Origin of the sequence: Acrocarpospora catenulata (assembly GCF_018476525.1) — a bacterium.
GTDB lineage: Bacteria > Actinomycetota > Actinomycetes > Streptosporangiales > Streptosporangiaceae > Acrocarpospora > Acrocarpospora catenulata.
This window is the reverse complement of record NZ_JAHCST010000021.1, coordinates 1-57098: the sequence shown is the minus strand read 5'-3', so window position 1 is coordinate 57098 and position 57098 is coordinate 1. Positions and strand designations below refer to the sequence as shown.

The window sequence follows — 57098 nt, the reverse complement described above, 5'->3', positions numbered from 1 at the left end:
GTGGAGTGCTCGGCTTCCCCGCTGCCCAGCAACGCGCGTACGGCATCGAAGGAGACGTAGGCGGCCAGGCCGAAGAAGGACAGCGCGATCACGCGCAGCGCGGCCTTCTCCCGCCGCTCGTGATCGGCGACCGAGAACTGCCAGGCGACAGCGGCGGCCGAGGCCACCTCGATCACCGAGTCCAGGCCGAACCCGATGAGTGCGGCGGAGGAGGCGACGGTCCCGGCGGTGAGCGCGACGGCCGCCTCGATCACGTTGTAGGTGATGGTGGCCGCCACCAGTAGCCGGATCCGGCTCTGCAACCGCATGCGGCGTGCCAGCGCGGGGTCAAGGTCCAGGGCGGTCATGACGCGGCCTCCGGCTCAGGCGCGGCCTCCACCAAGCCGGCAGCAGGTTCGGAAGAGAGCGGACGCAGCGTGATGGCGTGACCGGTGGCGCCGAGCAGGTGCTCGGCCGCGGCGAGCAGGTCCATCAGCTCGGGCCGGGTCAGGGCGTAGAACGACTGGCGGCCCTCAGCGCGGTAGTCGATCAGGCCGCAGTCTCGAAGGCATGCCAGGTGTTTGGACACCGTGGACTGGGCCAGCCCGAGTTCCCCGGTCAAGTCGACGACGCGCGCCTCGCCGCGGGCCAGCCGCGCCACGATCCGCAATCGGGTCTCGTCCGCCAGCGAATGAAACAGCGCCGCCGCAGGGGAGATCCCAGCCGCGATGTCGGCGGTGACGCACCACCCACCCTCATTAATCGCCATAGTGCGATGATAGCCACGTCTGGCGATCGATGGTCAACCCTTCTTTGAGAGGGCTTACGTCGCCCATATTCGACATGCCGTAGAAGTTCTACGCGACGTAGAACCACCGGGTGAGCACACCGAGCGAGGAGCCATGAGCGACAAGTCCCCACTGACGAGAAAGGAGCGGCTTGCCCAGCTCCAGATCCGGCAGCGCCGACGCGAGAACGTCCGCAGAACGATCGTGGTCGGTGCCGCCTCCGTGACGCTGGTCGCGGTGGTGACGACGGTGGCTGTGCTGATCATCCGTGAGCGTGCGAAGTCCTCCCTGGATGCGGTGCAGGTCGCCACCTTCGAAAATCGCAACCACACCACCGATCCGGTGACCTACCAGCACAGCCCGCCCATCGGCGGAGATCACGACCCCCAGTGGCAGAACTGCGGCGTCTACGCCCAGCCCCTGCGCAAGGAGAACGTCGTACACGCCCAGGAGCACGGCGCCGTGTGGATCACCGTCCGCCCCGACCTCCCGGTTGCCGAGGTGGAGAAGGTGGTCAGCCGAAGGTGACCATGGACGCCGTGATGGTTCTTCTGGCGGGCGTGGCCCTGTCGGCCTTCTGGCTGCTGGCGCCCTCCGCCCCCGGCGACGGCTCCCCAGAAGCGGGATTCGCCCGGGACATGCAGGCCCACCATGCCCAGGCCGTGCGCATGGCCATGATCATCCGCGACTGAACCACCGATCCGGAGATCCGCACCCTCGCCTACGACATCGCCACCACCCAGCAGCACCAGATCGGGCAGATGTACGCCTGGCTCAACCTGTGGGGCCTGCCGCAAGCAGCGTCGGGCCCGCCAATGAGCTGGATGCGCGACCACCACGCCAAGACGACACAGACCCCGGCCTCGATGCCGGGGATGGCGAGCGCGGATCAACTCCAAGCATTGGAGAAGGCCAGCGGCCGCGAGGCCGAAATGCTCTTCCTCCGCACCGCACATGGAGCGCATCCGCGCCGAGTACGCCGGGCGGATCAATCTGGTGGTCCGCTACTTCCCGCTGCCCGGCCACCGCAACGGCGAACTGGCCGCCCGGGCAGCCGAGGCGGCCGCCCGGCAGGGCAAGTTCGAAGCCATGTACGCGGAGCGGCGCGGTGCGCTTCGGCTGCGGCCTCGTCCGCGTACACCTCGAAGAAGATGAAGTGGTGGTCGTCGGCCAGGTCCTGGGACACGTCGAAGTAGAGGCAGCCGGGCTCGTCGGTGAAGGATCGCCGTGCATTCTCCTCGATGGCCGCGAGGAACGGTGTCACATGTCCGGGACGCACCCGCAGACCGACCGTCAGAGTGATCATTCAGGGCTCCCCTCTCGTTGTGTACGGTCGAGCAGGCCGCGATCCAAGCGTCCTGCGAAATCCGGCGGCTCGTCGGGCAGCAGGCCGTCGCGTTCACCGTCGCGGCGCTACCGCTGTGCCGCTCGGTCTGACCGATATCTATGGCGACTCGGCGGTTGTACCGTGGCCCGGGCTGTCGTGTCGTGCGGCGATCCGGCCGGCGAGCGTGGCGATGAGTGCTCGTGCCTCCGAGGGGTGGGTGATCTCGATGTGGTCGCTGAACTGCAGGAGCTGACGCACGCCGTCGAGCTGCTCGTATCCGACGGTGAGGCGGATGCGGGTCGGGTCGTCGGTCGCGTCAACGGTCCGCAGCCTGCTGCCGAGGATGCGGCGGGCGATATCCTCCCGGTCCGCGTCGAGGAGCGCGGTCACGATCACCTCGTGGCGGTCTTCGAGCGCGGCGACGAGCTCGCGGACGACGTCGGCGAGGGCGACGTCGGGGCGGATGCGACGCTCACTGTCCAGCACCGACCACGACCTCAGCCGGGCGAGTGCGAACATGCGCGGCCGCCCGTCGACGTCGGCGATCAGGTACCAGCGCCCACCGCGCGAGGACACCCCGTACGGATCGACCGTGCGTTCCCGTGCGACGCGCCGGCCACTGGATTGATAGAGGATGCGCAGCCGGTTCCCGCTGCGGATGTCGCGGACAAGCTGTGCCAGCTCGGCGGGTTCCCGCGGGGCGAACCAGGCTGTGTCGTCGATCGTGACGACATCGGCCAACGGTAGACGCGCCTCGTCCCGGCCGGGCGCAGGGCGCCGCTTCCTGGCGGCGAGCTTCTGCGCAGCGCTGCGGGCCGCCACCTCGATTCCCAGCTGCCGGGCCCGGCGCACGTCGATGCCGAACACCTCCAGCACCTCGGCCTCGGTGTCGGTCAGCCGGCCCACGTCGATGCCGGCACCGGGCAGCAGCGTGATCCCGCCGTAGCGGCCGCGCTCGGCCACGACCGGGACATCCGCGGCCGTCAGCGCGCCGACGTCGCGCAGGATCGTCCGCTTCGAGACGCCGAACTGCGCGGCCAGATCGTCGGCGGTCATCTGCCTGCCCGCCTGCAATGCGACGAGCAGCGCCAGCAGCCGCTGCGGACGTTCCATGCTCCACCTTCACCTCAATAGATGACATGGACTGTCATCTATTGATGCGAGTGTAGCCGTACGACATCCACCGATTCGAAAGAAAGCCCTCGCATGAGCGCACCGAACCTGTTCCTGATCTACGTCACCGACATCGAGCGGGCGACCCGGTTCTACTCCGACCTGTTCGAGATCGAGCCGATCACCACCACCCCCCGCTACGTCCCCTTCCAGGTCGCGCCGAGCGTCCTGTTCGCCCTGTGGAGCGGACGCGGCGACACCGTCACGCCAGACACGCCCCGCTCCTCCGAGGTCGGCCTGATGGTCCCCCGCGCCACCGCCGCCATCGACGACGTCTACGCGAAGTGGGCGGAGAAGGGCGTCACCGTGATCGAGGAGCCGCACGACGACGTCTTCGGCCGCACCTTCGTCATCGCCGACCCCGACGGAAACCTCATCCGCGTCTCACCGTTCGACTGAATCCCCGCAGCGGGCATCCCGACGCGCCTCCCTGGCAAACCACGCCAGGGAGGCGCCCATGCCCACATTCGACGATCCGACCAAAGACTCCGCCGAAGCCTCGGAAGCCCTGCGCGGGCTCGCGCACGCGACCCGCACCTTCGATGACCCGGCCGACGCCTACCCGGTGATCGGCGATCTGCTCGCCGGATCCGATCACTGATCCGGAGCGAATCGCGAGCTTGACCATCCGCCGTCGAGACCGGCTCGGCGGAGTCCTCCACGAGTACTCACATGCCGCTTGAACTGCACGGATGGAATTTTCGGCAGGCACAGAGTCCGTGACGCCGGTTGCGGTGGCGGGGACGCCCGGACCTACGGGTACGGCTTGGCCTCCCCCTCTGCTGGGCGCACGAAAAAGGGACGCTCACTGTCGGTCGGCGGCTGTGGTCGGCATGGGTGTGTCGGGGTTCTCGTGCCATGACTCGTACCAGAACGGCCCGATTGCACCCAGGATGTCATCGAGCGGGTGGGTGGCTACGAACGGCCGCGCATTGTCACGGACGGTGGCGTTGAGCCGACGGAGGCGTTCGCGCACGAGATCGAGGCTCGCTTCGCGATCCGCCGGCGTGGACGCCGTGACCGCCTCACGCCACAGGCTGCGCCCTGCCAGGTAGCCTGACGCGCCCGCGGTCGCGGAGATCTCGACTTGGGTGACGAAGTCGTCGTAACCGACACCCGCCGAGAGGATCAGCCATGGTGCGTCGGTGCGCGCATCGAGTTCCTCGCAGGCTCGCAGCGCCTCCTTCTCGGACGCCTCGTCCCCGACGTAACCGGGGAACTCGACCTTCAGCACATCGGTACCCATGCGGTCGATCTCGATGGCCGACTCGATGATGCCCCTGACGCGGCCCGCCTTCCAGGCCGGATCCAGGACGTTCTCCCCGGGGAGAGGTGACCAGATCGGCTCCACGATGGAGACGAGGCCATTGTCGTCGCAGGCTTGAAGGAAGTGCTCCAGTAGTCGAAGCTGGCTCGCTCGTACGTCCGGATTCCCGTCCGGTCGGTAGTACCAGAGAAGCTTGGCTGCGTCCGCGCCGGCAAGCCTGGCCTTGGCGGGTGACCAACCGGGGCGCAGGCAGGTGTGGCGTTCGGCGTGACGGACCTCGTAGTCGTCGCCTTCGATGCTGGCCACCAGGCCGATCCCCGCCGGTACCGCGCCGCTCGCGGTGAGATGACCGAGGCCGTACTCGGGATCGAGCAGGATCGCGGACGACTCCTCGGCGAGCACCCTCGCGATGCGTGCTTTCGCACACACGATCTGTGCGAAATCGGCTGGGCCGCCCGCGTTGGGCAGCAGCCGGCTGAAGTCTCCCAGGTGATCAATGGCGGACATGAGGAAATACCCATCCACACTGATGAGGCTGCTCAGACCGCGAATCTTGCCCGGATCGACGTCGTGTCTGGCCATCGGTTGCGACTCCCTCGGTTCGGGCTCAGCGATCGTTCGCACAGATCTGCTCGTGCACTTGACGGTTCCATTTGCCGTACATCACAGTAAGCGATGTTAAAACCGTGTTGCAATACACATTAAACGCACAAGGAGGCTGCTGTGCAGCTTCACTCGACCCAGGAGTACCCGGATCGATCACCTGACGCCCCGGTCGTCGAATGTCGCGACGTGCACAAGGCCTTCGGCCACGTCTCCGTCCTCAAGGGGGTGGACCTGGCACTGCGGTCCGGCACCGTCACGGCTCTCGTCGGCGAGAACGGAGCGGGAAAGTCGACGCTTATGAAGATCATCGCTGGCCAGGAGGCGCCCAGCGCCGGCGAGATCCGCGTAGGTGAGAAGACGCTCCGGGCGGCCAGCGTCCGAGAGGCACGCGAGGCGGGCATCGCCATCGTGCCCCAGGAACTCGCGCCGATCCCCGATATGACGATCTACGAGAACCTGTTCCTGGGCCGGGAGCTCAAAGGCGCGCTTGGCCTGCTCGACCGATCAGCCATGATCGCGGAGGCCGGGCGGCTGCTTCGCGAGTTCGAACTGGTCGTGGATCCGCGGCGCCCGATGCGGGAACTCAGCCTGGCCGTACAGCAGATCGTGGAGATCATCAAGAGCACCTCCACCGGATGTGACGTCCTGCTACTTGACGAGCCCACATCGGCCATCTCCGAGGTGGAGGTGGCACGGCTCTACCGGATCATCGACCGGTTGCGCGAGCGCGGGGTCGCGATGATCTACACCACGCACAAGATGGAGGAGATCCGTGCGGTGGCCGACCGGGTGGTCGTGCTGCGCGACGGAAACCTCATCGAGGACCGGCCGGCCGGTGAGATCACCGATGATCAGATCGTCACCGCGATGATCGGCCGCGATCTGGACGAGATCTTCCCGGAGATCCCGCCACCCCGTGACGAGGCGCCCCGGCTGCTGGTCGCCGACATCGAGGTGGAGGGGTTCGGCACACCGGTCAGCTTCTCGGTCCGCCCAGGAGAGATCGTGGCGCTCGCCGGGCTGGTAGGCGCGGGGCGTACCGAGCTGATCGAGACCATCATGGGGATCCGACGTCGCAGGCGCGGGTCGGTCACCGTGTCCGGGCGCGCCGTGCGCCGCAACGACCCCGCCGCCGCGATCGGCGCCCACATGGCGATTGTCCCCGAGGACCGGCAGGTCGCGGGCCTGGTGCCAAGGCTGAGCATCCTGGAGAACGGCATCCTGCCCCGGCTTTCGCGGTTCTCCGTCGGCGGTTGGAAGCGCACCGCCCTGGCCAGGTCGCGGGTGACGGACGTGATGAACGACATGCGTCTGCGGTCGGCCTCCCTGGACCAGCCCGTGGCCGCCCTGTCCGGTGGCAACCAGCAGAAGGTCGTCCTCGGACGATGGCTCACCGACCGGGTCGACGTCCTGCTGCTCGACGAACCGACGCGCGGCGTCGACGTGGGAGCGCGTAGTCAGATCTACCGCATCATCGCGGATCTCGCCTCGTCCGGAATGGCGATCGTCATGGCCTCGTCAGACCTGCCCGAGGTGCTCGGCCTCGCGCACCGGGTGCTCGTCATGCGCCGGGGACGCATCGAGCGCGACATTTCGCTCGCGACCACCACGGCCACAGCAGCCCAGGAAGAGATTTTCTCCCACGCCGCCGGATTCCACGCCTCTCCCAGATAGGCCCCCTTCATGACGCAACTCATTGCCGCGGGAACGGACGTGACGGTCTCCAAGCGGCTGGCGATCGCGGCCAAGGTCAAGAACGGCATGATCGCCAACAGCATGTCACTCGCCGTCCTCTGCGTGCTGGTCTACTTCTCCTTCGCGAGCCCCCACTTCGCCACCGCGGGAAACCTCGCAACGATCCTGGTGGCAGCCGCGCCCTTCGCGCTGATCGCGTGCGGGCAGACCCTGGTGATCCTCACCGGTGGCATCGACCTGTCGGTGGGCAGCGTGATCGCGCTCGCGGCCATGTCCGGCGCGATCGTGGCCAAGGCCAATCCCGAGGCACTGTGGCTGGGCATCGCGGTCGCAGTCGCGGCCGGCCTGGTCTGCGGCGCGATCAACGGCATCCTGGTCGCCGGCCTGAACCTGCCCGCCTTCGTGGCGACGCTCGCCATGCTCACCACCGCCTCCGGGCTGGCCTACGTAGTGGGCGGCGGCGCACCGATCAACGGGATCCCCGCGGGGTTCGGCGCCTTCGCCAACACCACGCTGTTCGGGCTCGAACTGCCCGTCTGGCTCATGTTCCTCGTCCTGGTCGTCTTCGCCCTTCTCATGCGCCGAACCACCTACGGAACACGGGTGTACGCGGTCGGCGGCAACATCACGGCGGCGCGCATCGCGGGCATCAAGGTTCGCGGGGTGCTGTACAGCGTCTACGCCGTGTCCGGCGCACTCGCCGGGCTCGCGGGCGGGCTGCTGTCCTCCCGGGTGGTCACCGCGGCCCCCACCCTGGGCGCCGGCTACGAGCTGGACGCGATCGCCGCCGTCGTCATCGGCGGGGCCAGCCTGATGGGGGGCCGCGGCACGATCTGGGGCACGCTGATCGGCCTGCTGCTCATCCAGACCCTGAACAACGGGCTGGACCTGCTCCTCGTCCCCTCGTACTGGCAAAGCGTCATCAAGGGCGCGCTCATCGCAGCCGCGGTGGCCGTGGACGTCTTCGTCGCCCGCCGCAAGAGCTAGTCCTCGCCTTCTTATCCCCCCAACCCCCCTCTCACCGGTTAAGGACGCCAGATGAGTACCTTCAGGAAACTGACCGCACTAGTCGCCACCAGCCTGGTCATGACGCTGGGCGCCTGCGGACCCGACGCCGCCGAAGGCGGCGAGCACCGGCTTCGGATCGGTGTCACGGTCTACTTCATGTCCCCCTTCATCACCCAGGGCAAGGAAGGGATGGAGGCGTACGCGAAGGCGCGTGACATCGACCTGCTGTGGAACTCCGCGGAACAGGACGTGAGCACCCAGGCCAGCCAGATCGACCAGATGATCAACCAGCATGTCGACGCGATCATCGTGGCGCCGGTCCAGGCCGACTCCCTCGGCCCTCAGCTCGCCCGCGCCAAGAAGGAGGGCATCCCGGTCATCGCGGTGAACGCGACACTGAAGGACACCTCCAACATCACCACCTCGGTGCTGCCCGACGACGTCAAGGCGGGTGAGCAGGCGATGCAGATCATGGTCGACAAGCTCAACGGCAAGGGCCGCATCGCGATCCTCCAGGGCGCGCTCGGCTCGTCCTTCGAGATCGACCGGACCAAGGGCATGCACAACATCCTGGCGAAGAACCCCGACATCGAGGTCGTCGCCGAGGGCGCCGCGGACTGGAAGCCCGAGGTGGCCGGCAACAAGGTGAAGACGTGGCTGCAGTCGGCCGGCGGGAAGATCGACGGCATCGTGGCCCAGAACGATGACATGGCGCTCGGCGCCACCAAGGGTCTGGCCGAGGCCGGGCGTAAGGACATCTTGGTCGTGGGGATCGACGGCATCGAGGACGGCCTGAAGGCGGTCCAGAACGGCTCGATGCTCGGCACCAACCTGCAGCACGGCGTGGTGGAGATGGCGGCGGGGCTCGCCGTGGCGCGACTGGTCGCGACCGGCAAGCCGTACCAGAAGGCCTACACCTACAACATGCCGATCATCACCGAAGGCAACGTGGACGCGGCCTACCAGAACGTGGTCACCGGCAAGGACGCGTTCCTCGCCAAACTTCCCGGTCTTGTCGACGCCAACGTGACGAGCGGCGACATCTCGGCAGGAAGCCTCAACGACCAGGCCGGGTGATCTGCCGGCCCGGTTCCCCTTTGGCCCGACCCCAAGTCCAAGGATTCGCGCGTGAACTGCAGAGAACTGTCACTTCGATCCCAGTACGATCTCGTCGTGGTGGGGGGTGGTTGCAACGGGCTGGCGATCGCCTGGGACGCCGCGCTTCGCGGAATACCGGTACTGCTCCTCGAGAAGCATGACTTCGGGTGGGCGACGTCGGCGTGGAACAGCCGCCTCATCCACGGAGGACTCAAGTACCTGGAGCGAGGGGACGTGGCCCTGGTCCGCGACTCGCTCAGGGAGCGCGAGTGGCTCCTCAGCGCCGCTCCGCATCTGGTCGAGCCGCTGCGGTTCTGCCTCCCGCTCTACCGCGGCGCCACCCATCGGCCGTGGCTGCTGCGGGCGGCGATGCTCGCCTACGACGTGCTGTCCTTCGACAAGTCGACCGCCTGGCACCGGCAGTACTCCACGGGATCCTTCGTCAGGCTGCTGCCGTCGTTGAACCGGACCGGCCTGCGCGGCGGGGTGGCGTACTTCGAGGCTCAGGTGGCCGAACCGGAGCGGTTGATGACCGAACTCGCCGCGGCGGCCCGCGCGGCCGGAGCGCATATCGTCAACCACGCCGAGGTCGACGGGGCCACCTGGTCGGGCGAGGGGATCACCGGCCTTCGTTTCACCGACACCACCAGTGGCCGGCGGTACGACGTGACGACCAGGCTGGTCGTGAACGCCGCCGGCCCGTGGGTCGACGATGTGCTGACAGCGATGCACAGCGCGGAACCCACCCCCCTCATGGGCGGGACGAAGGGCACCCACCTGGTCGTCGGCCGATTCCCCGGAGCGCCCTCGGACGCCGTCTACTACGAGGCCAGATCGGACTCCAGGGCCCTGTTCGTGATCCCGTGGCGGGGGCGCTACCTGCTGGGGAGCACCGACGACCGCTTCTCCGGTGAGCCGGGCGCCGTGTCTCCGACGGCCGGCGAGATCGACTACATCCTGGCCGAAACCAACACACTCATCCCCGAGGCCCGGCTGGGCCGCGACGACGTGCTGTGGGGCTACGCGGGCGTCCGCCCGTTGCCCTACTCCGCGGACGGGCCGACCGGCGACATCACCCGGCGGCACATCGTCAAGACGCATGACGGGCCGCTGCGGGGAGTCCTGTCGGTGATCGGCGGCAAGCTGACCACCTTCCGATCGGTCGGCGAGGACGTGGTCGACCGGGTGCTCAAGCTCCTCGGCCGGAAGGTCACGCGCACGCCGACCCGCACGGCCCGGCTGCCCGGCGCCGAGCATCCGGACCGGAACGCCTGGATCGCCGGATACCTTGAAAGGTCCGCGCTGCCTCCCGAGGTGGCCGCAAGGCTCGTGGCCTCGTACGGGATCCGGGCGCAGGCCGTCGAGGACATCGCCGCACGGGACTCCCGGCTCGCCGAGGTGCTCCGGGGGACGAGGGCGACGATCGCGGCGGAGGTGGTGTTCGCCGTCGAAGAGTCACAGGCCGTCACGCTGGAGGACATCATCGCTCGGCGGATCATGACTGGACTCGACGACGACCTCGGCCTGGCCTCGCTGGCTGACGTGGCCGAGGTCGTGACACGGTTCTGCGGCTGGGCTGCGGACCGGGTCGAAACAGACATGGCCCACTACCGTCACTACATCAAGAAGCTGCAGCCACGCTACTCGGGAACACCATGACCTATCTGCTGGGTATCGACGCCGGCTCCACGATCATCAAGGCCGTCCTCTTCGACGTGGCGGGCCACGAGGTCACCTCAGCCTCGTGCCGCGTCCGCATCGCGACGCCGCGGCCGGCCTGGGTGGAGCGCGACACACTTGAGGTCGTCGAGGCCGGCCTGAAGGCCGTGCGTACGGTGGTCGACAACCTCCCCGGTACCGACGCCGGCGGTTCGATCAGTGCCCTCGCCATCACCGGCCACGGAGACGGTGTCTACCTGACCGACGCGGCGGGGAAGCCCACCCGGCCTGGCATCCTCTCCCTCGACACCCGCGCTGCGGAGCTTGTCGAGGAGTGGGAACGCGCTGGGGTTCACGACGCCGCGCTGGAACTCACCGGCCAGCCGCCGTTCCCTGCGGCCGCCTCAGCGCTGCTCGCCTGGTTGCGGGAGCACGAGCCGGAGGTGCTCGCGCGCAGCAGCTTCGCCCTGTCCTGCAAGGACCTGCTCAAGCTCGCGTTCACCGGGGAGGCGACGACCGACCTCACCGACGCGAGCTGCTCGTTCGTGAACGTGGCGACCCAGCGGTACGACGAACGGGCGTTCGAGCTCTACGGACTGGGATCGCTTCGGTCCCTGCTGCCCCCGATCGTCGGTTCGACGCGGGTCGCCGGGCGGGTCACCGCCGAGGTGGCCGAATACACCGGGTTGCGGCGGGGGACCCCGGTGGTTTCAGGACTGCACGACGTGGACGCGTGCGCCATCGGCTCGGGTAGCGCGAAGCCGGGCGCGATGACGCTGATCGCCGGAACCTACAACATCAACGAAGTGGTGGCCGACCAGCCGCACACCAGCCCGATGTGGTTGTGCCGCAGTTTCGTCGAGCCCGGACAGTGGATGAGCATGGCCGTGTCACCCACCTCCGCCAGCAACCTCGAATGGTTCGCCGACAACCTGAGCTCAGTGAGACTGGAAGACAACACCGACCCCTTCGCCGCTCTCAACGTCGAGGTCGCCAAGGATCTGCACAAGCCCGACGACCTGCTGTACCTGCCCTTCCTGTACGGCTCGCCGTTCGGCAAGGAGTCCTCGGGAGGCTTCCTCGGGCTGCGTGCGTGGCACTCCAGAGGACAGTTGGTTCGCGCGGTCATGGAGGGTGTCGTGCATACCCACCGATGGCATGTGGAGCAGCTCCGACGGACGTACCAGCCGGAGTTGGTCACCCTCACCGGAGGAGGCGGCCGCAGCGGCATCTGGTCGCAGATGTTCGCCGACGCGCTGGGCCAGCCGGTTTCGGTGCCGGAGAGTAACGAGACCGGTGCGCTCGGCGCGGCGCTGTGCGCGGGCGTGGGTGTCGGGATGTTCGCCGATCTGGCTGAGGGCGTAGACCGCTGTGTGCGCTACCAACGCAGGCACGAGCCGTCGGAGGCGGGCGCCGCCGTCATGCAACGCGGGTATCAGGCGTATCTCACGGCCGTGGACGCGCTTGGCCCGGTATGGCGGGGCCTGGCAGCGATAGGGTCGAAGACGTGACGATCGTCAGTACGGGGTCTGCCCAGGGGACGGAGGAAATGGACGGACAGTCCGCCGAACCGGAAGGCGGTAACAAGCAGCGTCAGAGGTCGATAGCCCAGTACGTGATCGCGCACGGCAGTGTCGCGGTGGCCACTCTGGCCAAACGGTTCGGTGTGAGCGCCATGACCATCCGGCGCGACCTCGTCGAGTTGGAGACCGTTGGTGTCCTCCGCCGCAGCCACGGCAAGGCCACCGCGGTCTCGACAAGACTGTTCGAGTCGAGCACCGAGTACCGCCTCGACGAGAACCGCATGGCCAAGCTCGCCCTCGGCCGGGCCGCGGCGGCGTTCATCCAGCCGGGCCAAGCCGTCTTCCTCGACGACTCGACCACAGGGATCTTCTTCGCGAATGAGATCAAGGGCATATCACCGCTCACCGTCATCACGAACTTCGACGCGGTCGCGCAGGTCCTGAAGCACGAGCCGGGGATCGCCCTGAACCTCGTCGGCGGGAAGTACCAGGAGTGGTGCGATGCCTATCAGGACGGTCAGACCATCGAGACCATCCGGCGGATGCGCGCCGACGTGTTCCTCATGTCGACCGCGGCCGTGATCGACAACGCCTGCTTCCACCAGGCGGTGGAGACCGGGCTCATCAAGCAGGCGATGTTCGAGTCGTCTCGACAGCGCATCCTTTATGTCGATCACACCAAGTTCGAACGTCGTGCCCTGCACATGATGATGCCGCTGAGCGCCTTCGACGTTGTCATCGTCGACTCCGCCACTCCGGCCGAGACGGTCGAGGGCATCCGCCACCTTGGCGTCGAGGTCGTGGTCGCCGCGGACGTGACTACGTGATCTACATAACACACTGTTCGACTGGCATCACGGATTGTAGGGCCGGTGGGGCACGGCATGTAGGGCGTCACCCAGGGCCCGGCCACCGGCCGGATCCTCGCCTACCTGATCACCACCGGCAGCAGCGACGCCGCGTTTCGACGCGTTCTCGCCGCTGCGTTGACCCCGCGGCAGACGAGAGGCCTCCCATGATCGACCCCTGGTTCGAGATCGAGCGGATCGACGACGACACCTTCGTCATCGCCGAGCCCTCGCACGTACGCAGCCATCTGATCATCGGCGATGAGCGGGCGGTGCTCTTCGATACGGGACTGGGCGTGCGGCCGATCCGTCCGGTCGTGGCGGAGCTCACCGACAGACCCGTGCTCACCGTGGCCTCTCATCACCACTTCGATCACGTCGGCGGCAACCACGAGTTCGACGAGGTCGCCATCCACCATGCGGGCGCCGAACTGCTCGCCCAGGGACCGCCGCCCGGATGGCTGACGGCGTACTGGGAGGGATTCCTCGACTACGTCGAGCGCTTCTCTCCGGATGCGTCGACCGCCCGGCCGCTCCCTGCGGACTTCGCGCCGCAACATCCCGACTTCCGCCCGAGTGCGGCCACGCGGCTGCTCGACGATGGCGAGGTGCTGCCCCTCGGCGGGCGTGATCTGCGCGTCGTGCATGTCCCCGGTCACACCCAGGACTCGATCTGCCTCGTGGACGAGTCCCACGGGTTCCTCTTCGGCGGCGACGCGATCGACACCGGCGGCATCTACGCCCACCTCCCTACCGCCGACCCCGCGCAGTTCGTCGCGTCGCTGCGACGGCTCGACGCGCTTCTGCCGTCCACGGTCGTGGCCGTGCTCAGCCCCCACAGCCGCGCCGGTCGGCACGGTCGCGACGTCATCGGCCGGGAGGCGGACGCGATCGCCACCGCACTCACGGGAGGAGTCGTGTTCGAAAGCGGGAAGGACTGCTTCCGGCAAGCGGCGTGCGTCGCGAGCATCGGCGACTTCGCGATCTACCTCGCGCCCGTCTCCCCCTAGGACGAGTAAGTCCGAAGTTCCGGCACGCAGACGCAAGCAATCCGGCTACAACAAGCGGCGTGGTCTGTACCCCGGTCGGGATGCCGATCATGTGGGCCCTGGCTCATCGCCCGGTCGGCGTCCCGGTCACCGTGACTCCCAGCGTGCGCCCGACCTCCGCCAGCGACTTGTCCTGCTGCCGCCGGTAGAGGGCGACCGGCTCGTCGATCGGAAGGCCGATCGACTCGGACAGCCGTTCCATGTCGTAGTTCTTCGCCTGCGCGGCGTGGTCCCGGGATCCCTGGTCGGCGAGATTCGATTGGAAGATGCCGGCCGCGGACCGCGGGAGGAAGTCCTCGTACACGATCGGTTCGGCGACGACCGCGCCCGAGGTGAGAAGCGCCCGCAGATCGCCGGTGCCGGTGTACGGGGCGCTCGATGCGGCGCGGTAGGTGAAGAAACCGAGTCCGGAGAGGGCGAGGTCGACCTCGTGAATCGGGAAGAAGTCCGCCCATACCTCGGCGGCGACCGCCCCACGCGCCTCGCGTCCGGTCACCGCGTACAGTTGCCGCACGACCTCGGCCGTCGCGCGCTCGTACACATCTCGTCCCCGCTCGGTCAGGGCGATGCCCCGCTGCTCGACCTCACCGAACCGCACCCGCAGCAGGCCCTCCGTGACTGTGCCGTCGGGCTGCCGGAACAGCCGGCTCTCGTCGAGGGCGCGAAAGGACGTCTGCCGCAGGAGCACGTCGGGTCCGGCCCAGGCCGGTGGACCCTGGACCTCGTCGATCATCGTGATGCCGCGTGCCGACATCCGCGCGTAGAGGTCGTCGATGTCGAGGACGCGGGGCGTGAGGTGGTTGATGTGCGTCGACGGCGAACCGCCGATGTCGGCGGCCACGGCCGAGATCCGCTTGAGATGCCGGTACCAGGCCTCGTCGATGGGGTCGGGGGACAGCTCGAACGCGGCGGTGGCCAGCGCGAGGAACCGGTCGGCATCGTCCGGGGACAGCCCGCCGTCGGCGGCCGAGCGATCGGCGAGTCCGAGCAGTTCCTCGCCGAAGAGCCGCCGTGCGGCGATGAAGGTCTCAAGCTGCCGCTGGGTCGCCTCGTCGAAGAAACGTCGATCGTCGGACACGAGCATCGAGGTGAACACGCGGAATGGGTTGCGGGCGAGTTCGTCGGGGGCTGTGGGGCGGAACGCCGTGGATACGACCGGCACGGAGCTCGACGAAGCGTCCCGGAGATCGTAGAAGCCGACGGGCTTCATGCCGAAGCCTGCGAAGAGCCGAGCCGCCTGGGCGAGTTCTGCGGGTGAGCCCACGCGGATCGCGCCGTGCCGCTCGGCCGTCACGCGATCGATGCTCCCGAGGCGTTCGACCTGACGTCCGTGACGGCGGATGTGGTCCTCGTTCACCTGGCGGGACACGTCGACCAGGGTCGTGTAGGCGGGCACCTCTCGGCCGTAGAGCTCGGCGAGACCGACGGCGAAGCGGGCACGCAGCTCGGAGAGCGTGACGATCGCGGTCATGACGGGGTCCTAATCAGTTCTGGGAGTAAGCCATCCGGCAGACTCCTGGTGGTAGCCGCTGACAGGTGAGCACTCGTTGTGATGAAAGATCATGCCCCTGCCGGCCGGTCGGGAGAGTTGATCGCTGATGGGATGTCGTGCCCGCCCCCGCGCGGCCGGTGCAGCAGTCGGGCGGCGGCGTAGTCGGCGGCGGCGATGCCCACCGATTTGAACACCGTGACGCCTCGCCGCGTCGGCGGATCGATCAGCACCTCGCCGAGCGAGCGCAGGCGAGAGGCGTCGACGGCGCCGCTGACGACCGCGTCGATGATCTCTCCCGACTCGACCAGGCATGCCGCGACGTCGTCGGCGACCACCAGATCCGCGACGGCCATCGCCTCCTGCGGGATCTCGTGCATGTCGGGACGATACGCGCCGATGGCGTTCACATGCGCCTGCGGAGAGAGCGCCGAGGCATCGAAGAGCGCGTCCGTCGATGCGGTCGCGCAGCACACCACGTCGGCGCCGCCCACGGCCTGGTCGGCGGTGTCGGCGACCTCGACGCGCACCTCGGGCATCGTCGCCGCCAGCTCCTCGGCGAACGCCGCGGCGCGCTCGCGCGTGCGGTTCCAGATCCGTACGGTCGACGGGCGGCGCACCAGCGCGACGGCGGCGACCTGCCCCCGCGCCTGACGCCCCGCCCCCAGCACGGCCAGGGTGTGCACGCGCGGCGGGGCGAGCACCTCGGTCGCCAGCGCCACCAGCGCCGCCGTGCGCAGCACCGTCAGTGTCGACGCTTCAGCCGTCGTGACCCGTCCCGTCTCGCCGTCGAGCGACAGCACGATGCCGTGCACGCCTTCGGCGACCTCCCCGGCGTGTGCGGAGACGTTCACGGTCTTCACCACGGCATCGCCCACGGCTCCGCTCGCCCGCGCCGCCATCACCAGCAGCCGCCCGTCGCCGAGCGCCAGTCGCTGCGGCTGCTCGATCCTGCCCCGGTGCGCATCGACCAGAGCCTGACGCACGGCCTCCACCGTCTCGGCGAGCGTGAGGTGCTCGGCCACTTCGGCATCGGTCCAGTGCCGCGGCGCTTCGACGGTCGCCTGTGCGCTCGCCGTCTTCATGACTCCGTCCCGTCGTCCTCGGCGCGCCCCGCCCAGAGTCCTCGGGTATGCAGCAGGTGCCGGTGCATGAGCGCGGCGGCGCCCTCGGCGTCGCCCGCCTCGATGAGATCCAGCAGCTCGGGGTGCTCGGCGGCGGAGTGGTGGAACTCCTCGGTCCCGACGACCTTCTCAAGCCCGTAGAGGTGGGTCTGATCGCGCAGCAGCCCCACCGCCCGTACGAGGCGTCCGTTACCGGCGCGCTCCAGGATCCGCAGGTGGAGCTCACGGTCGAGGGTCAGGAAAGTGACCATGTCGCCGGATGCCGCGCACTTGACGATCTCGTTGGCCAGGTCGCGCAGGTCCGACAGGTCGGGGGGCGGCACGAGCGAGGCGACGCGGGCCACCGTCGGCACCTCCAGCAGGATCCGCATCTCGACGAGTTCGTCGAGATCGTCGTCGGTGAGCCGGACGACTCGGAACCCGCGGTTGCGCTCCATCACGATCAGACCGTCGCCGGCGAGGTCGAGAAGGGCCTCCCGTACGGGGGTGATCGAGACGCCGAGCTGGTCGGCGACCGATCCGATCGAGTGCAGCTCGCCGGCCTTGAGCGCATTGGAGTTGATGAGGCCGCGCAGGGCCTGCCGGCACTGATCTCGCAGCGGCACGCGGTCGATGACGGTGATGCCGGGGATGGTGGTGCTCATAGGTGGCCCCTCTCGGGAGAGCTGTCCGCGTCGCCGCTGCCGTTCGGTGTCCGGATGAGGATTCGGGGAGTCAATTGCTCGCGTCTCCGTAGTTGAAGGTTGTCACGCATCCGCCGTCGACGGTGAGGACGGCGCCCGTCATGAACGACGACGCATCAGAGGCGAGGAAGAGCGCGACCTCCCCGACCTCGTCGGGCAGTCCCTGGCGGCCCAACGGCTGTCGTGCCGCCGCGGCGTCGCGGATGAGCTGCCGCCCCGCACGCGCCGCAACCTCCTCCGGAGAGAGGCTCTTGCCGTCACGGGTGTCGATGTAGCCCGGGCAGATCGCGTTCACGCGGATGCCGTCGGGGCCGTAGTCGACGGCGAGCTGCCTGGTGAGATGCACGACGCCCGCCTTGGTGGCGCAGTACGCCGCGGTCTTCGGTGCCGCGACGAGTCCGTAGGTCGAGGCGATGTTGACGATGCGGCCATCGCCCTGCCGCAGGAAGTGCGGCAGGGCGTACTTCGTGCACAGGTAGGTTCCGCGCAGGTTGACGTCGAGCACGCGCTCGAAGTCCGTGGTCTCGGTCTCGTGCAGCCGGACCATCGGACCCCCGATCCCGGCGTTGTTGACGAGGATGTCGAGCCCGCCGAAGGCGGTGACGGCCGTGTCGACCAGGGAGATCACGGCCTGTTCTTCGGCTATGTCGACGGCGGCGTGGGTCGCGCGCCCACCCCTCCCCGCGATCTCCTCGGCGGTGCGCCGTGCGTCCTTCTCCGACACGTCCGACGCCATCACCGCGGCTCCGGCCTCCGCCAGCGCATGGGCTATCGCCCGCCCGATGCCGTTTCCCGCGCCGGTCACGATCGCCGTCTTCCCGTGCACTTCTCTCATGGCTTGGTCGCCTTTCACGATGCCAATCCTCGCGTCAGGTAGACGACGGTGAGGAACGTCCGATAGAGCTCAAGGGGGTCCGCGCTCGATATGCGCGCGTGCAGGGCGTCGACGCGCTCGACGCCGACGATCCGGTCGGCGAGGTCGGCGTAGTCGGCGGTCGTGAAGCGCACCGTGATCGTCGTGTGCGGCGAGAAATCGCGCTGCCGGGCGGAGGCGGCTCCCTCCACGGCGAAGCGGGCCTCCCTTCGGATGAGGGCGCAGGCTTCGGACGGGTGCAGCGAGTTGGCCGCGAAGCGGCTGATCGAGTCCTTGACCACCGCGAAACGCGCGTCCGGGCAGAAGGGCCGGGTCTCGATCTCCGTCGTCCGGTCTCCGGTGACCAGCACGATCGGCACCCCGTAGGCCGAGGCGACCAGTGCGTTGATCGCGGCTTCGCCGGCGATCCTGTCGTCGATCCACACCTCGGCGATGGCCCGCGAGGAGTATGTGTGCGAGAGGACCGCCCGCTCCGCGCCCATCGATCCGTGGTACGACACGAGGAAGACGGCGTCGAAGCTGCCGTCCAGTCCCTCCATCATGTACATCGGCTTGTACCGGCCCGAGATCAGGCGTGCGCCGCCGGACAGCGCGCGCGGATCGAGGTTGTGCATCGCCGAGTGGGAGTCGTTGACCACGAACTCTGTCGCGCCGCCCTCGACCGCGCCCTCGATGGCCGCGTTGATCTCATCGGTGAGCAGCGACACGAAGCGGGCATAGTCACGTCCCTCGGCGGTGCACTGGTCCCAGTCGACGACGCCGGCGGTGCCCTCCATATCGGAGGAGAGATAGACCTTCACAGCACACTCCGCGGGTGCGCCTCGGGCTGCGTCGACGACATGGTCATCACGTTGTAGGTCGACCCCGCCTGGCCGGCCGCCGCGCCGTGGCGGCCGTCGGGGGTGAGGGCGAGGCAGCGCAGCTCGGAGCGGAACTCGTCGGGCAGATGCGCCGCGTCGCGCAGCATCGCCAGGCATGCCGCGGTGGGGTCGTCACCGGCGGCCAGGCGGTCCACGATGCGGTGTGCGCCGACGGCCCGCATCGATAACTCCCCGCGGCCGGTGCAGGCGGCGCCGCCGTAGCGGAGGTCGGCGTAGTTGCCGGCGCCGGGGATGGCCGAGTCGCCGATGCGCCCCGGGTACTTCCACGGGTATCCGCTGGTGGACACACCCACGACGAGCTCGCCGTCGGCGTCGACCGCGAGCACGTTGATCGTGCCCCACGGCCCGTCGTGCGGACCGAGGCGGCGCACGAGTTCGAGGGCGGCCTCCCGGTACTTCTGATCGCCCGTGGTCGCCCGGGTGTTCTCGCCCTCCACCGACGACGTCGACTCGCGCAGCGCGTCACGGTAGAGCGCGCGGGACTCGTCCGTGAGCAGCTCGGCCTTCTCGAACCCGAGCTCGTGCGCGAACAGTTCGGCGCCGCTGCCGACGAGGACCGCGTGCTGCGGGAGCTTCTCCAGTACCGCGCGGGCGATGGAGATGGGGTGGGGGTAACCGCGGACCGCACCCACGCCACCGAACGCGCGCGTGGATCCGACCATGATCGAGGCGTCCAGCTCGACCACACCCTGTGCGTTCGGAAGCCCGCCCGTACCGACGTAGTGATCGGCGAGGTTGTCCTCGCACAGGCGTAGCGCCGTCTCGACGGCGTCGGCCGCGCTTCCGTCACGGCTCAGGATCTCCATCGCCGCCGGCAGCCCCGCCTCACTGCGTTCGCTGCCGATCACGATTGGCTGGCCCATGTGTCCTCCGCTGCTCACGCCGACTTGCTTGACAAGGTAAGGCGTAAGGTATTACACCTTACCTCCCGTAAGGTACTCCGAGGAGGATGACGGTTCATGGTCGATCCCCGCTCGACGCTCACCATCGACGCGACGTGCCCGCCCGACGTCTGGCGCTCGCGGTATCCGGAATGGATCGAGGGCGGGTTCTCCGCATGCGTCGTCACCGCCGGCGGCGGCTCGACACTGAGCGCTCTGACCGGAGTCGCTGAGACCCTCCGGATCATCGAATCCGATGACCGTCTGCTGCTCGCCGAGACGGCGGACGACCTGCGCACCGCGCACGAGAGCGGACGCCTCGGCGTCGTGCTGCAGTTCCAGAGCCCGGTGCCGTTCGGGTACGAAATCAGCAACGTGACCGTGTTCCACAAGCTCGGCCTGCGGATGGTCGGCCTCGCCTACAATCGCCGCAACCCGATCGGCGACGGCTGCGAAGAGCCCTCCGATGCCGGTCTGAGCACCTTAGGCCGGCAGGTCGTCGCCGAGATGACCCGCCTCGGCATGCTCGTCGACTTCGCGCACACCGGATGGCGCACCTGCGCCGACGCCCTCGCGCACGCCGGTGGCCCGTGCATCGCGTCGCACTCCAACGCCCATGCCGTGCATGCGCATCCGCGCAATCTTCCCGACGAGATCCTCCGCGGCATCGCCGCCTCCGGAGGCGTGATCGGCATGAACGGGTTCCCGGCCTTCGTCTCGGCGGCGAGGCAGTCCACGCTCGACCAGTTCATCGATCACATCGTGCACATCGACTCGCTGGTCGGCGGCGGGCATGTCGGCCTCGGCCTCGACTACTCGACGATCACGCAGGGCGAATACGACGAGATGATCGCCGGCGGTGACTGGTCGGCCGACAACTACCCGCCGCCGCCGTGGCTGTACCCGCAGGAGATCGAATCGCCCCGTACGATCTCCGCGCTCGCCGATCGTCTCTCCGAACGCGGCTACGCCGACGACGAGATTCGCGGCGTGCTCGGCGAGAACTGGATGCGGCTGTTCGAGCGCGTGTGGGCGGCATGACCGGCGCGATCACGGCGGAGGGCGCCATCGACCCGGCGCTCATCGACCACCTGCGCGCGGAGATGGACATCGATCGTGTGCCGGGTCTCTCGGTCGGAGTCCTCCACGAGGGACGCTGGGCGACAGCCGGCCTGGGTGTCACCAACGTGCACCACCCTCTCGCCGTCGACGGTGACACGCTGTTCCAGATCGGCTCGGTGACGAAGACCTTCACGGCCACGGCGCTGCTACAACTGGCCGACGAGGGCGCGGTCGAACTGCACGTGCCCATCCGCCGGTACCTGCCGGAGTTCCGGGTCGCCGACGAGACCACCTCCGCCGAGGTCACGATCGCGCAGTGCCTTACCCATAGTTGTGGGTTCGACGGAGAGTTCTTCGAGAACACCGGGATGGGCGACGACGCTCTCGCGCGCGTCGTCGCCCGCATGGAGATCCTTGAGGACGCGACTCCGCTGGGTCGCCTGTGGGGCTACAACAACGCCGCGTTCTACCCGCTGGGACGCATCCTTGAGGTCGTCGACGACGACACCTTCGAGAACGCCATCACCCGGAGGATCCTTCGGCCGCTGGGCATGAGCGGGGCCGGCTTCTTCGCGCAGGACGTCGTCTACGGGCGGGTCGCCGTCGGCCACACCGTCGTTGACGACAGCATCGTCATCGCGCGGCCGTGGGCGATGCCCCGCAGCTCCAACCCCGTCGGCGGCCTCATCGCGAGCGCCCGGCACCTCATGACGTACGCGCGGTTCCAGATCGAAGGGCGGGAGCCGACGATCCTCTCCGATGCCCTCCGGACGGCTTCGCACCGGCCTGCCGGCCCCGTCGGCGATGAGCCCGCCATCGGCCTGGGCTGGTGGCTGGAGGAGCGCGGCGGCGTACGGATCGTCTCCCACGGGGGCGGCGCCAACGGACAACCCTGCCACTTCGCGATGGTGCCGGAGCGCGGGTTCGCCATGGCGGTGCTCACGAACGGCTCCGCCGGCGGGACCACCGCGCGCCGTGCCATCGACAGGGCTCTCACGTCGTATCTGGACCTGCCCGTTCCGCCCGCACCGGATGCCTCCATCGATTCCGCCCTCCTGGCCGACGGCGCCGGGGTCTACCAGACCCATCTCGACCGCTGGCGCATCCGGATCGACGACGACGCGCCCTGCATGGAGCACACCGTGCTCGGCGAATGGCTCGACGACCCGTATCCGGCGACGTCCTTCGAGCCGTTCCGGGTCCCGGTCGCGCCCGTGTCGCCTGATCGTTTCCTTGTCGCGCCGGGGACACGCAACGAATCCCTCGCACGATTCCTCCGAGACGAGCACGGGGACGTCGCCTGGCTTCGACACCACCTGCGTACGGCGCCTCGCCGCCCGCTGCCTGACCCGAACACCGCAGTTCCCGACCCCAGGATTGGACCCGTGAAATGAGGAAGCGCACATCACTCGTGGCGGGTGCCCTCGTCGTGCTGTCCCTCGTGATCTCCGGCTGCACCGGCGGATCGACGGACGGATCCGGCGATGACGCGATCGACGCCGTGAAGATCGGCTCGTCCGCCGTGACCACGCTCGACTACACGAAGAGCAACGTCGGCTACGGGTCCGGACTCGGCAGCCTGATGCTCGAGCCTCTGCTGATCATCGACGCCGACGGCGAACTCCAGCCGTGGCTCGCCGAATCGTGGAAGCAGCCGAAGCCGACCGTGTACGAGTACCACCTCCGAGACGGCGTCACCTTCTCGGACGGCACCAAACTCACCGCGCAGGACGTCGTCTTCAGCTACGACTACTACCGCGGCGACGGCTCGGCGAACTCCTACAATTTCCCGTCGAGTCTGCGGAGCATCGAGGCCGTCGACGACCGTACGGTGCGGGTGACCCTGAACGAGCCGAACGCGGCGTGGGCGGTCGTCCCCGCGCGCAGCCAGCTCGGCATCTTCTCGAAGGCGTTCTACGACGCGAACCGCTCCTCCTTCGGGCAGCCGGGAACGGGCGTGATCGGCACCGGACCGTGGGCGCTGGCCGAGTTCGATCCGACGAGCCAGGCGACGTTGACCGCGAACAGCGCGTACTGGGGAGGCGCCCCCGACATTCAGAAGGTCGATTGGACGTTCTTCTCCACCGACACGAGCGCGGCGATCGCCTTCCGTTCCGGCGAACTGGACGTCTACTTCCCCGATGAGAACCGCGCGTTCTCCTCGACCGCGGGCACCGAGCTGATCGCCGTTCCTGGCGCCGGCGACACCGGGAACTTCGTGATGAACGTGCTGGTCAAGCCGTGGAACGACGTCCACGTACGACGCGCGGTCGCGATGGCGCTCGACAGGGCCGCCCTCGTCGAAGCCTGGGGCGGGTTCGCCGAGCCGGCCGACTACTTCATCCCGCCCACGCTGCTGCAGCAGCTTGGCACGGCCGACGAGGTCAAGACCGCACTGGCCGACGTGCCGACGAATGCCTTCGACCTGAACGCCGCAAAGGCGGAGATGGCCGCATCCGCCTATCCCGAAGGCGTCAAGGTCACGATCGCGGTCGCCGACTTCGGCGACTCCTACAGCAACGTGTCGCAGGCGATCGTCGCCCAGCTCGCCGCGATCGGCATCACCGCCGAGTTGAAGGCCGAGTCCTCGGAGGAGAACACCGCCCTCGCGCTCGGCGCCGACCGCACCGCCATCCTCGCCCAGTACGCGACCTACGGGGCCGTATCGGCCGACCCGGGCGACGCGTTCAACTACGCGATCGGAAGCGCGAACGCCACGAAAGGCAACTGGAACGGCACGAACTGGAGCAACGACAAGGTCGATCGCCTCATCGGCGAGGGCTTCGCGACGAACGACCCCGCCAAGCGCCTGTCGATCTATGCACAGATGAACAACGAGTTCGCAGTGAACGTGCCCTCCGTCCCGTTGTTCCAGTTCAAGGAGACCCTCGCCCTGTCCGACTCCCTGCAGTGGACCGGCTTCGACGCGCTGTGGACCTCGCGCGGTCCGTGGCTGCTCGGCATCACACCCAAGAGCTGACCCGCATGTCCGCTGTTACGGTCACGGAACCGGTCGGGGAGCGCAGGCAGCTCTCCGACCGGTGGCCGATTCTCCTGTTCATCGTCCGCCGGCTGGCGGCGATGGTCGTGATGCTCGCCCTCGTCTCGTTCCTGGTCTTCTCGCTCGTGCACCTGGCGCCGGGGAACCCCGTCGACGCCCTGCTCGGCCAGAAGCCGCGCACCCCTGAGACCGTCGCCGCTCTGACAGCGCAGTTCCACCTCGATCGCCCGTTCCTTGAGCAGTACGCGATCTGGGCGAGCGGCGCCCTGCGCTTCGACTTCGGCACAGCGATCCAGTCCGGTCTGCCGGTCATGACGCAGATCGCCTCCCGCCTTCCCGTGTCGATCGCGCTCGGGATCTTCGCGTTCCTGCTCACCATGATCGTCGGCGTGGGTCTGGGCATCCTCGCCGCGATGCGCCGCGGCCGTACCGCGGACCGCGTCACCACGGCATCGGTCGTCGTGGGGCTGTCGACGCCGACCTTCGTCGCGGCCATCCTGCTGCTGTACGTGTTCGCCGTGCTCCTGTCCTGGTTCCCCGCGTACGGCAAGGGATCCGGCGGACTCGACACCCTGTGGCACCTGACCCTCCCGGCGATCGCCCTCGCGCTCGGTAGCTGCGCCTATGTCGTCAAGCACACCCGGGCGGCGATGATCGACGTACTGGACCAGGACTACATCACCTTCGCGCGGGCGCGCGGCTTGTCACGCACCCGCATCCTCCTCACCTATTCGCTGCGCAACGCGCTCATCCCCGTGATCACCATCGGCGGCGTCGTCCTGGGCGGGCTGATCGTGGGGGCGGTGCTGGTCGAGGTGACGTTCTCGATCCAGGGGATCGGCCAACTGCTGGTGCAGTCGGCCGGCGCGAAGGATCTGCCGGTCATCCAGGGCGTCACCATGCTCATCGGCGTCCTGATCATCTCCATCAACCTCTGCGCCGACGTGATCTACATGCTCGTCGACCCGCGCCTCAGACTCGGAAGACGATGACATGTCCGGTGTCTCAGCCAGCACGACCATGAGCGAGGCCGTCTCCACCAGGGGCACCGGCCGTCGCCGTCGTCGCCGCGCGGCGCCGCAGTTCATCATCGTCTGCTGCTTCGTGTTCATAGCGGTCGTCGTTCTGTTCGCGGTGACGGGATCGCTGCTCGCCCCGCAGGACCCCAGCGTGCAGAACCTCTCGAACATCACCGCGGCGCCGTCGGCGGAGCATCTGCTGGGCACCGACGCGCTTGGCCGGGACACGCTCTCCCGGCTGATCGCCGGCACCGGCTCGGCCTTCGTAGGCCCGCTCGTAATCGCCCTGGGATCGTTCCTCATCGGAAACCTGCTCGGGCTCCTGGCCGGCTATCGAGGCGGCCGGGTCGACAGCCTCATCATGCGATGGATCGACCTCATGTGGGCGATCCCCTCGCTGCTGATCCTCGTCGTCGTCGCCGGCGTCGTCGGGGCGAGCTACTGGCCGACCGTGCTGATCCTCGTCGTACTCACCGTGCCTCTCGACGCCCGGGTCGTGCGCGGGGCCACACTGGAGCAGATGCCGCGCCCATATGTCGAGGCCGCGAAGACCGTCGGGGTCTCGGACCGGCGGATCATGTGGCTGCACATCTGGCCCAACGTCGCGCCGATCTCGGTCGCGAACACCTTCCTCGTGTTCGCCGGCTCCGTCGGCATCCTCGCGTCTCTCAGCTTCCTCGGTCTCGGCGTCCCCCCGGGGAAGCCCGACTGGGGGCTCATGCTGGCCGAGAACCAGCCGCTGCTCTTCGTCCAGCCCCTCGCCTGCCTCGCCCCCGCGGTGCTCATCATCCTGACCGCGACATCGATGACGGTGATCGGGGACTGGGCGTATGAACGACTCTCCGAGGAGGGACCACGATGAACGCAGCCGCAGCGACCGTCCCGTCCGCGTCGATCCTGTCTGTCACGGATCTGCGCGTCACCCGGCTCGACGGCGACGATCTCGCCACCGTCGTCTCCGACATCGCACTGGAGGTCGCCCGAGGAGAGTCCGTCGCATTCGTCGGCGAGTCCGGCAGCGGCAAATCCGTCACCGCGAAGTCGATCATGGGGCTCCTGCCCCGCGCCTTGACCGCCGAGGGGCGGGTGCGGCTCAACGGCCGCGACGTCATGGGACTGAGCGAGCGGGAGTGGGGCGGCGTGCGTGGCCGCGAGGTCGGCATGATCATGCAGGATCCGTTCACGTCCCTGAACCCGATCCAGAGGTGCGCCCGCATCATCGGCGAGTCGCTCCCACGCGACGCCACCCTCGACAGGGCGGCGCGACGGGAAGAAGTCGTGCGGCGGCTGGCGGAGGTCGGCATAACCGACCCCTCGGTAGCCGACCGCTACCCGTTCCAGCTCTCCGGAGGCATGCGGCAGCGGGTCGGCATCGCCGCCGCGCTCGCCCGCGACCCGGACCTTCTGATCGCCGACGAGCCGACGACCGCCCTCGACGTCACGACGCAGCGCGGCATCCTCTCTCTCATCAAGCGCATCCAGCAGGCGCGGAACATGAGCCTCATCCTCATCACGCACGACCTGCGCGTCGCCTTCGCGACCTGCGATCGGGTGTATGTGATGTACGCCGGGTCGGTGGTCGAGGTGGCCCGCAGCGACGAGCTCGACCGGGAGCCGCTGCACCCCTACTCGTCCGCGCTGCTGCTCTCGGAACCACCGCTCGACCAGCGCCTGCGCGAACTGGTCGCCATCCCCGGTTCGGTCCCCGCCCCCGACGACGTCGCGGGCGGATGTGTCTTCGCACCGCGCTGCGACTGGGCTCGAGAGGAGTGCACGGCGGGCACCCCCGCATTGCGCGAGATCGAACCCGGCCGGTGGTCCGCATGCGTGCGCATAGCAGAGGTGCGCGCCGACATGGCGCGGGCACGGGATGCCGCCGCACAGGTGCCCGACCAGATCGAGGGGCCTGCCGCGCCGCCGGATGCCGTCATCCGCGTCGAGGTTGTCTCGAAGACGTTCGCGGGGGCACGGATCCCGGCGCTCAACGGAGTGTCGGTCGACGTCGCCGAGGGCGAGTGTGTCGGGATCGTCGGAGAATCGGGTTCGGGCAAGACGACCCTTGCCCGCGCGATCATCGGACTCGAACACATCTCATCGGGCTCGATCCACGTGGCCGGGGTCGACGTGTCGGCCTGGGCGAAACTCCCCGCAGGCGCTGCCCGCCAGGTGCGCAGCGCAGTGCAGATGGTGTTCCAGGACCCGTACTCGAGCCTCAACCCCAAGCGGAGCATCGGGTGGACGCTCGCCGAGGCGGTGCGTACGCACGCGCCGAGGACGACGGATGTCAAGGGAGAGGTCGCACGCCTGCTGGAGTCTGTCGGTCTCCCGGCGGCGACCGCACGCAAACGTCCGTCCTCGCTGTCTGGAGGCATGCGCCAGCGGGTTGCGATCGCCCGCGCACTGGTCGCACGACCCCGCGTGCTCATCTGCGACGAGTCCGTGTCGGCCCTCGATGTGTCGGTGCAGGCGCAGATCCTGAACCTGCTGCATCGGCTCAAGCGCGAGCAGCACCTCGGGGTGCTGTTCATCACGCATGACCTGGCTGTCGTGCGTCAGATCGCTGATCGCGTGTACGTCATGAATCGCGGCCGAGTGGTCGAATCGGGTCCGACCGATCAGATCATTGAGACACCGGCGGATCCGTACACGGTCCAGTTGCTCAAGGCGGCGCCGCGCGCGACGAACGAATGGCTCAGCGACTGAACCAGCGGGCTGGGTCATCGTTGCCGCCGCTCAGGGTGGTGATGGCATCGTCAGGTTCGCCGAGCCGGACCGCAAGTCGCGCCTGATACGCCCGGAATCGGCTCCGTCGATGACCAGCGCGCCTTTCATACCTGTGCGGCGGTGAGAGACAACGAGGCGGGGCTGTCGGGCAGGGCCCTGGCGATGAGCTCGGCGAGGTGGATGCCGGTTCGGTCGGTCGCCTGGTCGATCTGGGTGCGGCAGCTGAAGCCGTCGGCGAGGATGACGGTGTCCGGTGGCGCTTCGCGGACGGCGGGGAGCAGCACCTGCTCGCCGCCCTCCCGCGACACCTGGTAGTGGCCCTTCTCGAAGCCGAAGTTTCCGGCCAGTCCGCAACATCCGGAGTCGAGGACCTGGTTGTCCACCCCGAGCGCGGAGAGCAGTGCGGCGTCCGCGTCGAATCCGGAGGCGGCGTGCTGATGGCAGTGGGTCTGGGAGATGGAGGAGACCTCGACCCGCGGGGGTCCCAGCCCGGCGTCCTGTCCGCGAGCAACTCCACCCACAACGTCACCCGGCCGCGTTCACCGGTCCCGGAGGGGGCGCGGGCGCGAAACCAGGAGAGGAACGTCCGGTCGGCGAACCGCGGGAGCTCCCGCTCCGCCGCGATGCCACCGGCTCGTTTGATCAGCGGGGCCAGCCGGGACGAGGTGACGGCGTTGACCGCCTTCGGCATCCGGGCGGCGATCCGGGAGAGCAGCGGCAGCCAGCCCATCGAGTAGTGCGACGCCGGCCGGAACCTGCGCCGGTAGTGGTGGTACAGGAATTCGGACTTGTAGCTCGCGACATCGACACCGACCGGGCAGTCGACGCTGCACCCCTTGCAGGAGAGGCAGAGATCGAGGGCGTCGCGCACGTCGGTGGAGCGCCACCCGTCGGTGATGACGTCGCCCTGGGTCATCTCGTAGAGCAGCCGGGCCCGGCCTCGGGTGGAGTCCTTCTCGTCCCGGGTGACCCGGTAGCTGGGGCACATGACCCCGCCTTGAGGGGTGGCGGATCGGCATTTGCCGACCCCGACGCAGCGACGGGTCGCCTTCGCGAAGTCCCCGCCGTCGGCGTGGAAGGGGAGCCTGGTGACCAGGGGGAGCGCCGGGCGGTGCGGGGTGACGCGCAGATTTCCGTCGAGCGGCAGCGGGTGCACGATCATGCCTGGGTTGAGTCCGTTGTCCGGGTCCCACACGTGCTTGAAGTGCTCGAACATCCGCATGACCTGGGGCCCGTACATCATGGGCAGAAGTTCCGACCGTGCCTGGCCGTCGCCGTGCTCGCCCGAGAGTGAGCCGCCGTGGGCTGTGACGAGCGTGGCGGCGTCGGTGAGGAATGCGCGGAAGACGCCGACTCCGTGCTCGGTGGTGAAGTCGAAGTTGATCCGCGTGTGCAGGCAGCCCTCGCCGAAGTGCCCGTAGACGGCGCCGGAGAGCCCGTGCCGCTCGAACAGGGACCGCAGCTCGCGCAGATAGGCGCCGAGCCGGGCGGGTGGGACGGCCGCGTCTTCCCACCCCGGCCACGCCTGCGATCCGTCGGGCAGCCGGGTGGCGAGCCCGACGCCGTCTTCCCGGATCCGCCACAGACTCTTCGCCCGCCGGGGGTCGGCGACGATCTCGGCATCGGTGAAGCCCTTGGCGGAACGGGCGGTGGCGACCAGCTCTGCTCCGGCGGCGGGCAGCTCACCGGTTGGGCCGGCGAGCTCGGCGAAGAGCCAGGCCCGCCCGGTCGGCAGGGTCTCGATCGTCGCTCGGGTCTGCGGCCGCGTCACGATGTCCGTGAGTGCCTGGTCCACGCACTCCAGCGCCACCAGACGCGGCTGCCGGAGCAGGTCCGGGACCGCGTCGGCCGCTTCGCAGGCGTCGGTGAAACCGAAAACCACCAGCGAGCGGTCCTGCGGCGCGAGGACCAGCCGGAGTTTCGCGGACAGCACGACGGCGCAGGTGCCCTCGGCGCCGACCAGGGCTCGGGCGAGGTTGAAGCGGTTCTCCGGGAGCAGTTGCTCGAGTGCGTAGCCCGAGACCTGCCGCGGGAAGCGGCCGAGCCGCGTGCGCAGCAGCTCCAGATCGGCCTGGGCGAGCTCGTGCAGCCGTCCGATGAGTGCGCCGCGCTCGCCTCCTTCGGCGATGGCCTGGTCGATCTCCTCACGGGTCATCTCGCCGACGGTCATCACGGTGCCGCGGTAGGTGACGACCTCGAGCTCCACGACGTTCTCCGCGGTACGGCCCCAGGCGAACGAGTGGGAGCCGCAGGCGTTGTTGCCGATCATCCCGCCGATGGTGCAACGGCTGTGCGTCGAAGGGTCGGGACCGAATAGGAGCCCATGCGGGGCGGCGGCGGCCTGGAGGTCGTCCAGGACGATGCCCGGTTCCACGGTGGCCTGGCGAGCCGACGGATCGAGGTCCAGAAGCCGGTTGTAGAAGCGGGAGAAGTCCAGCACTACGCCGGAGCCCACAGCCTGCCCGGAGGTGCTGGTGCCCGCGCCACGGCAGGTGACGGGCAGCCCGAGTTCGCGGCAGGCGGCCACAGAGTTGATCACCTGTTGCCGGGTGCGGGGGAAGAGGACGGCGCGCGGCACCTGCCGGTAGTTGGACGCGTCCGCCGAATACTGCGCCAGCCGACCGGGGTCGGTCGCGACCTCGCCGCAGTCCGCTCGGCGCAGCGAGCGGGCGAGCTCGGCCGGTTCCGGGGCGGAGCCGGTGCGCTCGGTCGAGATGGTCACGTCCCGTCTCCTTCGCTTCCGCCTGATCGGGGAGTGCAAGAGCCAACCATGAGGGGTTCGGCGCCGTCACGCCAAGAGTAAGCAGAATGCTAATTTTTTAAGCTGAGGGCCAGTGTTCCTTATGCTGCTGCCGGGAGAGGGACATGTTCAAGCTGCATCATCTGCTGACCTTCCAGGTGGTCCACCGGACGGGCTCGTTCGCGACCGCCGCGCGCGAGCTCGGGTACACCGCGTCGGCGGTGTCGCAGCAGATCGCCGCACTGGAGAAAGAGACTGGTCTGACGCTTTTCGAGCGTGAGGCACACGGTATCCGGGCGACGACGGTCGCGGACCGCCTCGCCGAACTGAGCCGGGGGATGCTCGCCGACGTCGACGAGTTCGACTACCAGGTGCGACGGCTCGCGAAGGGGTCGAGCGGGCGGCTGCGGGTGGGCAGCTTCACGACGGCGAGCGTCCGTCTGGTGCCCGCTGCGCTGTCCGACTTCCGGCGGCGTCGACCCGGCGTCGAGATCACCCTGGACGACGGCGAGCCGGAAAAGCTGCTCGATTCGCTCACCGACGGGGGCTCGACGTCGCGCTGGTCTACGAGTACGGACTGAGTCCCCGGCAGTGGCCCACGGGGGTCAGGACGCTCGCCCTGGTCAGGGAGGATCTGCTGCTACTGCGCCCGTCCGGCGAGACGGGACCGCCGGACCTGTCGCGGCTGGCCGACCGCCAGTGGATCACCAGCCGGGAGGGCACGGCCGGGGACCTCTCGCTGGCCCGGCTGTGCGCGTTCGCCGGGTTCACCCCCACGATCGCGTTCCGCAGCAACGACTACGACGTCGTACGCGAGTTGGTCGCCCACATGGGAGGTGTCGCGGTCGTGCCCGCACTCGGTCACGTGCCCGACGAACGCATATCCGCCGTGTCGTTGCTGTCGCAAGCGTCTGCCCATCGCACCGTGCTGGCGATCCATCGGGAGGGCAACGCGAACCCGGTGCTTGGCGACTTCCTGGCGGCCCTAAGCCAGGCGGTTCCCCAGGACGCCGACCACCTGCTCGCGCTGTGATCCGGCCGAGGGCCCGCCGGGTCGAGCGGCGGTCGGCCAGGCCGCTTCATCACAGGACACCTCGACCAAGGGCCGGTGAACCGCCCCAGCTATTTGGACCGCCTGGGCGGTGGCGACAGCAGCCGGCAGGCTAACCCGGCGTTCTAGGCCTCGGCCGTCCGGACGTATAGACGGAACGGACGTCATTCAGAAGTTGCTGTAGTGGCCCGCGTACGTCGCTGCCCTGGAACATGCGGCGTACGCCCTTCATGAGACGGGCAATCGGATCGATTTCTTGCTGCCCGAGCGGAAGAATTGACAACGGTGTTGAGGGCCCAAAAAGGGAGGAACCGGCAGGAAAAATCGAGACAAAGGCGGTGGTGCGCCAGGGATTCGAACCCCTGAACCTACGGATTAAAAGTCGGTGGCCTTAGTATCGTTCGATGCCGCAGACTATCTATTTTTATTAAATCGTCTGGATTCGCCGCTGTAAAACTGCCCACTGATGGCACGCGATGTTGCCCTGTATCGCGTGCCAATGAGCAACCGCCGAGCAACCATCAGCTACCCGGCCCAGCTTTTACCAACACGATTTGTGGGCTCTCGGCCTGCGTTTTACGCCGGAGCGTAGTGGGTATCGGGTGAGATCTGACCCACGGTCGGAGCTCTTGGCTGGCCACTCTCCGCCTCGAATCAGGTTGACGCCTGCGCGTACGCGTGGCAATCCAGCGGACTCAGGATAGGTCCCCGGTCTGAAGCATGTCCTGAGCACCGACCGAACCGAGGGTCACGAACTTCGGGCGGCCTCCCGCGCCACCACAGCATCCTGCACGTCAAGGAAGGAGGCCACTGTCGCGTCAATTAGGTCACGAACGAGGTCATTGCCCTCGTCGTAGGCGGCACGAAGGGTGCGGGCGAAGTCCCAGAGGCGGCGGAAGGACTCGCCATGGGCACGCTGGTCCACGATCGGAAGAAGGGGGACCCGGACACGGCGGGGGTCGAAGCGGATACGGTCGCCAAGGGTACTGGCCATGCGAGCAGCCTGCCTGCCGCCGCCAGTGCTGGACAGCACGCCGGCCAAGAACCAGGGATCGAGGGCAGCGGTGTCCGGCCGAATTAGATAGACGCTGGACGATAGATGGACGCCTATGTCCTCACCAGTCGCCACGCGGGCGGTAAGCCGTCGACCGATAAGGGGAACGAGGACATCGCCCTCGCGGATCGTTGGGTTGTGTACCTCATCGATGATGATCTCGTCGGTCCCGGACGGCGGCAGGGCGCGCGCGACGTCCTGGCTAGTGAGAACGCGCCCCTTGGCACGCACACTTACCAGGTCTTTTTCGTTACTAACCGACCGAGGTGCCGCCCGGCGAATAACAAGGGCACCAGTCTGTGCAAGTTCTTCGAGCGATGCGTCGTGGTGAGGCGTGCCGTCGTCGGAGCTGGGCTGGGGAAGTTCTGGTAGCAGCCCGACGAGTCCGGCCAATCGGCTTGCCAGGTCATTGCGCCGGTCGGCCAGGTTTGCCTGTGACATTGCGACCAGTCCAAGAGGTCGCAGATATCGGGCGGGAGTGAGGTCGAACTCCTGACCTTGCAGGTCCGTAATGGGCAGGGATGCCCGGTGCTGAGACCCGCTCCGCTGCGCGCCGTGACGGCGGGCTGCCCGGAGCGTGCAGCGCAGAGGAGCGGCAGACGGGTCGGTCAGTCTTCAACGCGCAGTGCAGCCGCGGCACGGCGTAGGACGTGAGTGCCGGGTGGGAGCTGCTGAGCTTGGGTGTCGCCGAGGGGGTGGAACTGTGCCTGTGCCCCGGCCGGGACGGTGACTCGGAACTCGACCTCGTCGCCGTCACGCGTCCACGCGCTCAGGACCTCACCGTAGGGGGTCCGGATGGTTGCCTGCGCGGATGTGAGTCCACCGCCGATTGACGGTGTCACGCCGATGATGCGGTATCCGGGTTCGATGGGGGTGATGCCGGCGATGTGCTCGGTGAGGAAGCGAGCGACCGAACCGAAGGCGAAGTGGTTGTGGCTCATCTTCGCCTTGCCGGAACGGGTGTAGCCCTCCCATGTCTCCCAAACGGTGGTCGCGCCGCGGTTGACCTGGTAGAGCCATGAGGGGTTCGTGTCCTGCATGAGCAGCTTCCAGGCGACGTCCGGGCGTCCTTCCGCGACGAGCACGTCCAGCAGGAGCGGCGTCGACAGGAAGCCGGTTCCCAGGTGTCCGCCGGCGCGGTCGATCAGTGTCAGCAGACGTTCGAGGGCCGCCGCGCGCTCGGCCGGGTCGAGGAGGCCGAAAGCGAGGGCGCGCACATAGTCGTCCTGCCGATCGGTGCCGATGCGTCCATCGGCGGCGAGGAACGCGGCGCGCCACGCCTCGCGTGTGCGGTCCGCCAGCTCTCGGAACCGCCGCTCCTCCTCCGGTCGTCCGAGGACATCGGCTATCTGGGAGAGGATCCGTGCGGAGTGCTCGAAGTATGCCGTGGCGACGACGGCGCCGCGCCTTCGGCCGTCGATGGCCGACAGGAAGGGGTTCTCACCGGGACGTAGCCACTCGCCGAACTGGAAGCCGGTGTCGACGATGTACCGCTCGATCTCGGGGCGCCCGGTTCCCTTCCTGCGGCGGGCACGGCTGGAGACGCCCGCGGCGCGCCTCTCGCAATGCTCGACCCAGGCGACCATCGAGTCGTACTGGTCGCGCAGCACCTGCACGTCCCCGTAGTACCGGTACAGGGTCCACGGGATCAGGACGCTCGCGTCGCTCCATCCCGCGGCGGTGCCGGCTGACTTGAGCCGCCCGCGCGGGCCGCCCGAGAACGTCGAGAACGACGACGGGATGACGACGGGGATCGTGCCGTCCACCGCCTGTTCGAGAGCGAGGCTGCGAAGGTAGCGCCGCAGGTATGACTGCGCGCCCACGTAGGCGGTGGCCGTCGGCGCGAACACCTGGATGTCCCCGGTCCACCCGGACCGTTCCCGCGTCGGGTCGCAGGTGGAGGTGTCCATGAAGTTCGACCGCAGGGACCATCCGACGTTGCTCCACAGCTGGTTCAGCCGCGCGTCGGAGCTGTGGAACTGCCCGGTCTGCTCCAGATCGGAGGAGATCACGATTCCACGCACGTCCTCAGGCGCGAGATCGGCCGCCAGGCCCTCGACGGACACGTAGCGGAAGCCGTGGATCGTGAACCACGGCTGCCAGAACGCGTCGTCGCCGTCCAGGACCACGACATCACGCTGGTACCACCGGCCGACCGGGAAAACGTGGATGTAATCGAGGTCGAGCTCGCCGTCAGGGCGCTCGATCTCCGAGTGCGCCAGTGTCACCCGGGCGCCCGCCGGCCCGCGGAGCCGGATGCGCACGACCCCGGCGAAGTTCTGACCGAAGTCGACGACCTGCTTGCCCGACGGCAGGCGCCGGATGCGCTGCGGCGCCAACTCGCCGACCTGCTGGACGCGTTCGACGCTCTCAGCAACGAGCGTTCTCGGCTCGGAGAGGACCTCGACGGGCCGGAATCGGGCGGGATGCTCTGCGGAGCGCAGCCAGTCGTCGTCTGGGATCCGCAGGTCGACGCGCTCGCCGGTCTTCGGGTCGGCGCTCGTGATGCGCCCGCCGGCGGCGCGCCATGTGCCGTCGCTGACGGTCACCTGTGTCGTGCCGTCCGCCAGCTCCAGGTGCACCTGAACGAGACCGGCCAGCCGGTCGCCGTACACCGCGCGGTGGTTCTCGAAGCCGAGCGAGCCCCGGAAACGACCGTCGCCGAGCGCAAGGGCGACGACGTTCGCCCCACGAGCGAAGGCGCTGGTCACGTCGTAGGTCACATACTCGACCTCGTGGTCGAACGGCGTCCAACGAGGAACCAGCGCCGTCCCGGTGATGTCGTGTCCGTTGACGAAGAGCCGATGCCATCCCAGCGACGACACGTACGCGCGGGCCCGGACGACGTCCGCGGGCAGCTGCGCTACCCCCCGCAGGTACACGGCCGCCGGGTCCTTCTCAGCGGGCTGGGCCGGGTCGGTCACCCACGCCGCCGACCAGTCCGACATTCGCAGCAGACCCGTCTCGAAGCGCGCCGGCTCGCTCCACGGACCTGGCTCGTCGTACAGCGCTTCCCAGACGCGCACCCGCCATGTGTAAGCGGCACCGGACTCCAATTCGTCGCCACCGTACGACACGCCCGAGCGCTCGGCGCCCTCGACTCGACCGGTCTCCCACACCCGCCGTCCCGTCGCGGCGTCGGGCCCCTCGGTGACCTGCACCTCCCACGCCACCTGATCGGCGGTGACCGCGGGGAGGCGCCAGCCGAACTCGGGCGTGCGCGCATCCATGCCGAGCGGTGCGCGGCGGCCGTTCACGCGAAGGTCGATCGGTGCGGCAGGCATGAGACTCCCATTCCTCGTCGGAAAGACCGACGACAAAGTATTTCATTATCGACAATACATGCGGGTGGAGCGCGTCGCCATCGCCGCTGCCGCCGCGCCTTTCCGGCCCGGCTAGGCTGATGACTCAATCCCCGAAAGGAGGGCCCGTGCCCCGACCCGCGCGAGCACGGCTCGCCTCCCCGGCGGACGCCGAACTCGGCCCCGTCCGGCCCGTAGAGCAGGGCACGCTCCTCGCCTCGCTGTCCACGATCATCTACTGGGCCGACAGCCACGAGGTGCGGGCGGAGATGATGCGCGCCGCCGGATTCCCGATCCCCGACGTGACGCTCTTCCTTGTCGTGAACCATCTGGCGCATCGCGGGGCACTTCGGCCCACCGATTTGGCCCGTATGCTCGGGACAGGGCCATCCAACGTCACCAAGATCATCCATCGCCTGTATGAGGCGGGACTGGTACTGCGCACAGCTGATCCCGACGACGACCGCAGCGTGCTGATCGCGCTGTCCCCAGCCGGCCGTGTGATCGGCCGACGCATTCTCGACCACGCCGCAGACCGCGTCGACGCCATCGTCGACACCTGGCCCGCCGACGAGCGCGAGGCGCTGCGGCGCATGCTCGCCCGTCTTGCCGATGCGGCCATAGCCGACGGGTACCGCCCCGCACCTCACGCCTGAACACAACCGAGGCGTTCCCCTGGCCCTAACGTTTGGCCCTGACGTTCCGCTACAGGGAGGCGACTTTCTCCAGCCCGCGCAACGCCTGCGCCACCACATCAGCTGGTGAGGCGTCCTCCTCGCGAACCGCCCACCAGGCCAGCGCTCGCAGCATCGCCGCCTGGATGGCCGCGCCCGCGGCGACCGGCGTGATAGCGTCCTCCGGCTCGCCAAGCCGCCGCGCCACATACGCCACGAGCTGCTCGCGCCACCGCTCGAACGTCTCCGACCGGCTCGCCTGCAGCTCCGGGACGGTCGCAATCAACCGCAGCCGAATACGCGTCAGCGCAAGGTCCTCGACCTGCTGGTCGAACACCGACATCACCACGGACCTGACCGCCTCGATGACCGACAGACGCTCGTCAGCCGTCTCGAAGGCCGCCCGCAGCGCCTCGAAGGAACTCTCGATGCCACCCCACACGATGTCCGCCTTCGACGGGAAGTAGCGATGCAGGGTGCGCACGCTGACTCCCACCTCACCGGCGATGTCGGCCATCGTGACCTGCTCGTAGCCACGGTCGAGGACGACGCCGATCGCCTGGCGCCGTAGATCGACGATGTCAACGATCGGCGGCCGACCGCGCCTTCCCCTACCAGTGGCCATGCACATCACGGTAACGGTTGTGCCATCCACAATTTATGACATAGCCTGCCATTAATTGTGGACCGGGATCCACGAGGGGGCATGGTGGCCGCCGCGCGGCTTGCGAACACCCGCTCGACGACGGTCCGACAGCCATGTGGAGGAGCCTGATGCCATTTCCCTTCCCTGACGTCTCTTCCAGGCCGCTGCCCGAGTTGATCTCGCTCAAGGGCCGCCGAGCGGTCGTCACCGGCGGCGCCCAGGGCCTCGGCAAGGCGATCGCGCTACGCCTGGCCGAGGCCGGCGCCGACATCCTCATCGCCGACCTGCATGAAGACGCCGCCACCGCGGCTGCTGAGGACTTGCGGGCGCGATACTCCGTCAACGCAGTCGGCGTGCGGGTTGACGTCACCGACTCGGCGTCGGTCGCCGCAGGCGCCGACATCGCGGTCGCACAGCTCGGCGGTGTGGACATCTGGGTGAACAACGCCGGAATCTTCCCCAACGTCTCCCTCCTCGACATGCCGGACGAGGTATGGGAGCAGGTTTTCGCCGTCAACTCCCGCGGTGTCTTCCTGGGCGCCCGTGAGGCCGCCCGTAGGATGTCCGCCACCGGCAAGGGCGGGGTGATCGTCAACATCGTCTCGACCGCGGGGTTCAAGGCCACCGCGCCCGGACTTGCCGCCTATGTCGGCTCCAAGCACGCCGTCCGCGGCCTGACCAAGGAACTCGCCCTCGAACTCGCGCCACTCGGCATCCGCGTGCTCGGCGTTGCACCCACCTACGTGCCCACCGAGGGCAACATCGCCGCCACACAGGCCGCGCTCGAAGCGGCCGCCGCGGCCGGGGTCGATGTCACTCAGCTCGATGTCATGCAGCAGAGCATGATCGGACGCATCGGGACCCCCGACGACATCGCCCGCGTCGCCCTTTTCGCCGCCAGCGACCTGTCCATCATCATGACCGGCAGCACCCTGCTCGCCGACGCCGGCGAAACGATCTGACTCGCGTTCGGCCCTGCAATGTCGCAGCCGGCCGCACCATTGGGGATGGCCCGGCGACCTTCCGCATTCGTTCACACCATCGACGCCAGACGGCGGCAGGCAGAAGACGGCGTTGGCCAGCAGCGCCCCGGCGATATGGGCGCCGGTGTAGGCGGCAGCACTCCCCCTAGGCGAGGCATTCAGAGCCGCGATCACCAACGTGGCCGCGGTGCCCGTGCCACCAGGCGGGCCACGGAGACCACCGAAGCGCGCACCCGAGACCGGTCCGAGTAGGGCGATCAGCCCGGCTTCGCGCAGCACCTTCCGGTGGTGGGAGATGGCCAGCTGCAAGACCTCAACCGGACCGGGTCCGCCAGTGCCTTGAACATCCGTGCCGGTTCGGTCGCGTCCTGTTCGCCCAGCCGGCCAGCCGGATCGTCCGGCTCACCCTCGACGGCATCCTCCACGACACCGAGGCCAGGTCCTCATCCGTCTGAGCGGCCCCGCCGACATCGATCGTCTCCGCTTCCTTCTCCGGCCTGCTGCTACGGGCCAAAGCCGAGCGCACCGGCTCCGAGATCGCCATGAGCGTGGAAACTTTGTCAACAATGCTGATATGACTTTGCTATTGTAGAATCAGTTGAGGTTGCTGAGGTGAGGAGATTCCGTGGAGCGTTCGACCGTGATCGTTACCGGTGGAGCCAGTGGTATTGGCTTGGCCTGCGCGGCTGCCCTGGGGCGAGACGGCCACCGTGTCTTCCTCTTCGACCTCAATGAGGAGGCCCTGCGGACAGCGTCATCCGCTCTCGCCGCCGAGGGTTTCGACGTCGGATACCGCCGCGTCGACGTTACAGAGGCGACCTCGGTGCAGGAGGGGATTGCGGCGGCCAGCGCAACTGGGCTTCTTCGAGGGCTGGTCACCGCCGCAGGGATTTATCAGCGGGGAACGATTCTCGACGTGGAGGAGGCGGCCTGGGACCGCGTGCTCGATGTCAACCTCAGGGGCACTTATCTCGTGAGCCGTGCGGTGGTGGCGGCCATGGCCCATGGCACCGGGGGTACCCTCGTCTTCCTCTCCTCGCAGTCAGGCCGCACCAAGTCGCAGTTTGCGGCGCCGAGCTACTCGGCATCGAAGGCAGGTGTCATCGGGTTGGGCATGACCATGGCGGCGCAGCACGGACGCCAGGGTATTCGCGTCAACTGTGTGGCCCCGGGACTCATCGAGACGCCAATGATCGCCAACTCCTACTCCGAGGATGAACGCGCCAGCATGCGGGCCGCGATCCCATTGGAGCGCTTTGGCACTGCGGAGGAGGTGGCTGCGGTGGTGTCCTTCCTCATCTCGGACGCCGCGAGCTATGTGAGCGGGCAGACCATCAATGTCAATGGTGGCGGCTGGATGGTATGACATGCTGCGCGAGTAGCGCCCGCATCCGGTCGAGTCGGATGGGCGAGGGCTGGATGAACTCCAGCGTATTGCCGTCGGGGTCGTGCAGGTAGCAACCGAGCCCACCCGCGTTCGCGCCCTCAGTGATGGCTGTCGGAGCATTGCGGAACACCGCTCCGCCGGTCATCGCCTTCGCGTACAGGGCCTCGATCTCGGTGACCAGGAAAGCCAGGTGCGCGGTGCCCACCTGGTTCACCGGAACGGGCACGCCATCGACGCCCGCGGTGACGTACTGGATCAGTTCGACGTCGTGGGTCGACAGGCGCGGCAACGGGGACGGCACTCGAAACTGTGCGACCTCCAGCACGGCACCGGGAACGCCCACGAGCACCGGGGTGTAGGCGTTCTCCTGACGCTGCCGGTGCACGAACTCGAGCCCGAGCACGTCGCGGTACCAAGCGATTGCCTTTTCGATGTCGGACACTGTGACACCGTGGTGCAGCAGGCCGATGATCATGTGGTTCTCCATGGGGCAAGTTGGGTGGTGAATTTCAATTCTCGAACTGCGCCTTCAGCCAGGCCCGGTCCTCCAGGAACGCTCGGACCGTGGCCAGGAAAGCCGCGACCTCCTGTGTGCCGACGCCCGAGTCGTAGGTGAGGGTGAGCCATGCGACCGATCGGACGGCGATCACTTCGCCGCCCGCGGCGTCGAGTAGGGCACGCGGCTGGCGTCGGGACGCTCCGACATTCAAGGTCGCGACGTCAGCCGGGCCGCTGAGCCGGCTGTTGCCCAGTAGGCCCAGTGCCCCGCTATGGGTAAAAGCGAAAGAGGGAGCCGCGCTGGGAGCGCCTATGGCCGTCGAACCGGTCTCGCTCGACGCGTCCATGCGGGACCTGATGGTCGCCGCTGTCAGCTGGTCGGCTCCTCGAATGACAATGGGCACGGCAGAAGAAGGGCCGTAGGTGTCCACCAGCAGATCGACGCTCTTGCGGCCCAGGGGCGGGCGGTTCAGGTGTGGGTGGCGTGCCAGCGCGCGGACCACGGCGACGGCATAGACATGCGCGGAGGTGCCATCACACATCATCTCGACCGTGGTCACGTCGACCTCGACCGTCGCCCGGGACAGCCGGCAGGCCCCGTCCGATCGCGCGACTACGGACACCGGGTCAGGCGCGACCGGAACTTCGCTCGCCGAGCGGGATTGGAGGACGATCTCGGGAAGCGGCTCGAGAACCCACGCAGCGGCCGTCATGCGACACTTCCTCTCATGTTCTTGGCCTTCTGGCCGGGCGTCTCGGGGTCGTTGGGGTGCGAGTCGAGCGCGTTGATGTCGATGTGCATGTAGGGACGGAGGGGAAGCGAGTCGAGGACCGCCTGGAGTTCGGCCTCGTCATAGGCCATCCAGAGTCCCCAATTGGCCCACTGCCCGGGGATGCGCCACAGGCGTCGCAGGACACCGCTCTCCGCAAGAGCACGTGCCCGCACGGCTTCCTCCGCGCGCAGGGCGTCGACGGCGGCCGCCTGCAGATCACCGGTGTCGATCTGGATCCTCACCAGGAATTCCACGACCTTTAGTGCGCGATCTGCTTGCGGATGGCGTCCACGAGGTCGTCCACCCCCGGGACTATCGCACGCTGGAGTGCCGGAGCCGAGGGGATTCGCACATCTGGGGTCCCGACACGAGCAACCGGAGCCGTCAGTGTGCTGAAATGCCGCTCCGTGATCCGGGCGGCGACTTCCGCGCCGAAGCCACCTGTGAGAATGGCCTCGTGGGCGACCACCACCTTGCCACCGCAGTGGGCGACGACCTCGGCGATGGCGCGATCATCCAATGGGCGCAGCCAGCGGAGGTCTAGAACGCTCGCCTCGATGCCTGACTCGGTGAGTTGCCGCGCCGCCTCCAGTGCTGGGGCGACCATGGAACCCCACGTGATGATCGCGACGTCGGACCCATCTCGGCGCAGGCGGGCACCCTCGGCTCGCTCGGTCACGCCGGCGAGGCGGACGGTTCCGGTGTCCTGGTACATGGAACGGTGCTCGATGAGGACGACGGGGTCTGGGTCCTCGATAGCGGCCAGCGACATGGCGTAGGCATCCTGCGGCGTAGAGGGCAGTCCTACCTTGATGCCCGGGATGTGCGCCAAGATCGCCTCGATGCTTTGTGAGTGTTGCGCGCATGACCCGGGAGTCACGCCTTGCTGCATGCGTATGACGAGCGGCGCGGCCAATTGCGACCGATTGATGTACCGGATGTTCGCGGCCTGGTTGACGATCTGGTCGAGGGCCACGAAGACGAAGTCCGCCCACATGATCTCCACGACCGGGCGAAGACCTTCCAGTGCCGCTCCCACCGCTGAGCCGAGGATGGCCGCCTCGGCGATCGGGGTGTCGAACACCCGCTCAACGCCGAACTCCTTCTGCAGTCCCCGGGTCACCCCGAAGACGCCGCCGGCGACGCCAACATCTTCACCGTAGACGACGACATCCTGGCGGCGCCGCATCGCATCCTTGAGCGCTTCGTTGACTGCCCGGTTGAACGGCAGTTCCTTTTCGACCACCTTCGTGGCCGCGGCGGGGACCTTGACCGCGGGGGCGTACAGGTGATCGAGCACGTCGTGTGTCTTGGGGGGATCCATCTCGCGCACCGCCTGACCGATGCGCGAGACCTCGGCGTCGACGTCGGCGGAGATGGCAGCTACCTCCTCAGCCGAGAGTCCGTCCGCCATGGCGACCAGCCGTGCGAGGGGGTCGCCTGCCTGGGCCCGCTCGATGTCGTCTTGTGGGCGGTAGTGCTGGATGTCCTTGTTGTAGTGCCCGGAGAGGCGGACTGTCTTGCACTCGATGAGCACAGGCCCTTCGCCTGCTCGGCACACCTCGGCCGCGGCGGAGACAGCCTCCGCGACGGCGACGGGGTCACCGCCGTCGACGACCTGACTGTGGATCCCGAGTCCTTGACCTCGCCGGGCCAGATGCTCTCCGCGAGTCGTCGCGGAGATCGGGGTCATCTCCGACCATCCGTTGTTCTCGCAGAGGATGATGAGCGGCAGCTTCCTCGCGGCGGCGAAAACCATGCCCTCGGTCACGGATCCCTGGTTCATGGCACCGTCACCGATGGATGTCAGCACGACTCTCTTCGTCCCCTGAAGTGTGCCGGCCAACGCGACGCCCGCCGCGATGGGAACGCCCGCTCCGACGATCGAGTTCTCCCCCAGGAAACCTTGGGCGGGGTCGCTGAGCAGCGGCGAACCGGCCCGACCACCGTTAACGCCCGCACCGCGTTGAGCGATCTCCGCCATCAGCGCGGTCGGGTCCACGCCACAAGCCAGAGCCCACCCGTGACCCCGGTACGTGGAGAGGACACGGTCCTGCGCGGTCAGGGCGGCCATGGCGCCCACGGGAATCGCCTCTTGGCCATGGCAGGGGTGGATGGAGCCGGCGATGTGTCCGTCGCGGCCGAGCTCAAGCACCTCCTCCTCGAAACGGCGGATGAAGGCCATGCGCCGGTAGGCCTCGGTTGGCGTCAGCTGGTGGTTGCTCACGAATACTCCGACGGATCGATGTTCTGGACGCTGCGCGGCGGTGCGGCGCTGGCTGAAGTGTTCCACACGATTTGAACTTTGTGAACATAGCTTTCGCATTGTTAGAATCGCCGGGTCAGGGCGGGGTCCCTGACACAATGCACATCGCCATGTGAAAAGAATGAGAGCATCGAGTCATGGATAAGGCCGAGCGACGCATCGCGTCCGTGTCGAAGGCGTTCACTGCGCTGGCTTACATCGCCTCCCAGGACATGCCCGTAGCGGCCAAAGAGCTCAGTCAGTTCATGCGCGCCCCTCTGCCCACCACGTACCACCTGCTCAACACCCTCGTGGCAGAGGGGGCACTAGTGAAGGGCGACGACCGGGGCTACCGGCTTGGTCCCAGGATCGGAGCGCTGGGTGATGCCTACCTAGAGCAGGGCGAGCCGATCGACGACCTGATCGCACCCATGCGTGAGCTGGCTGCCACCACGGGCGAGACCGCCTACCTGTCGACGTGGCGCCGAGGCGAGATCGAGGTGGTGGCTACCGCCGAGGGCAGCCATTCCGTGCGAGTCGCGCAGGTGCCACGAGGTACGCACGCCCACGCTCATGCCCGCGCGTCCGGCAAGCTTCTGCTGGCGTACGCGCGCCCGGGGCTGCGGGATGAATACCTGGCCAAGCACCGGCTTGAACCCCTGACGCCGCACACCATCACCGATCCTGACGAGTTCGCCTTGGAGCTCGACCGGATCCGCACCCGCGGCTACTCCATAGACCTGGAAGAGTTCGCCCTGGACGTGACGTGTGTCGCCGCCCCAATTGTCACCTCCGGCCGCACGGTCGGTGCCTTCACCGTCTCGTGTCCATCGTCGCGTTACCAGCCCACCAGGGAGCACCTGGTCGCGGCCGTGATCAATGCCGCTCGGCGGGCATCCCTCGCCATGTCCGGGGGTGCCGATACGTCGGCGAACCCAGCCGCGGCCGACCAACCAGCCTGAGCCCAGCAGCCGCGGCATGATCACAACGGGGTCATGCCGCGGGGGTGCCGCGCGTCAGAGCGGTGGCTGGTAGTCGAAGGTCGCTGTCAGGCCGCCATCGACCATCAGGTGGGCCCCATTGATACCGAGTGACTCCACTGACAACAGGTAGAGCACCGCGGACGCGACGTCCTCCGGCCGCAGGATGCGACCCGAGGGATGCCGCTGCGTCTTGATCTTGAGAAACGCCTCGGGATCACTCGCTGCCTCGACGTGCTGTCGGAAGAACGGTGTGTCGATTGCTCCGGGGCAGACCGCGTTGGCCCGGATCCCCTGCCCGCCGAAGTCCACGGCGAGTGTGCGGACGAGTTGGAGAAGCGCTCCCTTGGACATGCAGTAGGCCGCCAGGTCCTTCTCCGCGTAGAGGGCGTCCACGCTGGCGACGGCGACGATCCGCCCGCCGCCCGCCGCCAGCATCAGTGGCAGACAGCTGCGCACAGCCCGCACGGCGCCGTACACGTTGACATCGAATACGCCGCGGATCTCTTCCTCATCGAGGTCAAGCAGATTGCCGACCACCAGGCGGGCCGCGTTAATCACCATCATCGACAGCGTCACGTCCTCACGCCGCCTGATCTCATCTGTCACTTGCCGCCACGTCGACTGCTCCGACACAGAGCCGGAGACGCGCACAAGGCCTGGCCGCTCGGCCCCCTCAGCCCAGTTCCTGTCGACGCCGACGACCAGCACGCCGCGCTCCAGCAGCGTGGTGGTCACTGCCGCTCCGACACCCGACGCGGCACCCGTCACGACCGCGGCCTCATTCACTGGTGTGCCACCCTATCGTCGGTAGTCATGTGACTGCTGATGCAGCCGAGGTGCCGCCGGGTCAACAGGCGGCGGCTTGACACAGGGCTACTCATCGGCCACCTTCCAGAGCCGGGCGGATCTCGGACGCGAGCACCGTCATCGTGGTGCTTTCCGGGAAGTCCATGAACCAGCAGATCACCTCACTGATACCCAAGTGCTGGTAGGCACGCAGCTTGTCGATCACCTCGTCCTTGGTGCCGATCACGAACTCGTCCCGCAACCGAGCCTCGTCGACCCCGGCACCAAGCTGGGGGTTGGTTTGCGCCGCGAACTCGAAGAAGTCCGTCATAGCGTCTCCCGGCGGGTGGGCCGCGTGCATCGCGTCCCACCTTTCGAGCCATTGCCGCCACTCGGCTTCACTGTCCACCACCAGGACCTGCGTCTCAAGCGTCTTTTCCAATGTCTGAGGGTCTCGGCCGCGGCTCACGCAGGCGGCGTCGACCTTCGCGATCTTGTCGCGCAGGACGTCGATGCCAGCCGGCATCGAATTCCAGACGTCGGCGTGCCTTGCGACGAGATCCATCGTCGCCTCGTCGAAGGCCTCACCGATCCAGACACGTGGACCGCCTTGGCGGACCGGGACCGGCGTGCTGATGGCCCCACTCAGGGTGTAGTGACGCCCTTGATAGTCGACGGGCTTGCCGGTCCACAGTAGACGAGACAGTTCGACGGCCTCACCGACCTGCGCGGCTCGGACCGAGCGGTCGGGCTCCCAGTCAAACCCGTAGCCGACGTGCTCGCGCTCACGCCAGCCGGGGTCGATGAAGAACTCGAACCGGCCGCCGGAGATGACATCCAACGTCGCCGCCATCTTGGCCGTGAGCGGTGCCCACCGGAAACCGTTTCCCAGGTGGATGTTTCCCAGCCTGATCCGATTGGTGGCGCCCGCCAACACGCACAGCGTCGTCCAGCCCTCAAGGATCGCGCCGTCGCGTCCAAGAAACATGTGGTCGGCGACCCAGATCGAGTCGTAGCCCAGGCTCTCGGCCTCCTGCACAGCGGCAAGGACGGGCTGCCACTCGAGCTGCTGGAAGTTTGGGGTGCGCACGTCCACGACGCCGGGATTGGCGAAAATTGGTACTGCGAAGCCCAGTTTCAGGTTGTTGGAATTGGTCATCTCAGGTGACTCCCGTCATGCAGCGCGAGGCGAAGGTCTCGCGGTCATGCCTCGCTCGGGCGCTCCGGCCGGACTGCGTGTCTCCGGCCCGCTCCTCGGCAATTCTTCTGGAGGTAGCCGCTGCGGGGAACTCCTGCAGCGGAGCGGCAGGAAGTATGCAGGTCACGTCCTGGGCCTTGGATGGCCCGCGTGATGGCGGGAGCGGACGACATTGGTGAGGCTCTCAGGCGTTGGTGGTGCGGATGTCATGCGTTTCGGTGTCTTGCCCGGCATCAGAAGTTGAAGTCGCCGATGTTGTCCTTGGTGAAGAGCGTCGGCTGACCGAGCAGGACCATGCCGTCCTGGCCGACCTCGTACTCGCCGAGCTTGCCGGCCTGGAATTTGTCACCCTGCTTACCGGTGATGGTGCCGTCGATCAGCGCCTTGAGCGCGTGCGCGGCGAGGTAGCCGAGATCGCCGGGGTTCCAGAGGGCGAACTTCGTGACGGTACCGTCCATGACGTAGGGCTTCATCTGGTTGGGCAGTCCCAGACCGGTGAGTGCGATCTTGCCCTTGTGCTCCGACTTCTGGAGGTAGCGGCCGCCTGCCGCGATGGCGACGGTGTCAGGGGCGATGATGCCTTTCAGAGCCGGGTACTTGGTCACCAGACCGGCGATCTTGTCGTAGGCCTGCTGGTCGTCGTCGTTGCCGTAGACGACGTCGACCACCTCGATGCCTGGATGGTTCGCCGCGATGTCTTTCTTCATCAGGTCGATCCACTTGTTCTGGGTCGGTGCATTCGGCGCGCCCGAGATGATGGCCACCTCCCCGGCTCCACCGATCTGCTCGGAGATGATGTCGACCTGCGCCTTGGCGATCCCTTCCGCCGTCGCCGAGTTGATGAACAGGTCACGGCATGTCGGATCGGTGTCGGAGTCGAAGGTGACGACCTTGGTGCCCGTGCGGCGTGCCTGGTTCATCGCGTCGCATGGCGCCTTCGGGTCGACAGCGGCCATGGCGATGCCATCCACACCCTGCTGCATGAGCGTGTTGAGGAACGGCACCTGGCCGGTCGGCGTCGGCTGGCTGGGCGCAACCTCCTGGAATTCTCCTCCGAACTCTTCGACCGCAGCCTTGCCATCTGTGGCCGAAGCGACGAAATAGGGATTGCCGAGATTCTTGGGCACAAATGCGATCGAGTAGTGGCCGGAGCCACGATCATCGGTCGGCGGGCTGTCGGCGGAACAGGCGGTTGCCGCGACGGCGACGGCCACAGCGATCACGACCGTTGTGACCGCCTGACGGCGGGGGATCATCATTCCGATGCGGACCATGCCACTTTCCTTTTCCACTGGATCAATGTTGGGAATCTGGACAGGGCTGACAGAACGGCTTGGGAGTACAGCGCCGTCACGGCTCGGGCGGCCTCAGCCCTGGCTTGCGATAACGGTGGGGGTGACTAACCAGCTCGTCGTTCTCTTGTGAACCTCTGAGCGAAGAAGGGGATCGCCATAGTGACGGCGATGGAGAGGACGAGAATCGCGCCGGTGATGATGTCGATCGCGTTGGCCGGCACCTTGGCCAGGCGTAGCGCACTGGCCAGAACCGCGATGAGCAGTGCGCCAAGCACGGATCCTGCCACCGAGCCGCGCCCTCCGAAGATGGATGTTCCTCCCAGGACGACAGCGGCGATGACGCCGAGCTCCAGCCCGACACCGTTGCTGCCGATCGCGTTGCCGAACCGGAGGGTGTAGAAGACGCCCGCCAATGCCGCACACAGCCCGGAAAGGGCGAACACCACGAGTTTCGTGCGCTTGACGAGCACTCCCGAAAAGATCGCCGCCTCGTCGCTCAGGCCTACCGCGTACACTCCCCGGCCGAAGGGCGTCAGATGAAGTAGCACGCCTATGGCAATCGCCAGCACGGCGATGGGTACTACGATGACCGGCACCGCGCTGTCACCGATCGTGCTCTGAGCCGAACTCGTCCACCCCGGTGGAAATTCCGTCACCGCTTTCGTGCCCAGCAGACCTACCGCCAGGCCACGGAAGAGCGCCAGGGTTCCAATCGTCACAGCGAGTGAGGGCAATCCGAGCACGGTGACCAGGAACCCGTTGACGAGTCCGGCCACGACACCGACCAGGCCCGCGGTGAGCACTGCCAGAGCGATCGGCACACCGGCTTTGACCATCACACCGAGCACGACACTCGCGAGCCCGAACACGCTGGCGACCGACAGGTCGATCTCGCCGGAGATAATCACCAGCGTCATGGGCAACACCATCAAGAGGATGGGAGCCACGTCCAGTAGCAGGAACGTCAGCGTGATAGGTCGGCCGAAGCCGGCGATGCCCGCGTTGGCATACATCCACACCACGACCAGGACCACCAGGACCACGGCTTCATGCCGCACCAGCAACCGATGCCAGAGGCCACGCGCGTGCACAGTGTACGCGCGAGTCACGCCAGGCTCATTCGTCACCGGGGTGTCAAGCATTGGTCGTCTCCCTCGCCTCAAGGAGCTGGTGTGAGGTTCGGATGAACAGCAGGCGGTCGGTCACGATCGCAAAGAGGATGAGAACGCCGATGACGGCCTGCTGCCAGAAATCGGGGATGCCCAGTACCGGCAGGGCCCGATTGATGGTGATGAGCAGGACCGCGCCCAAGGCCGCACCCCCCACGGAACCGCTTCCGCCCGCGATCGCGATACCGCCGATGACGACGGCGGCGATTGCCTGCAACTCCCAGCCGGTCCCTACCTGCGAGTCCGCCGTGGCGTAACGCGAGAGGTACAGCACCCCTGAGAAGCCCGCCAGGGCCCCGGACGTGGCCAGCGCGATGATGACTCGTCGGCCAGTCGGCAGGCCGTACAACCGAGCCGCGTCCGGATCGGAGCCAATCGCATAGAACGTGCGCCCACCCCGCGTGCACTTCATGTACCAGACGGCGGCCGCCGCCACGAACACCGCGATGATGGTGACAGTGGGCACGGTGAGGATTGAGCTCGTGCCCAGGTCGAGGAACGAGCTGGGCAGATCGCCTGGCATGATCCGGATGCCACCGGCCCACAACACGTCGATCCCGCGGAAGATGTAGAGGGTCCCCAGGGTCACCACCAGCGCCGGGACGCGAAGCAGGGTGACCAGCAGACCGTTGAAGAGTCCCATGAGCGCACCGAGCAGCGTTCCCAGGAGGAACACCACGACGACCGGAACTCCTGGGTAGTCCGTCAGGACGCGGCCGGCGAAGTAGGCCGTGAACCCGAGCACCGCGCCAACGGAGATGTCCACGTTCCTGGTGATGATCACAATGGCTTCGCCGACGGCCAGGATCATCAGGATGGACGGGGCGAGCGTCAGGTCCCGCCAGCCGCTGGAGCTGAAGAGGAAGTCCGGGCTCGTCACGGTGGCCGCGACCACGACCAGTGCGACGACGAGGAGGATCGACGCCTCACGCGCCCGGTAGAGCCGACTCACCAGGCGCACGGCATCGTTGGAACCCGGGGGCACCACGGCGGACTGTGTCATGCCGATTTCTCCACGCTGTGCGTCGCGGCGTACATCACCGTCTCCGGATTGGCATCGGCTCTTGACAGCTCAGCCGTCATGTGGCCTTCCTTCATGACGAGCACGCGGTCGGCCATCCCGATAACCTCAGGGAGTTCGGACGAAATCATGAGGATCGCCACGCCATGACCGGCGAGCTCCGACATCAGCCGGTGCACCTCGGACTTGGTGCCGACATCGATCCCTCGGGTCGGCTCGTCGATGATGAGGACTCGAGGCTCGGTAGCCAGCCACTTACCGAGCACGACTTTCTGCTGATTTCCACCGCTCAGGGTGGCCACCGGGCTGTCCAGCGACGAGGTTTTGACTTGGAGCCGGTGGGCCCAGCTCATCGCAAGCCGGGTTTCCTTCAGCGCGGGCAGTATGCCAAGGACGGAGAGCCGGTCGCGGACGGCAAGTGACATGTTCGACCGCACCGAGAAGTCCATCACCAAACCTTGCTTGCGCCGGTCCTCCGGCACGAGGGCGATGCCAGCAGCTATCGCAGCCGCAGGGTTTTTCATGGGCAGAGTGTGACCGTCGACGGTCACCGTTCCTCGGTCGTAACCATCGACACCGAATACGGCCCGGACGATCTCCGTGCGCCCGGAGCCGACGAGCCCGGCAAGGCACACGATCTCTCCGCTGCGAACGACGAAGTTGATGTCGTGGAACTTGCCCGATGACGTCAGGCCCTCGACGCGCAGTCGGACATCACCGACCGGTGCGGCCTCCTTGGGGAAGAGGTCGGTCACACTACGACCGACCATCCGGCGCACTACCTCGTCGACCGTCACATCCCCGATCGCGTGCGCTGAGACGTACTCCCCATCGCGCATCACAGTGAGGGTGTCGCACAAGGAGTAGATCTCCTCGAAGCGGTGACTGATGAAGATGATGGCACGCCCCTCGTCTCGCAGCGCTCGCGTGATAGTGAATAGCCGATCAACCTCGACGCCACTGAGAGCAGCGGTCGGCTCGTCCATCACAAGGACCTTGGCATCCAGCGAAATTGCCTTGGCGATCTCAATAACCTGCTGGTCCGCGATCGACAGCCCTCGCGCAACCCGATCGGGGTTGAGCCTCACGCCCAGGCGCTCCAGCAGATCGGCAGCCTCCGAGCGCATCCGCCGCCGGTCAATACGGCCGAGGCCCAGGACCGGCTGACGCCCCATGAAGATGTTCTCGGTGACCGACAGGTCGGGGAAGAGAGTCGGCTCCTGGTAGATGACCGCTACCCCGGCCGCTTTGGCTTCGGCGGTGTTGCGGAAGTCCACCGGCCGACCACTCAGCAGAAACTCACCGCCGTCGCGGTGGTGCACCCCGGCGATGACCTTGACGAGCGTCGACTTGCCGGCACCGTTCTCACCGACGAGCGCGTGAATGCTGCCGCCGTAGGAGTCAAGACAACCCTTGCGGAGCGCTATCGCGGCTCCGAACGACTTGGCGACGTTGCGCACGCTCAGGACGGGAATCGGTGCAACGGCTTCAGCCACGAGGGACTCCAGGGCTCCGCAGGGCCGCGCACGCCAGGACGGCATGCTGCGCTTGCATGGCCAGATGCAACATCTTCGCCACGTCCGAGCTCCTCGACTACTCGCGCGATTCTTACCATGTGGAATCAATTCCAGATGGCGAGTATCCGAACACAACCCTGCTGTGTACGTCAAGGCCGCACAATGGACTCGGACCTGGCCTATCCCCGAAGGCGTCACCTCCGCCGAGCGTGGCCTGCCGCCTCACCGAGAGGGCAGGCGCGACGGCTGGCGGCGGCATCGACCATGTGGCGGCGCCTCGGCGAGCAGCGCGCCGAACGCGTCGGCGTCACCACGCCCCAATCCCCCGAGAACACGGCAACGACCTCCCGCCCCCTGGCGCCTCCCCTCTCCCTCCTCGATCACCAGCCGGTCCCTGACGTCGAGCAGGAGCCTGCGCGTTCCGAAGGTTCCGCACCCGTGCAACGAGACCAGAGTTTTAACAATGTGGAATGATGTCCACATTGTGCTTGACATATGAGAGCCGGTGTTACACATTCGTTTCGGCAAGGTGCGGATGGTGCAGGCCCGCGCTGTGAGGGCCTCCAGCGGGCAGTGCCGTCCTGAATCCCGGACCTCACGTCGGCAGGTGGCTCTTGCGCCGCTGCGGTCAATTTCGCTGGCCGGACGAGCCGCAGAGGTGGAAGGCGTCCTGCGTGACGAGCCCGTCGGGATCACAGAAGCGGCTGGCATCGGCGGCCGCGCTACTACCTGCACCACGCAGACGGCAACGTTCTGGAGTTCCGACAACCCCTGACCCCGGGCGTCTACGACCGGCAAGAGACATCTTGCACACTACGGAAGGAATGTCACGTCACCATGCAGTCCAGCCCAAGCGTCCAGGAATCAGACCGATCCTGGTTCGACAACGCCAAGTTCGGCATCTTCGTGCACTGGACGGCCGCGGCGATTCCAGCCTATGCGCCGCTGACGAAGATCGATCTCGGCGAGAGTGACATGACTGCAGAGTCATTCATGCACAACCTGCCATACGCCGAGCTCTATCAGAACACCATGCACATCGACGGAAGCCCTACCGCCAGATACCACGCGGAAAAATTCGGCACGAAGCCATTCGACGACTTCGTGCACGAGTTTCGGGAAAGGATCTGGCACTGGGACCCACACACCTGGGCTCAGCTCTTCGCAGCGAGCGGCGCCAAGTATGTCGTACTCGTCGCCAAGCACCTTGACGGCTTCCTCCTCTGGCCGAGTGACACACCGAACCCACACAAGAGCTCCTGGCAATCGGAACGCGACGTCGTCGGAGAACTGGCCGAGGCGGTGCGCGCCACGGGCCTCAAGTTCGGGATCTACTATTCGGGAGGCGTCGACTTCACGTGGAGCCGTCTTCCGCTGGCCACAACCGCCGACATAGCCACAGCCACACCGGACAGCGCCGAGTATGCCGAGTACGTCGACGCGCACTGGCGGGAACTGGTTACGCGCTACCGTCCATCCATCCTATGGAATGACATGGGCTACCCCGCGAAGGCAGACGCGGATTCCTTGGTGGCCTGGTACCGGCAGCAAGTGCCGGACGGCGTAGTGAATGACCGGTTCGCACCACTGGGCAGCAAGGACAGCACTGTCAAAAACTTCGTCACCCTCGAGTACCAGAGAAACTACGAGAGGGACGCGCCGGCGGACGCCAAGTGGGAATCCTGCCGAGGGATCGGCACATCGTTCGGATACAACAGGATGGAAACCGACGAGACCTACTCACGCTCGAAAGATCTCGTGGTCGAATTGACAGAAATCGTCGCCCGTGGCGGAAATCTTTTGCTCAATATCGGTCCCACAGCGACCGGAGCGGTTCCCTGGGCGCAAGCGCAACGTCTGTTGGATATCGGATGGTGGCTGCGGGAAGCCGGAGAGGCGGTCTACGGAAGTCGCCCCTGGACGACTGCGACCGGTGCCACAGCAGATGGGGCCTCGGTCTTTTACACGCAGTCCGAAACTGCCCTCTACGCACTGGTCGCCGGCGTGCCTGACTCGTCGACCGTCACACTGGGCTTGGACCTCGACCCCGATGTCAACGTCAACCTCCTGGGCGATCCAGTCAGTCTGTCCTGGCAGACGTCGAACGACGGCGTGGAAATACAGCTACCTGGGAAACTCGACGCCGAGCGACCGGTGGTCGTGCTTCGGCTCGCACCAAGCTCAGGCGTCCGCGCCCGACCCACCGAGGGTGCTCCGTCCCGCTCCTAGCAGCTGACGTCAGATCGACATCCACCTGCCCCGAGACTGGCCACGCATTGCTCGAGTCGCACCGCATCTCGCGGTACATGGAGGTGCGGTCAGGGCCCGAGCAGTCACTATCTCGAGGCAACGGAAAGGCCACCTAAACCATGAGTAGTGCCGAAGATGTCACGCGTGCCTATTGGCAGGCAGAGGAGTCGCGTGACCTAGACCGGATCATGACCTTTTTCACCTCCGACGCCACCTGGGAGGGCCCAACGGCGTCTCTAACGGGACGCAGGGAGATTCGAACCTTCTACGCGGACAGCATTCGTCGCTTTCCCGGTCTTCGCGTGCAAGTGGAGCGCGTCTCCGGGACGGACCAGATCGCGATCATGGAGTGGACCGCTGTTTTCACTGACCACACGGCCCACGAGCACGTACAGAAGGGGGTCAACATCGTCGAGATCGAGGGCGACAGTATCAAGTCCCTGACGACCTACAACGATCCATCGGCCCTCGAGCCGCTGCCCGACGACGCACCTACGATCGCGGCACCGGCCCGCTTCGCGACCAGACGTGTGCTCGTCACAGGGGCGGGCAGCGGCATTGGCGCCGCCACCGTACAGCAGTTCCTAAGCGAAGGCGCACACGTGACCGGCGTCGACGTCAACGCCGAAGGCCTGAACAACCTAGCGTCCAAGCTCGGTCCATTGGCGGTGCACTTCACCCCGGTCGTCGCCGACATCACTGACCCCGCCGCTCGATCGTCCTTCATCGAAATGGCAACTGGACGGGACGGATCGCTGGACGTGCTCGTCAACAATGCCGCCGTTTTCAGGCTTGCCGGAGTGACAGCGACCGACGTTGACTGGCGGCAGACCCTTGAGGTCAACCTCGTCGCTGCGGCTCAGCTCGTCGCAACGGCATCCGATGCACTGGGGCGAGCGAACGGAAGCTCGGTCATCAATCTCGCAAGTGTGTCTGGTCACGTCTCACAGGCCCACCGGTGGACCTACAACGCCAGCAAAGGCGCCATTCTCTCGCTCACACGATGCCAGGCCCTCGATCTAGCCCCCCGTGGAGTCAGGGTGAACAGCGTAAGCCCGGGGTATATCTGGACGGAGGTGCTCGACCGGACCGCCAAAGGCGACCGGGACACCTGGGAACCAATCTGGGGCCAGTACTGCCCCATGCGACGCTGCGGAGAACCGTCGGAGGTCGCCTCGGCCATCGCCTTCCTGGCCTCTGACGCAGCATCGTTCATCACCGGCGCGGACATCCTCGTCGACGGCGGCCTGGTCTCCATGAGTCCAGACGGCCTGAGCACCTATGAGTTCAGCTCGTGACCAAAGATGACCAACCGGACGCAAGGGACCACGCGTTGAGCGAGGCATCCTCGGCACTTCCGCCGATCGTCGATACCCACTTGCATTTCTTGGATCTCAATCACTTCGACTACCCGTGGTTGTCCGGGCCGGGCGAAGAACATCTCCGGCACGACTACCTGCCCGCGGATTGGGTGCAAGACGCAGGTTCCCTGGACATCATCGCGACCGTTCACATCCAGGCCGAGGTCGACCACGACACTGACCCGGTCGCTGAAACGTCGTGGCTCGAAACCATCGCCTCCTCCCACAACGGCATACGTCTCCCCAGCGTCTGTATCGGCTACGCGGACCTTCGCGCACATGACCTCTCGGACGTCCTCGACCGCCATCAAGAACATGCGAGCTTCCGAGGTATCCGCCAAGAAGCCTGGTACACCCCCGGCTCCCAGCGCGCGGACATGCCGACCACCGACCTGTTGGCCGACCCGCGCTGGATCGGCGGCCTACGACAGCTGTCGGCCCGCGGGCTCATCTTCGAGTTGCTCGTGTGGCCCCATCAGCTTGAGCGCGCAACAGAGATTCTCCGCGGCCTCCCAGAGTTCCCGGTGGTGATCGAGCACCTCGGAGTCCCCAACAGCAACCCCGCCGACCGAACGCTCTGGCGCAAGAACCTGACCGAGATCGCTCGTACCCTCCCCCGCGCCACATTGAAGATCTCCGGCATGCAACTATGCTCTGAGCTCTGGACCATGGGCGCGATCACCGACGTCATCCACGAGGCCATCGATGCTTTCAGTGCCGAGCGGTGCATGTTCGGAAGCAACTTCCCTGTCGACCGTCCGCTCATCTCATACGAAGCGCTATGGAGGACATTCGGCGAGATCACACGCCACCTGTCCCAACACGAGCGACTGGCGATCTTCGCGCAGAACGCGATCGCGACGTATCAGATCCGTTGACAGACTCAAACTCTGGACTTCTTCACCGTGTGGGAGCCGATCCACATAGAATCCCACGTGGGGTTATAAGCGCATCAGCGGCGAGCTGTGCGGCTGCCGATAATTCCATCCGTCCAGGTCACAGCCTTGCAGGGCCTCTCTTGTAGGCAGACTCCAACTCCTGAAGAGGAACAGTGCGGCAGGATGACCGGTCGTGCTCCTTCGCCTGGCCTATCTGGCTGTCACGAACGCTTTCGCCGCACTGCGGTTGCTGCCAATGGGCGACCGGGATAAGGACATCGAGATCCTCGCCCTGCGTCACCAGATCGCCGTCCTCGAACGGCAACTCGCCGCCGTCACCCGGGTGAGGTTCGCGCCCGAGGATCGAGCCTTCCTGGCCGCCCTGTGGGGTGCGGAAACTCAGCCGTAGTGGTTGACCTGTAGGTTCGTGGCTCGAGCATGATGAGATCTCGGGCATCCTGCTGACGGTGTCGTGCTCCTCCCTCTACCTCATCCTCGGGCGTGCCTTTCAGCTCCTGGTCCTGCTGGGCCGCGGTGATCGGGCCAAGACGGCCGAGATCGTGGTGCTTCGCCATCAGGTCGCCGTATTGCGCCGTCAGGTGAACCGGCCCGGTCTCCAGCCGGTGGATCGGGTCGTACTGGCGGCGCTGTCGCGGCTGCTTCCCCGCTCATCGTGGGAGGTCTTCCTCGTCACCCCCACGACGTTGCTGCGCTGGCACCGCGCCCTGGTCACGCGCCGGTGGACCTACCCGTCCAAACGCCCGGGTCGTCCCTCTACCCGCGCGGAGGTCCGGGAGGCGGTGTTGCGCCTGGCCCGGGAGAACTCCACGTGGGGCTATCAGCGCATAAGCGGCGAACTGGCCGGCGCCGGCCTTCGGGTACCGCCCAGCACCGTACGCGACATCCTCAAAAGAGCCGGGCTCGGTCCGGCTCCGCGTCGCACCGGCCCGAGCTGGAGTCGGTTCCTCAAAACGCAGGCCGAGGGCATCTGGGCGTGCGACCTGTTCCACGTCGACACCGTCTTCCTCAAGCGGCTCTACGTTCTGTTCTTCATCGAGCACGCCACCCGCGTAGTCCACATCGCGGGCGTTACGGCGCATCCGGCCGGAACCTGGGTCGCTCAACAGGCCCGCAATCTGGTCATGACCCTGGGGGGTCGGGCCGAGGGCATCAGATTCCTGATTCGCGACCGCGACGCGAAATTCACAGCCTGTAGGGTGCGGAAACTCAGCCACCCAAGCTGACCTGGGGGTTCGTGGCTCGAGCATGATGAGGTCTCGGGCATCCTGCTGACGGTGGCGTGCTCCTCCCTCTACCTCATCCTCGGGCGTGTCTTTCAGTTCCTGGTCCTGCTGGGTCGCGGTGATCGGTCCAAGGCGGTCGAGATCGTGATGCTTCGCCATCAGAGTGCGTTGCGCGAGCATATGCCTGTGATGTCGCTATGTGATCGCATGGATTTGTAGCGTTACCGCCGGCCGGTGGGGTCTGCTGTGCTGGGATGGCCGGGTGACCGAGCGTAAGCCGTACCC

The 57098-nt window shown here is 67.2% G+C and carries 53 protein-coding genes and 2 pseudogenes (1 of these 55 running past the window's edge); 30 read left to right on the top strand and 25 right to left on the bottom strand.

Translation table 11 applies throughout. The annotated features are described in order from the left end of the window. Together KIP79_RS22395 and KIP79_RS22390 are read right to left on the bottom strand one after the other, a co-directional pair. Nucleotides 1–347: the 5' portion of a cation efflux transmembrane domain-containing protein gene (locus KIP79_RS22395; protein ID WP_214106851.1), read on the bottom strand. Its footprint begins 358 nt before the window's first position; the window shows 347 of its 705 coding nt (coding positions 1–347); it begins with the start codon at nucleotides 345–347; the stop codon falls past the left edge of the window. Continuing rightward, nucleotides 344–748 (bottom strand): ArsR/SmtB family transcription factor, encoded by a 405-nt coding sequence (locus tag KIP79_RS22390; RefSeq protein WP_214106850.1) that lies wholly within the window; start codon nucleotides 746–748, stop codon nucleotides 344–346. Before KIP79_RS22390 ends, KIP79_RS22395 begins: the two co-directional genes overlap by 4 nt. A gap of 133 nt (nucleotides 749–881) precedes the next feature. On the opposite strand from KIP79_RS22390, the gene KIP79_RS22385 reads away from it, so the two are divergent. From KIP79_RS22385 to KIP79_RS47200, 4 genes and pseudogenes are all read left to right on the top strand, one after another. Beyond that, nucleotides 882–1295, top strand: coding sequence for a DUF3105 domain-containing protein (locus KIP79_RS22385; RefSeq protein ID WP_214106849.1), 414 nt, complete (start codon nucleotides 882–884; stop codon nucleotides 1293–1295). Further along, nucleotides 1292–1459: a DUF305 domain-containing protein gene (locus tag KIP79_RS49575; RefSeq protein WP_214106848.1), complete on the top strand. Its 168-nt coding sequence runs from the start codon at nucleotides 1292–1294 to the stop codon at nucleotides 1457–1459. The genes KIP79_RS22385 and KIP79_RS49575 overlap by 4 nt, the downstream gene beginning before the upstream one ends. A gap of 15 nt (nucleotides 1460–1474) precedes the next feature. Beyond that, a pseudogene (locus tag KIP79_RS50130) lies at nucleotides 1475–1657 on the top strand (DUF305 domain-containing protein); the annotation flags it as partial. A 64-nt stretch (nucleotides 1658–1721) separates the two neighbouring features. Continuing rightward, complete coding sequence (locus KIP79_RS47200) at nucleotides 1722–1922, top strand: hypothetical protein (protein ID WP_443611856.1); 201 nt, start codon at nucleotides 1722–1724, stop codon at nucleotides 1920–1922. Between the two features lies 1 nt (nucleotide 1923). Here KIP79_RS47200 and KIP79_RS50125 read toward each other — a convergent pair. After that, nucleotides 1924–2073 (bottom strand): annotated as a pseudogene (locus tag KIP79_RS50125) (putative quinol monooxygenase); the annotation flags it as partial. A 138-nt stretch (nucleotides 2074–2211) separates the two neighbouring features. Beyond that, nucleotides 2212–3207 (bottom strand): helix-turn-helix transcriptional regulator, encoded by a 996-nt coding sequence (locus KIP79_RS22365; RefSeq protein ID WP_214106846.1) that lies wholly within the window; start codon nucleotides 3205–3207, stop codon nucleotides 2212–2214. A 93-nt stretch (nucleotides 3208–3300) separates the two neighbouring features. On the opposite strand from KIP79_RS22365, the gene KIP79_RS22360 reads away from it, so the two are divergent. Both KIP79_RS22360 and KIP79_RS22355 read left to right on the top strand, forming a co-directional pair. Then, entirely contained in the window at nucleotides 3301–3666 is a 366-nt protein-coding gene (locus KIP79_RS22360; RefSeq protein WP_214106845.1) for a VOC family protein, read from the top strand. A gap of 58 nt (nucleotides 3667–3724) precedes the next feature. Further along, a complete protein-coding gene (locus tag KIP79_RS22355) occupies nucleotides 3725–3868 on the top strand; it encodes a hypothetical protein (RefSeq protein ID WP_214106844.1) in 144 nt (47 codons plus the stop codon). Between the two features lie 204 nt (nucleotides 3869–4072). On the opposite strand, the gene KIP79_RS22350 is transcribed toward KIP79_RS22355, so the two are convergent. Continuing rightward, nucleotides 4073–5116 (bottom strand): tagatose 1,6-diphosphate aldolase, encoded by a 1044-nt coding sequence (locus tag KIP79_RS22350; RefSeq protein WP_214106843.1) that lies wholly within the window; start codon nucleotides 5114–5116, stop codon nucleotides 4073–4075. A gap of 141 nt (nucleotides 5117–5257) precedes the next feature. Between KIP79_RS22350 and KIP79_RS49570 the strand changes: the two genes are divergently transcribed. The 7 genes from KIP79_RS49570 to KIP79_RS22315 all read left to right on the top strand — a co-directional run bounded on the left by KIP79_RS49570 (nucleotide 5258) and on the right by KIP79_RS22315 (nucleotide 13981). Next, on the top strand, nucleotides 5258–6814 hold the full coding sequence (locus tag KIP79_RS49570) for a sugar ABC transporter ATP-binding protein (protein WP_214106842.1): 1557 nt from the start codon (nucleotides 5258–5260) through the stop codon (nucleotides 6812–6814). A 9-nt stretch (nucleotides 6815–6823) separates the two neighbouring features. After that, nucleotides 6824–7822 (top strand): ABC transporter permease, encoded by a 999-nt coding sequence (locus KIP79_RS22340; RefSeq protein WP_214106841.1) that lies wholly within the window; start codon nucleotides 6824–6826, stop codon nucleotides 7820–7822. A gap of 51 nt (nucleotides 7823–7873) precedes the next feature. Then, entirely contained in the window at nucleotides 7874–8920 is a 1047-nt protein-coding gene (locus tag KIP79_RS22335; protein ID WP_214106840.1) for a substrate-binding domain-containing protein, read from the top strand. Between the two features lie 96 nt (nucleotides 8921–9016). Then, entirely contained in the window at nucleotides 9017–10600 is a 1584-nt protein-coding gene (locus KIP79_RS22330) for a glycerol-3-phosphate dehydrogenase/oxidase (protein WP_214106839.1), read from the top strand. Further along, entirely contained in the window at nucleotides 10597–12111 is a 1515-nt protein-coding gene (locus KIP79_RS22325) for an FGGY-family carbohydrate kinase (protein WP_214106838.1), read from the top strand. The genes KIP79_RS22330 and KIP79_RS22325 overlap by 4 nt, the downstream gene beginning before the upstream one ends. Nucleotides 12112–12149: 38 nt before the next feature. Continuing rightward, nucleotides 12150–12950 carry a DeoR/GlpR family DNA-binding transcription regulator gene (locus KIP79_RS22320; RefSeq protein ID WP_214106837.1) on the top strand — a complete coding sequence of 267 codons (801 nt, stop codon included), beginning with the start codon at nucleotides 12150–12152 and terminating at the stop codon, nucleotides 12948–12950. Between the two features lie 188 nt (nucleotides 12951–13138). After that, nucleotides 13139–13981, top strand: a complete 843-nt coding sequence (locus tag KIP79_RS22315; protein ID WP_214106836.1) for an MBL fold metallo-hydrolase — start codon at nucleotides 13139–13141, stop codon at nucleotides 13979–13981. 103 nt (nucleotides 13982–14084) lie between these two features. On the opposite strand, the gene hglS is transcribed toward KIP79_RS22315, so the two are convergent. The 6 genes from hglS to KIP79_RS22285 form a co-directional block, all read right to left on the bottom strand. After that, nucleotides 14085–15491, bottom strand: a complete 1407-nt coding sequence (gene hglS / locus KIP79_RS22310; protein ID WP_214106835.1) for a 2-oxoadipate dioxygenase/decarboxylase — start codon at nucleotides 15489–15491, stop codon at nucleotides 14085–14087. A gap of 89 nt (nucleotides 15492–15580) precedes the next feature. After that, nucleotides 15581–16594, bottom strand: a complete 1014-nt coding sequence (locus KIP79_RS22305; protein ID WP_214106834.1) for an ornithine cyclodeaminase family protein — start codon at nucleotides 16592–16594, stop codon at nucleotides 15581–15583. Further along, a complete protein-coding gene (locus tag KIP79_RS22300; protein ID WP_214106833.1) occupies nucleotides 16591–17277 on the bottom strand; it encodes a GntR family transcriptional regulator in 687 nt (228 codons plus the stop codon). The genes KIP79_RS22305 and KIP79_RS22300 overlap by 4 nt, the downstream gene beginning before the upstream one ends. Before the next feature lie 70 nt (nucleotides 17278–17347). Further along, on the bottom strand, nucleotides 17348–18151 hold the full coding sequence (locus KIP79_RS22295; RefSeq protein WP_214106832.1) for an SDR family NAD(P)-dependent oxidoreductase: 804 nt from the start codon (nucleotides 18149–18151) through the stop codon (nucleotides 17348–17350). Nucleotides 18152–18165: 14 nt separating this feature from the next. After that, entirely contained in the window at nucleotides 18166–18990 is an 825-nt protein-coding gene (locus KIP79_RS22290; RefSeq protein WP_214106831.1) for a M55 family metallopeptidase, read from the bottom strand. Then, nucleotides 18987–19934 carry a glycosylasparaginase gene (locus KIP79_RS22285; protein WP_214106830.1) on the bottom strand — a complete coding sequence of 316 codons (948 nt, stop codon included), beginning with the start codon at nucleotides 19932–19934 and terminating at the stop codon, nucleotides 18987–18989. The genes KIP79_RS22290 and KIP79_RS22285 overlap by 4 nt, the downstream gene beginning before the upstream one ends. A gap of 96 nt (nucleotides 19935–20030) precedes the next feature. On the opposite strand from KIP79_RS22285, the gene KIP79_RS22280 reads away from it, so the two are divergent. From KIP79_RS22280 to KIP79_RS22255, 6 genes are read left to right on the top strand one after another with little or no spacing between them, the layout of a single operon-like run. Then, complete coding sequence (locus tag KIP79_RS22280) at nucleotides 20031–20993, top strand: dipeptidase (RefSeq protein WP_214106829.1); 963 nt, start codon at nucleotides 20031–20033, stop codon at nucleotides 20991–20993. Next, nucleotides 20990–22408 carry a serine hydrolase domain-containing protein gene (locus KIP79_RS22275; RefSeq protein WP_214106828.1) on the top strand — a complete coding sequence of 473 codons (1419 nt, stop codon included), beginning with the start codon at nucleotides 20990–20992 and terminating at the stop codon, nucleotides 22406–22408. The genes KIP79_RS22280 and KIP79_RS22275 overlap by 4 nt, the downstream gene beginning before the upstream one ends. Continuing rightward, on the top strand, nucleotides 22405–23994 hold the full coding sequence (locus KIP79_RS22270; protein WP_214106827.1) for an ABC transporter substrate-binding protein: 1590 nt from the start codon (nucleotides 22405–22407) through the stop codon (nucleotides 23992–23994). The genes KIP79_RS22275 and KIP79_RS22270 overlap by 4 nt, the downstream gene beginning before the upstream one ends. A gap of 5 nt (nucleotides 23995–23999) precedes the next feature. Then, nucleotides 24000–25007, top strand: a complete 1008-nt coding sequence (locus KIP79_RS22265) for an ABC transporter permease (RefSeq protein WP_250213641.1) — start codon at nucleotides 24000–24002, stop codon at nucleotides 25005–25007. A gap of 1 nt (nucleotide 25008) precedes the next feature. Beyond that, a complete protein-coding gene (locus KIP79_RS22260; protein ID WP_250213640.1) occupies nucleotides 25009–25896 on the top strand; it encodes an ABC transporter permease in 888 nt (295 codons plus the stop codon). Further along, nucleotides 25893–27737 carry a dipeptide ABC transporter ATP-binding protein gene (locus KIP79_RS22255; RefSeq protein WP_214106826.1) on the top strand — a complete coding sequence of 615 codons (1845 nt, stop codon included), beginning with the start codon at nucleotides 25893–25895 and terminating at the stop codon, nucleotides 27735–27737. The genes KIP79_RS22260 and KIP79_RS22255 overlap by 4 nt, the downstream gene beginning before the upstream one ends. Here KIP79_RS22255 and KIP79_RS22250 read toward each other — a convergent pair. After that, complete coding sequence (locus KIP79_RS22250) at nucleotides 27727–30480, bottom strand: FAD-linked oxidase C-terminal domain-containing protein (protein WP_308169837.1); 2754 nt, start codon at nucleotides 30478–30480, stop codon at nucleotides 27727–27729. The genes KIP79_RS22255 and KIP79_RS22250 overlap by 11 nt on opposite strands. A 143-nt stretch (nucleotides 30481–30623) precedes the next feature. Here KIP79_RS22250 and KIP79_RS22245 point away from each other — a divergent pair, with 143 nt between their 5' ends. Together KIP79_RS22245 and KIP79_RS22240 are read left to right on the top strand one after the other, a co-directional pair. Continuing rightward, entirely contained in the window at nucleotides 30624–31079 is a 456-nt protein-coding gene (locus tag KIP79_RS22245; RefSeq protein WP_214106825.1) for a LysR family transcriptional regulator, read from the top strand. Then, nucleotides 31058–31531 (top strand): LysR substrate-binding domain-containing protein, encoded by a 474-nt coding sequence (locus KIP79_RS22240; protein ID WP_214106919.1) that lies wholly within the window; start codon nucleotides 31058–31060, stop codon nucleotides 31529–31531. Before KIP79_RS22245 ends, KIP79_RS22240 begins: the two co-directional genes overlap by 22 nt. Before the next feature lie 766 nt (nucleotides 31532–32297). Here KIP79_RS22240 and KIP79_RS22235 read toward each other — a convergent pair. Next, complete coding sequence (locus tag KIP79_RS22235) at nucleotides 32298–33044, bottom strand: hypothetical protein (protein ID WP_214106824.1); 747 nt, start codon at nucleotides 33042–33044, stop codon at nucleotides 32298–32300. 167 nt (nucleotides 33045–33211) lie between these two features. Further along, nucleotides 33212–35887 carry an alpha-L-rhamnosidase gene (locus KIP79_RS22230; RefSeq protein ID WP_214106823.1) on the bottom strand — a complete coding sequence of 892 codons (2676 nt, stop codon included), beginning with the start codon at nucleotides 35885–35887 and terminating at the stop codon, nucleotides 33212–33214. A 146-nt stretch (nucleotides 35888–36033) separates the two neighbouring features. On the opposite strand from KIP79_RS22230, the gene KIP79_RS22225 reads away from it, so the two are divergent. Beyond that, on the top strand, nucleotides 36034–36561 hold the full coding sequence (locus tag KIP79_RS22225) for a MarR family winged helix-turn-helix transcriptional regulator (RefSeq protein WP_214106822.1): 528 nt from the start codon (nucleotides 36034–36036) through the stop codon (nucleotides 36559–36561). Nucleotides 36562–36610: 49 nt separating this feature from the next. On the opposite strand, the gene KIP79_RS22220 is transcribed toward KIP79_RS22225, so the two are convergent. Next, on the bottom strand, nucleotides 36611–37204 hold the full coding sequence (locus KIP79_RS22220; protein WP_214106821.1) for an acyl-CoA-like ligand-binding transcription factor: 594 nt from the start codon (nucleotides 37202–37204) through the stop codon (nucleotides 36611–36613). 149 nt (nucleotides 37205–37353) lie between these two features. On the opposite strand from KIP79_RS22220, the gene KIP79_RS22215 reads away from it, so the two are divergent. Beyond that, complete coding sequence (locus KIP79_RS22215) at nucleotides 37354–38187, top strand: SDR family NAD(P)-dependent oxidoreductase (protein ID WP_214106820.1); 834 nt, start codon at nucleotides 37354–37356, stop codon at nucleotides 38185–38187. Nucleotides 38188–38833: 646 nt separating this feature from the next. Beyond that, nucleotides 38834–39574 carry an SDR family NAD(P)-dependent oxidoreductase gene (locus KIP79_RS22210; protein ID WP_214106819.1) on the top strand — a complete coding sequence of 247 codons (741 nt, stop codon included), beginning with the start codon at nucleotides 38834–38836 and terminating at the stop codon, nucleotides 39572–39574. Here KIP79_RS22210 and KIP79_RS22205 read toward each other — a convergent pair. From KIP79_RS22205 to KIP79_RS22190, 4 genes are read right to left on the bottom strand one after another with little or no spacing between them, the layout of a single operon-like run. Continuing rightward, nucleotides 39549–40070, bottom strand: coding sequence for a VOC family protein (locus KIP79_RS22205; protein ID WP_214106818.1), 522 nt, complete (start codon nucleotides 40068–40070; stop codon nucleotides 39549–39551). The genes KIP79_RS22210 and KIP79_RS22205 overlap by 26 nt on opposite strands. A gap of 34 nt (nucleotides 40071–40104) precedes the next feature. Continuing rightward, nucleotides 40105–40806, bottom strand: coding sequence for a hypothetical protein (locus KIP79_RS22200; protein ID WP_214106817.1), 702 nt, complete (start codon nucleotides 40804–40806; stop codon nucleotides 40105–40107). After that, complete coding sequence (locus KIP79_RS22195; RefSeq protein ID WP_214106816.1) at nucleotides 40803–41108, bottom strand: muconolactone Delta-isomerase family protein; 306 nt, start codon at nucleotides 41106–41108, stop codon at nucleotides 40803–40805. Before KIP79_RS22195 ends, KIP79_RS22200 begins: the two co-directional genes overlap by 4 nt. Before the next feature lie 17 nt (nucleotides 41109–41125). Continuing rightward, complete coding sequence (locus KIP79_RS22190) at nucleotides 41126–43093, bottom strand: alpha-ketoacid dehydrogenase subunit alpha/beta (RefSeq protein ID WP_214106815.1); 1968 nt, start codon at nucleotides 43091–43093, stop codon at nucleotides 41126–41128. Between the two features lie 176 nt (nucleotides 43094–43269). Here KIP79_RS22190 and KIP79_RS22185 point away from each other — a divergent pair, with 176 nt between their 5' ends. Continuing rightward, nucleotides 43270–44073, top strand: coding sequence for an IclR family transcriptional regulator (locus KIP79_RS22185; RefSeq protein ID WP_214106814.1), 804 nt, complete (start codon nucleotides 43270–43272; stop codon nucleotides 44071–44073). Between the two features lie 54 nt (nucleotides 44074–44127). Here KIP79_RS22185 and KIP79_RS22180 read toward each other — a convergent pair whose 3' ends face one another. From KIP79_RS22180 to KIP79_RS22155, 6 genes are all read right to left on the bottom strand, one after another. Next, on the bottom strand, nucleotides 44128–44862 hold the full coding sequence (locus tag KIP79_RS22180) for an SDR family NAD(P)-dependent oxidoreductase (protein ID WP_308169841.1): 735 nt from the start codon (nucleotides 44860–44862) through the stop codon (nucleotides 44128–44130). A 109-nt stretch (nucleotides 44863–44971) separates the two neighbouring features. Beyond that, entirely contained in the window at nucleotides 44972–46039 is a 1068-nt protein-coding gene (locus KIP79_RS22175) for an LLM class flavin-dependent oxidoreductase (RefSeq protein ID WP_214106812.1), read from the bottom strand. 272 nt (nucleotides 46040–46311) lie between these two features. Next, nucleotides 46312–47352 carry a rhamnose ABC transporter substrate-binding protein gene (locus KIP79_RS22170; RefSeq protein ID WP_214106811.1) on the bottom strand — a complete coding sequence of 347 codons (1041 nt, stop codon included), beginning with the start codon at nucleotides 47350–47352 and terminating at the stop codon, nucleotides 46312–46314. Nucleotides 47353–47477: 125 nt separating this feature from the next. Then, complete coding sequence (locus tag KIP79_RS22165) at nucleotides 47478–48515, bottom strand: ABC transporter permease (protein ID WP_214106810.1); 1038 nt, start codon at nucleotides 48513–48515, stop codon at nucleotides 47478–47480. After that, a complete protein-coding gene (locus tag KIP79_RS22160; protein WP_214106809.1) occupies nucleotides 48508–49545 on the bottom strand; it encodes an ABC transporter permease in 1038 nt (345 codons plus the stop codon). The genes KIP79_RS22165 and KIP79_RS22160 overlap by 8 nt, the downstream gene beginning before the upstream one ends. Continuing rightward, nucleotides 49542–51059, bottom strand: coding sequence for a sugar ABC transporter ATP-binding protein (locus KIP79_RS22155; RefSeq protein ID WP_308169836.1), 1518 nt, complete (start codon nucleotides 51057–51059; stop codon nucleotides 49542–49544). Before KIP79_RS22155 ends, KIP79_RS22160 begins: the two co-directional genes overlap by 4 nt. Nucleotides 51060–51917: 858 nt before the next feature. On the opposite strand from KIP79_RS22155, the gene KIP79_RS22150 reads away from it, so the two are divergent. From KIP79_RS22150 to KIP79_RS22130, 5 genes are all read left to right on the top strand, one after another. Next, nucleotides 51918–53309, top strand: a complete 1392-nt coding sequence (locus KIP79_RS22150) for an alpha-L-fucosidase (RefSeq protein ID WP_214106807.1) — start codon at nucleotides 51918–51920, stop codon at nucleotides 53307–53309. 140 nt (nucleotides 53310–53449) lie between these two features. Beyond that, a complete protein-coding gene (locus KIP79_RS22145) occupies nucleotides 53450–54628 on the top strand; it encodes an SDR family oxidoreductase (RefSeq protein ID WP_214106806.1) in 1179 nt (392 codons plus the stop codon). Further along, on the top strand, nucleotides 54625–55569 hold the full coding sequence (locus KIP79_RS22140; RefSeq protein ID WP_214106805.1) for an amidohydrolase family protein: 945 nt from the start codon (nucleotides 54625–54627) through the stop codon (nucleotides 55567–55569). Before KIP79_RS22145 ends, KIP79_RS22140 begins: the two co-directional genes overlap by 4 nt. Nucleotides 55570–55762: 193 nt before the next feature. Next, a complete protein-coding gene (locus KIP79_RS22135; protein ID WP_214106804.1) occupies nucleotides 55763–55978 on the top strand; it encodes a hypothetical protein in 216 nt (71 codons plus the stop codon). Between the two features lie 58 nt (nucleotides 55979–56036). Continuing rightward, a complete protein-coding gene (locus KIP79_RS22130; protein ID WP_214106803.1) occupies nucleotides 56037–56813 on the top strand; it encodes a hypothetical protein in 777 nt (258 codons plus the stop codon). Nucleotides 56814–57098 lie beyond the last annotated feature (285 nt).

Coding starts and splice junctions, on each gene's coding strand:
- KIP79_RS22255 (WP_214106826.1), top strand. CDS start 25,893: ATGAACGCAGCCGCAGCGACCGTCCCGTCCGCGTCGATCCTGTCTGTC.
- KIP79_RS22230 (WP_214106823.1), bottom strand. CDS start 35,887: ATGCCTGCCGCACCGATCGACCTTCGCGTGAACGGCCGCCGCGCACCG.
- KIP79_RS22205 (WP_214106818.1), bottom strand. CDS start 40,070: ATGATCATCGGCCTGCTGCACCACGGTGTCACAGTGTCCGACATCGAA.
- KIP79_RS22170 (WP_214106811.1), bottom strand. CDS start 47,352: ATGGTCCGCATCGGAATGATGATCCCCCGCCGTCAGGCGGTCACAACG.
- KIP79_RS22235 (WP_214106824.1), bottom strand. CDS start 33,044: ATGTCACAGGCAAACCTGGCCGACCGGCGCAATGACCTGGCAAGCCGA.
- KIP79_RS22150 (WP_214106807.1), top strand. CDS start 51,918: ATGCAGTCCAGCCCAAGCGTCCAGGAATCAGACCGATCCTGGTTCGAC.
- KIP79_RS22175 (WP_214106812.1), bottom strand. CDS start 46,039: ATGACCAATTCCAACAACCTGAAACTGGGCTTCGCAGTACCAATTTTC.
- KIP79_RS22265 (WP_250213641.1), top strand. CDS start 24,000: ATGTCCGCTGTTACGGTCACGGAACCGGTCGGGGAGCGCAGGCAGCTC.
- KIP79_RS22365 (WP_214106846.1), bottom strand. CDS start 3,207: ATGGAACGTCCGCAGCGGCTGCTGGCGCTGCTCGTCGCATTGCAGGCG.
- KIP79_RS22325 (WP_214106838.1), top strand. CDS start 10,597: ATGACCTATCTGCTGGGTATCGACGCCGGCTCCACGATCATCAAGGCC.
- KIP79_RS22335 (WP_214106840.1), top strand. CDS start 7,874: ATGAGTACCTTCAGGAAACTGACCGCACTAGTCGCCACCAGCCTGGTC.
- KIP79_RS22280 (WP_214106829.1), top strand. CDS start 20,031: ATGGTCGATCCCCGCTCGACGCTCACCATCGACGCGACGTGCCCGCCC.
- KIP79_RS22305 (WP_214106834.1), bottom strand. CDS start 16,594: ATGAAGACGGCGAGCGCACAGGCGACCGTCGAAGCGCCGCGGCACTGG.
- KIP79_RS22300 (WP_214106833.1), bottom strand. CDS start 17,277: ATGAGCACCACCATCCCCGGCATCACCGTCATCGACCGCGTGCCGCTG.
- KIP79_RS22390 (WP_214106850.1), bottom strand. CDS start 748: ATGGCGATTAATGAGGGTGGGTGGTGCGTCACCGCCGACATCGCGGCT.
- KIP79_RS22245 (WP_214106825.1), top strand. CDS start 30,624: ATGTTCAAGCTGCATCATCTGCTGACCTTCCAGGTGGTCCACCGGACG.
- KIP79_RS22260 (WP_250213640.1), top strand. CDS start 25,009: ATGTCCGGTGTCTCAGCCAGCACGACCATGAGCGAGGCCGTCTCCACC.
- KIP79_RS22220 (WP_214106821.1), bottom strand. CDS start 37,204: ATGGCCACTGGTAGGGGAAGGCGCGGTCGGCCGCCGATCGTTGACATC.
- KIP79_RS22340 (WP_214106841.1), top strand. CDS start 6,824: ATGACGCAACTCATTGCCGCGGGAACGGACGTGACGGTCTCCAAGCGG.
- KIP79_RS22185 (WP_214106814.1), top strand. CDS start 43,270: ATGGATAAGGCCGAGCGACGCATCGCGTCCGTGTCGAAGGCGTTCACT.
- KIP79_RS22165 (WP_214106810.1), bottom strand. CDS start 48,515: ATGCTTGACACCCCGGTGACGAATGAGCCTGGCGTGACTCGCGCGTAC.
- KIP79_RS22160 (WP_214106809.1), bottom strand. CDS start 49,545: ATGACACAGTCCGCCGTGGTGCCCCCGGGTTCCAACGATGCCGTGCGC.
- KIP79_RS22320 (WP_214106837.1), top strand. CDS start 12,150: ATGGACGGACAGTCCGCCGAACCGGAAGGCGGTAACAAGCAGCGTCAG.
- hglS (WP_214106835.1), bottom strand. CDS start 15,491: ATGACCGCGATCGTCACGCTCTCCGAGCTGCGTGCCCGCTTCGCCGTC.
- KIP79_RS22355 (WP_214106844.1), top strand. CDS start 3,725: ATGCCCACATTCGACGATCCGACCAAAGACTCCGCCGAAGCCTCGGAA.
- KIP79_RS22350 (WP_214106843.1), bottom strand. CDS start 5,116: ATGGCCAGACACGACGTCGATCCGGGCAAGATTCGCGGTCTGAGCAGC.
- KIP79_RS22315 (WP_214106836.1), top strand. CDS start 13,139: ATGATCGACCCCTGGTTCGAGATCGAGCGGATCGACGACGACACCTTC.
- KIP79_RS22270 (WP_214106827.1), top strand. CDS start 22,405: ATGAGGAAGCGCACATCACTCGTGGCGGGTGCCCTCGTCGTGCTGTCC.
- KIP79_RS22295 (WP_214106832.1), bottom strand. CDS start 18,151: ATGAGAGAAGTGCACGGGAAGACGGCGATCGTGACCGGCGCGGGAAAC.
- KIP79_RS47200 (WP_443611856.1), top strand. CDS start 1,722: ATGGAGCGCATCCGCGCCGAGTACGCCGGGCGGATCAATCTGGTGGTC.
- KIP79_RS22275 (WP_214106828.1), top strand. CDS start 20,990: ATGACCGGCGCGATCACGGCGGAGGGCGCCATCGACCCGGCGCTCATC.
- KIP79_RS22385 (WP_214106849.1), top strand. CDS start 882: ATGAGCGACAAGTCCCCACTGACGAGAAAGGAGCGGCTTGCCCAGCTC.
- KIP79_RS22200 (WP_214106817.1), bottom strand. CDS start 40,806: ATGACGGCCGCTGCGTGGGTTCTCGAGCCGCTTCCCGAGATCGTCCTC.
- KIP79_RS22145 (WP_214106806.1), top strand. CDS start 53,450: ATGAGTAGTGCCGAAGATGTCACGCGTGCCTATTGGCAGGCAGAGGAG.
- KIP79_RS22360 (WP_214106845.1), top strand. CDS start 3,301: ATGAGCGCACCGAACCTGTTCCTGATCTACGTCACCGACATCGAGCGG.
- KIP79_RS22285 (WP_214106830.1), bottom strand. CDS start 19,934: ATGGGCCAGCCAATCGTGATCGGCAGCGAACGCAGTGAGGCGGGGCTG.
- KIP79_RS22215 (WP_214106820.1), top strand. CDS start 37,354: ATGCCATTTCCCTTCCCTGACGTCTCTTCCAGGCCGCTGCCCGAGTTG.